Source organism: Micromonospora sp. NPDC049201, assembly GCF_055586805.1.
Map to the genome: position 1 here is coordinate 1 of NZ_JBVJHM010000017.1, position 57,671 is coordinate 57,671.

The 57,671-nt window shown below is 71.2% G+C and carries 39 protein-coding genes, 1 pseudogene and 1 riboswitch (1 of these 41 running past the window's edge); of the genes and pseudogenes, 11 read left to right on the forward strand and 29 right to left on the reverse strand.

From position 1 onward, the window contains the following. A partial coding sequence (locus tag ACZ6O5_RS28855; RefSeq protein ID WP_465981161.1) for an amino acid adenylation domain-containing protein occupies positions 1 to 4,454 on the reverse strand: 4,454 nt, incomplete at its 3' end. Positions 4,455 to 4,748: 294 nt separating this feature from the next. Between ACZ6O5_RS28855 and ACZ6O5_RS28860 the strand changes: the two genes are divergently transcribed. Beyond that, entirely contained in the window at positions 4,749 to 5,897 is a 1,149-nt protein-coding gene (locus ACZ6O5_RS28860; protein ID WP_465981163.1) for an acyl-CoA dehydrogenase family protein, read from the forward strand. A 13-nt stretch (positions 5,898 to 5,910) separates the two neighbouring features. Here ACZ6O5_RS28860 and ACZ6O5_RS28865 read toward each other — a convergent pair whose 3' ends face one another. Continuing rightward, positions 5,911 to 7,233 carry an NAD(P)/FAD-dependent oxidoreductase gene (locus ACZ6O5_RS28865; RefSeq protein ID WP_465981165.1) on the reverse strand — a complete coding sequence of 441 codons (1,323 nt, stop codon included), beginning with the start codon at positions 7,231 to 7,233 and terminating at the stop codon, positions 5,911 to 5,913. Positions 7,234 to 7,432: 199 nt separating this feature from the next. On the opposite strand from ACZ6O5_RS28865, the gene ACZ6O5_RS28870 reads away from it, so the two are divergent. Further along, positions 7,433 to 9,184: an AMP-binding protein gene (locus tag ACZ6O5_RS28870; RefSeq protein WP_465981167.1), complete on the forward strand. Its 1,752-nt coding sequence runs from the start codon at positions 7,433 to 7,435 to the stop codon at positions 9,182 to 9,184. 1 nt (position 9,185) lies between these two features. On the opposite strand, the gene ACZ6O5_RS28875 is transcribed toward ACZ6O5_RS28870, so the two are convergent. The 5 genes from ACZ6O5_RS28875 to ACZ6O5_RS28895 are packed head-to-tail and all read right to left on the reverse strand — an operon-like array spanning position 9,186 to position 24,702. Then, positions 9,186 to 10,439 (reverse strand): cytochrome P450, encoded by a 1,254-nt coding sequence (locus ACZ6O5_RS28875; protein ID WP_465981169.1) that lies wholly within the window; start codon positions 10,437 to 10,439, stop codon positions 9,186 to 9,188. Positions 10,440 to 10,448: 9 nt separating this feature from the next. Then, positions 10,449 to 12,209, reverse strand: coding sequence for an amino acid adenylation domain-containing protein (locus ACZ6O5_RS28880; protein ID WP_465981171.1), 1,761 nt, complete (start codon positions 12,207 to 12,209; stop codon positions 10,449 to 10,451). Continuing rightward, complete coding sequence (locus ACZ6O5_RS28885) at positions 12,196 to 12,954, reverse strand: thioesterase II family protein (RefSeq protein WP_281939072.1); 759 nt, start codon at positions 12,952 to 12,954, stop codon at positions 12,196 to 12,198. The genes ACZ6O5_RS28880 and ACZ6O5_RS28885 overlap by 14 nt, the downstream gene beginning before the upstream one ends. Positions 12,955 to 12,967: 13 nt before the next feature. Next, positions 12,968 to 13,186, reverse strand: coding sequence for an MbtH family protein (locus tag ACZ6O5_RS28890; protein WP_465981173.1), 219 nt, complete (start codon positions 13,184 to 13,186; stop codon positions 12,968 to 12,970). Beyond that, positions 13,183 to 24,702, reverse strand: coding sequence for an amino acid adenylation domain-containing protein (locus ACZ6O5_RS28895; RefSeq protein ID WP_465981175.1), 11,520 nt, complete (start codon positions 24,700 to 24,702; stop codon positions 13,183 to 13,185). Before ACZ6O5_RS28895 ends, ACZ6O5_RS28890 begins: the two co-directional genes overlap by 4 nt. Positions 24,703 to 24,979: 277 nt before the next feature. Here ACZ6O5_RS28895 and ACZ6O5_RS28900 point away from each other — a divergent pair, with 277 nt between their 5' ends. Genes ACZ6O5_RS28900 through ACZ6O5_RS28910 form a run of 3 tightly spaced genes read left to right on the forward strand, consistent with a single transcriptional unit; the run spans position 24,980 to position 27,829 of the window. Next, a complete protein-coding gene (locus ACZ6O5_RS28900) occupies positions 24,980 to 25,729 on the forward strand; it encodes an O-methyltransferase (protein ID WP_465981177.1) in 750 nt (249 codons plus the stop codon). Then, complete coding sequence (locus tag ACZ6O5_RS28905) at positions 25,719 to 27,596, forward strand: HAD-IIIC family phosphatase (protein ID WP_465981179.1); 1,878 nt, start codon at positions 25,719 to 25,721, stop codon at positions 27,594 to 27,596. Before ACZ6O5_RS28900 ends, ACZ6O5_RS28905 begins: the two co-directional genes overlap by 11 nt. After that, entirely contained in the window at positions 27,593 to 27,829 is a 237-nt protein-coding gene (locus ACZ6O5_RS28910) for an acyl carrier protein (protein ID WP_465981181.1), read from the forward strand. Before ACZ6O5_RS28905 ends, ACZ6O5_RS28910 begins: the two co-directional genes overlap by 4 nt. On the opposite strand, the gene ACZ6O5_RS28915 is transcribed toward ACZ6O5_RS28910, so the two are convergent. Further along, entirely contained in the window at positions 27,799 to 28,581 is a 783-nt protein-coding gene (locus tag ACZ6O5_RS28915; RefSeq protein ID WP_465981183.1) for a thioesterase II family protein, read from the reverse strand. The two genes, ACZ6O5_RS28910 and ACZ6O5_RS28915, sit on opposite strands and share 31 nt — an antisense overlap. A 129-nt stretch (positions 28,582 to 28,710) precedes the next feature. Here ACZ6O5_RS28915 and ACZ6O5_RS28920 point away from each other — a divergent pair, with 129 nt between their 5' ends. Next, complete coding sequence (locus ACZ6O5_RS28920; protein WP_465981185.1) at positions 28,711 to 29,751, forward strand: ketoacyl-ACP synthase III family protein; 1,041 nt, start codon at positions 28,711 to 28,713, stop codon at positions 29,749 to 29,751. Here ACZ6O5_RS28920 and ACZ6O5_RS28925 read toward each other — a convergent pair. Beyond that, on the reverse strand, positions 29,735 to 30,883 hold the full coding sequence (locus tag ACZ6O5_RS28925) for a glycosyltransferase (RefSeq protein WP_465981187.1): 1,149 nt from the start codon (positions 30,881 to 30,883) through the stop codon (positions 29,735 to 29,737). The two genes, ACZ6O5_RS28920 and ACZ6O5_RS28925, sit on opposite strands and share 17 nt — an antisense overlap. A gap of 115 nt (positions 30,884 to 30,998) precedes the next feature. On the opposite strand from ACZ6O5_RS28925, the gene ACZ6O5_RS28930 reads away from it, so the two are divergent. Continuing rightward, on the forward strand, positions 30,999 to 31,412 hold the full coding sequence (locus ACZ6O5_RS28930) for a hypothetical protein (protein ID WP_465981189.1): 414 nt from the start codon (positions 30,999 to 31,001) through the stop codon (positions 31,410 to 31,412). A gap of 101 nt (positions 31,413 to 31,513) precedes the next feature. On the opposite strand, the gene ACZ6O5_RS28935 is transcribed toward ACZ6O5_RS28930, so the two are convergent. Continuing rightward, on the reverse strand, positions 31,514 to 32,806 hold the full coding sequence (locus ACZ6O5_RS28935) for a cation:proton antiporter (protein WP_465981191.1): 1,293 nt from the start codon (positions 32,804 to 32,806) through the stop codon (positions 31,514 to 31,516). A gap of 302 nt (positions 32,807 to 33,108) precedes the next feature. After that, positions 33,109 to 33,311, forward strand: a riboswitch (cobalamin riboswitch). 35 nt (positions 33,312 to 33,346) lie between these two features. Here ACZ6O5_RS28935 and bluB point away from each other — a divergent pair. After that, positions 33,347 to 33,988, forward strand: a complete 642-nt coding sequence (bluB, locus tag ACZ6O5_RS28940; protein ID WP_465981193.1) for a 5,6-dimethylbenzimidazole synthase — start codon at positions 33,347 to 33,349, stop codon at positions 33,986 to 33,988. 313 nt (positions 33,989 to 34,301) lie between these two features. Here the strand turns inward: bluB and ACZ6O5_RS28945 are convergent, their stop codons facing one another. Continuing rightward, the gene (locus ACZ6O5_RS28945; RefSeq protein ID WP_465981195.1) at positions 34,302 to 34,430 is read right to left on the reverse strand and encodes a hypothetical protein; all 129 of its coding nucleotides are present in this window, start codon (positions 34,428 to 34,430) and stop codon (positions 34,302 to 34,304) included. Between the two features lie 5 nt (positions 34,431 to 34,435). Between ACZ6O5_RS28945 and ACZ6O5_RS28950 the strand changes: the two genes are divergently transcribed. Then, entirely contained in the window at positions 34,436 to 35,017 is a 582-nt protein-coding gene (locus tag ACZ6O5_RS28950) for a DinB family protein (protein WP_465981197.1), read from the forward strand. Next, positions 35,001 to 35,876, forward strand: a pseudogene (locus ACZ6O5_RS28955) (IS5 family transposase). Before ACZ6O5_RS28950 ends, ACZ6O5_RS28955 begins: the two are co-directional and overlap by 17 nt. Positions 35,877 to 36,265: 389 nt before the next feature. On the opposite strand, the gene ACZ6O5_RS28960 reads toward ACZ6O5_RS28955, so the two are convergent. The 11 genes from ACZ6O5_RS28960 to ACZ6O5_RS29010 form a co-directional block, all read right to left on the reverse strand. Continuing rightward, complete coding sequence (locus tag ACZ6O5_RS28960; protein WP_465981199.1) at positions 36,266 to 37,240, reverse strand: glycosyltransferase family 2 protein; 975 nt, start codon at positions 37,238 to 37,240, stop codon at positions 36,266 to 36,268. Further along, entirely contained in the window at positions 37,237 to 38,610 is a 1,374-nt protein-coding gene (locus tag ACZ6O5_RS28965) for a class I adenylate-forming enzyme family protein (protein WP_465981201.1), read from the reverse strand. The genes ACZ6O5_RS28960 and ACZ6O5_RS28965 overlap by 4 nt, the downstream gene beginning before the upstream one ends. Beyond that, positions 38,603 to 38,848, reverse strand: coding sequence for an acyl carrier protein (locus tag ACZ6O5_RS28970; RefSeq protein ID WP_465981203.1), 246 nt, complete (start codon positions 38,846 to 38,848; stop codon positions 38,603 to 38,605). Before ACZ6O5_RS28970 ends, ACZ6O5_RS28965 begins: the two co-directional genes overlap by 8 nt. 21 nt (positions 38,849 to 38,869) lie before the next feature. Further along, positions 38,870 to 39,823, reverse strand: coding sequence for a 3-oxoacyl-[acyl-carrier-protein] synthase III C-terminal domain-containing protein (locus tag ACZ6O5_RS28975; RefSeq protein WP_465981205.1), 954 nt, complete (start codon positions 39,821 to 39,823; stop codon positions 38,870 to 38,872). A gap of 23 nt (positions 39,824 to 39,846) precedes the next feature. Then, positions 39,847 to 41,127 carry an MFS transporter gene (locus ACZ6O5_RS28980; RefSeq protein WP_465981207.1) on the reverse strand — a complete coding sequence of 427 codons (1,281 nt, stop codon included), beginning with the start codon at positions 41,125 to 41,127 and terminating at the stop codon, positions 39,847 to 39,849. Beyond that, positions 41,124 to 42,431, reverse strand: coding sequence for a condensation domain-containing protein (locus ACZ6O5_RS28985; protein ID WP_465981209.1), 1,308 nt, complete (start codon positions 42,429 to 42,431; stop codon positions 41,124 to 41,126). The genes ACZ6O5_RS28980 and ACZ6O5_RS28985 overlap by 4 nt, the downstream gene beginning before the upstream one ends. A gap of 53 nt (positions 42,432 to 42,484) precedes the next feature. Further along, positions 42,485 to 42,766, reverse strand: a complete 282-nt coding sequence (locus ACZ6O5_RS28990) for a phosphopantetheine-binding protein (protein ID WP_465981211.1) — start codon at positions 42,764 to 42,766, stop codon at positions 42,485 to 42,487. Next, positions 42,763 to 44,820: an amino acid adenylation domain-containing protein gene (locus ACZ6O5_RS28995; protein WP_465981213.1), complete on the reverse strand. Its 2,058-nt coding sequence runs from the start codon at positions 44,818 to 44,820 to the stop codon at positions 42,763 to 42,765. The genes ACZ6O5_RS28990 and ACZ6O5_RS28995 overlap by 4 nt, the downstream gene beginning before the upstream one ends. Continuing rightward, on the reverse strand, positions 44,817 to 46,664 hold the full coding sequence (locus tag ACZ6O5_RS29000; protein ID WP_465981215.1) for an aminotransferase class I/II-fold pyridoxal phosphate-dependent enzyme: 1,848 nt from the start codon (positions 46,662 to 46,664) through the stop codon (positions 44,817 to 44,819). Before ACZ6O5_RS29000 ends, ACZ6O5_RS28995 begins: the two co-directional genes overlap by 4 nt. 97 nt (positions 46,665 to 46,761) lie before the next feature. Beyond that, entirely contained in the window at positions 46,762 to 48,078 is a 1,317-nt protein-coding gene (locus ACZ6O5_RS29005) for a Rossmann-fold NAD(P)-binding domain-containing protein (RefSeq protein WP_465981217.1), read from the reverse strand. A gap of 317 nt (positions 48,079 to 48,395) precedes the next feature. Continuing rightward, positions 48,396 to 49,640 carry an ATP-grasp domain-containing protein gene (locus ACZ6O5_RS29010; RefSeq protein ID WP_465981219.1) on the reverse strand — a complete coding sequence of 415 codons (1,245 nt, stop codon included), beginning with the start codon at positions 49,638 to 49,640 and terminating at the stop codon, positions 48,396 to 48,398. A 171-nt stretch (positions 49,641 to 49,811) separates the two neighbouring features. Between ACZ6O5_RS29010 and ACZ6O5_RS29015 the strand changes: the two genes are divergently transcribed. Beyond that, positions 49,812 to 50,534 carry an HAD hydrolase-like protein gene (locus ACZ6O5_RS29015; protein WP_465981221.1) on the forward strand — a complete coding sequence of 241 codons (723 nt, stop codon included), beginning with the start codon at positions 49,812 to 49,814 and terminating at the stop codon, positions 50,532 to 50,534. A gap of 624 nt (positions 50,535 to 51,158) precedes the next feature. On the opposite strand, the gene ACZ6O5_RS29020 is transcribed toward ACZ6O5_RS29015, so the two are convergent. The 7 genes from ACZ6O5_RS29020 to ACZ6O5_RS29050 all read right to left on the reverse strand — a co-directional run. Then, positions 51,159 to 51,554 (reverse strand): hypothetical protein, encoded by a 396-nt coding sequence (locus ACZ6O5_RS29020; protein ID WP_465981223.1) that lies wholly within the window; start codon positions 51,552 to 51,554, stop codon positions 51,159 to 51,161. Positions 51,555 to 51,769: 215 nt separating this feature from the next. Next, positions 51,770 to 52,921, reverse strand: coding sequence for a hypothetical protein (locus tag ACZ6O5_RS29025; protein WP_465981225.1), 1,152 nt, complete (start codon positions 52,919 to 52,921; stop codon positions 51,770 to 51,772). Beyond that, entirely contained in the window at positions 52,918 to 53,730 is an 813-nt protein-coding gene (locus ACZ6O5_RS29030; RefSeq protein WP_431936249.1) for a phosphotransferase family protein, read from the reverse strand. The genes ACZ6O5_RS29025 and ACZ6O5_RS29030 overlap by 4 nt, the downstream gene beginning before the upstream one ends. Further along, a complete protein-coding gene (locus ACZ6O5_RS29035; RefSeq protein ID WP_465981227.1) occupies positions 53,727 to 55,340 on the reverse strand; it encodes a glycosyltransferase family protein in 1,614 nt (537 codons plus the stop codon). The genes ACZ6O5_RS29030 and ACZ6O5_RS29035 overlap by 4 nt, the downstream gene beginning before the upstream one ends. Beyond that, on the reverse strand, positions 55,330 to 56,586 hold the full coding sequence (locus tag ACZ6O5_RS29040; protein ID WP_465981229.1) for an HD domain-containing protein: 1,257 nt from the start codon (positions 56,584 to 56,586) through the stop codon (positions 55,330 to 55,332). The genes ACZ6O5_RS29035 and ACZ6O5_RS29040 overlap by 11 nt, the downstream gene beginning before the upstream one ends. After that, positions 56,583 to 57,311, reverse strand: coding sequence for an SDR family NAD(P)-dependent oxidoreductase (locus tag ACZ6O5_RS29045; protein WP_465981231.1), 729 nt, complete (start codon positions 57,309 to 57,311; stop codon positions 56,583 to 56,585). Before ACZ6O5_RS29045 ends, ACZ6O5_RS29040 begins: the two co-directional genes overlap by 4 nt. Then, on the reverse strand, positions 57,308 to 57,671 hold the end of the coding sequence (locus tag ACZ6O5_RS29050) for a nucleotidyltransferase domain-containing protein (protein WP_465981233.1). Its footprint extends 476 nt past the window's final position; 364 of the gene's 840 nt are visible here — the last part of the coding sequence; its start codon lies beyond the right edge, outside the window — the gene reads right to left on this strand; its stop codon occupies positions 57,308 to 57,310. The genes ACZ6O5_RS29045 and ACZ6O5_RS29050 overlap by 4 nt, the downstream gene beginning before the upstream one ends.

Genomic DNA, 57,671 nt, shown 5'->3' on the forward strand with positions numbered 1-57,671 from the left:
CCGGTCAGGACCCGCAGCCACCGGTCGACCAGATCGGCAACCACCGTCCGGTCGAACAGATCCAACGAGAACTCCACCACCCCATCCATCCCGGACGGACGGCCGTCCGGGCCGCGGTGCTGACGGACGATGACGCTGAGGTCGAGGCGCGCGCTGTCGCGGCCGACCGGCAGGACATCCGCGTCGAGGCCGGGCAGGTCGAGGGCGGTCTCGAGGACGTCGTCCTCGATCGCGAGCAGGATCTGGACCAGCGGGTGCGCGGCCAGTGAACGGGCGGGGTTGAGCACCTCCACCAGGTGGTCGAAGGGGACGTCCTGGTGGGCGTAGGCGTCGAGGGTGGTGTGGCGCACCCGGTGCAGCAGCTCGGTGAACGTCGGGTCGCCCGAGGTGTCCACCCGCAGCACCAGCGTGTTGACGAAGAAACCGACCAGATCGTCCAGCCGCTCGTCCAACCGACCCGCCACCGGAGAACCGATCGGAATGTCCACCCCCGCACCCAACCGGCTCAACAACCCACCCAGACCGGCCAGCAACACCATGTACACCGTGGTGCCGGTCTCCCGGGCCAGCCGGACGAGGCCCGCGTGCACGTCGGCGTCGAACGTGAACCGGTAGGTGTCACCGCGGAAGGAGGCGGCCGCCGGCCGCGGCCGGGCCACGGGCACCGTGACGATCTCGGGCAGTCCCGCGAGCACCGACCGCCAGTAGCCGGTCTGGCGGGCGAGGCGGCTGTCGGGCTCGTCCGGCGAGCCGAGGTACTCCTCCTGCCAGAGCGTGTAGTCGGCGTACTGCACGGGCAGCGGTGGCCACGCCGGTGTCGTGCCGGCGAGCCGGGCCCGGTAGGCGGTGCCCAGGTCGCGCACGAGCGGGCCCATGGAGGCGCCGTCGGCGGCGATGTGGTGCAGAACGATCAGCAGGACCGTCGTCGAGTCGTCCACGGCGTACAGGTGACACCGCACGGGTAGGTCGCGGGTGAGGTCGAACGGCGCTGCCACGGCGCGTCGCAGTGCGGGCCCGAGATCGTCGGCGGGTACCGAACGTTCGTCCAGCGTGATGTCGAGGCCGGCGGCGTCGAGGACGGCCTGGTGCGGGTCGCCGTCGACCTCCGGGTACACGGTACGCAGCGACTCGTGGCGCGTGGCGAGGTCGGTGAGGGCGGCGCGCAACGCGTCCCGGTCGAGCGGTCCGCGCAGCCGTACCGCCAGCGGGACGTGGTAGGTGTCCCGGCTGCCGAGCCGGTCGAGGAACCACAGCCGTCGCTGGGCGGGGGAGAGCGGGACGAGATCCGGTCGACCGGCGGGGCGCAACGCCGGGCGGGCGGCGCGACCGGGTGCCACGTGGGCGAGCACGCCGGTGACGGTGGGCCGGGCGAAGAAGTCGGCCATCTCCAGGTCGGTGGCCAGCGTGGACCGGATGCGGCCGATCAGCCGGGTCGCGAGCAGTGAGTGGCCGCCGAGGTCGAAGAAGTTGTCCTCGGCGCCGACCGCGCGAACGCCGAGCGCGTCGGCGAACAGCTCCGCGAGGATCTGGGCGTACGGTTCGTGGTGCACGCCCACGCTGACGCCGGGCGACGCCGGTGCCGGTAGCGCGGCGCGGTCCAGCTTGCCGTTGGCGGTCAGCGGCAACGCGTCCATGGTCACCAGCGCCGCCGGCACCAGGTGATCAGGCAGCGTCCGGGCCAGGTCGTGGCGCAGGGCGGCCGGGTCGAGCGTGGTGTCCGGGGCGGGGACCACGTAGGCGACGAGACTGATCTCGCCGCCGTCGCTCTCCCGTGGCACCACCACGGCCTCGGCGACGCGGGTGTCCCGGGCCAGCACGGCGGCGATCTCGCCCGGCTCGACCCGGAAGCCGCGGACCTTGACCTGGTCGTCGGTGCGGCCGAGGTACTCCAGGGCATGTCCCGTCCACCGGACCCGGTCACCGGTGCGGTACATGCGCGCGCCGGGTGGCCCGAACGGATCGGCGACGAACCGGGTGGCCGTGAGGCCGAGTCGCCCGAGGTAGCCGCGGGCGACACCGGCACCGGCGACGTAGAGTTCCCCGGCGGCGCCGGCCGGCACCGGATGCAGGCTGCCGTCGAGTACGTAGGCGGCGAGATGTGGCAGCGGCGTGCCGATCGGGCTGACCGGACGACCGACATCGTCGGGGGTGACGTCGTAGCGGGTCACGTGGACCGTCGTCTCGGTGATGCCGTACATGTTGACCAGCCGCGGGCGGTCGGCGCCGTGCCGGTCGAGCCAGCCGCCGAGGCGGTCCGGGGCGAGGCGTTCGCCGCCGAAGACGATGTAGCGCAGGCCGAGGTCGTCAGGCGCCGTGAGGTCGGCGCGGTCGAGCGCGGCGAACGCGGCGAACGCGGAGGGTGTCTGACTCAGGACGGTGACGCGTTCGCGGGCGAGCAGCCGCCGGAAGGCGTCGGGTGCGCGAGCGACGTCGCGGGGCACGATGACGACCCTGCCGCCGGTGGTGAGCGCGCCCCAGATCTCCCAGACGGAGAAGTCGAACGCGTGGGAGTGGAACATGGTCCAGACGTCGGCCGGGCCCACGTCCAGGTCGACGAGCGTGTTCGCCAGCAGCCGTTCGACGTTGCGGTGGGTGACGACCACGCCTTTCGGCGCGCCTGTGGAGCCGGAGGTGTGGATGACGTACGCCGCGCTGCCCGGGGTGGGGCCGGCCATCGGTGCGGCGGTCTCGGGCACACCGGTGTCGTCGCCCCCGTCGACGGTCAGCACCGGGATGTCGAGCGGCGGCAGCAGGTTTCGCAGCGCGCTCGTGGTCACCACGGCGGCGGGTGCGGTGTCGGCCAGCAGGTAGGCGACGCGGTCGGCGGGGTGGTCCGGGTCGATCGGCGCGTAGGCGGCCCCCAGCCGGGTCACGGCCAGCATCGCGGTGACCAGTTCCGCGGAGCGGGGCAACACCAGCGCCACGCGCTGCTCGGGCCGGACGCCGTGCCGGTGCAGCAGCGTGGCCAGGCGCGTCGAGTTCGATTCGAGGTCGCCGTAGCTGAGGGTGCGGGACCCGTCGGTGATTGCCGGAGCGCCGGGCGTGGCGACGACCTGCCGGCGCACCAGGTCGACGAGGGTGGTGTCGGCGGTGGCGGATGCGGTTGCGGGGGCGACGCCGGCTCCGGTGCCCACGCCCACGCCCACGCCCACGCCCATGCTCAGGCCGCCGACCGGCCGGTCGATCCGGCGGGCGGCGGCGGCCAGCAACGCGAGCAGGCGGGTGGCGTGGCCGTCGAGGTCGGACGGGGTGTAGAGCGCGGGATGCCCGTTCAGGTCGACGCGGGGCCCGGCGCCGGCGCGGTCGTAGGCGACCACGGAGAGGTCTTCCAGCAGCGGCGCGGCCGGGTTGTGCATGATCGTGCGGTGCTCGCCGAACCGGAGCTCCTCGAACCGCATCACGTTGACCATCGGGCCGAAGAAGCGCCGCTCGGGCCCGCCCAGTCGCAGCTCGCGGTGCAGATCCTCGCCGCGGTAACGCTGGTGCGCGAGCGCGGCGCGCAGTTCGCCGTCGACCTGCCCGACGAGGTCGGCCACGGTGGTCGTGGGACGCACGGTCAGGCGTAGCGGCACGACGTTCGTCGTCATCGCCGGGGTGCGGCCCGCGTGGGGTGCGCTCCGGCCCGCGACGGGCAGACCCAGCACGATGTCGTCGACGCCGGCCATGCGGTGCAGGTACACGGCTGTGGTGGCGATGAGCAGCCGGGACCAGCGCACGCCGGTACGCCGTTCGGCCGCCAGCAGTTCGTCGACGGTGTCGGCGGGCAGGTCGTGACGACTGCGGACGAAGGTGGAGCTGATCGACGTGTCCACCGGGTTGAGGCTGATGCGCTCGGGCCGGTCGGCGAACCGCTCGTGCCAGAAGGCGCGGTCGGCGGCGCGGGTTCCCGAGCTGTGGTAGGCGGCTTCTTCGTCGACGAGTGCCGCCAGTGAGCCGAACGGGGTCGGCGGTGCGGTCCGGCCCGAGACGAGTGCGGTGTAGAGGGCCGCGACGCGGCGGGTGATCAGGCTCGCGCCGTAGGCGTCGACCGCGATGTGGTGGTAGCGCTGGTACCAGAAGACCCGATTCGGTCCGGCGGTGAACACGACATGGACGAATGGCGCGTCCGTGGTGAGATCGACCGGCCGGGCGAGGTCCGCGCGGGCGTACGCGTCGACGGCCCCGATCGCGTCCTGACCGGTGTCGAGATCGATGACGTGGGGCGCGACGGGCGCCGGTGGGTGCAGCACCTGCACCGGCCCGTCGGCCGAGCGGGCGAATCGCACGTGCAGTGCCTCCGCCTCGGCCACCGTCAGGGTGATGGCCCGCACCAGCGCCCCCACGTCGACCGCCCCGTGGATCTCGAGGTAGTTGCCCCAGAGATAGAGCGACGCGTCCGGGTCCATCTCCTGCCCGAGCCAGACGCCGGTCTGGGCCGCCAGCAACGGGTACCGCGTGGGTGACGCTACGGACACGGCACTCCCCTCGTCGAGTCTTACCCGCACACCGGTCGGCGGCGCGATCGGCTTTGGTGTGGTTGCCGCACAAAACAGACGCAGGTCCCTTGCCCCGCGGTGCACTTAATTCGAAGTGCATAAATGTTTGGTCAGGCTTTCATGATGCCCGGAACGCTGTCAACACTTCGGTTCGCTTCGATGTAAGGGTCTTAGTGATCGTTTTTATCCGTGCGGAGCGGGGTGGCCGTCGGCGCGGTAGGTGAACGATGTGAGTCGATGCGAGTGACTGTCGGCAGTGGTTAAGGTGAGGTGGTGGACGACACCTACCGATCGCCGTGGCAGGTCGACGACGTCGCCGAGCTGGCCAGCCTGAGCCGCCGCTTCTTCACCACCGAGGCCGCGCCGCGGCGCGCCGAGTGGGCGGCGCAGCGGCACGTCGACCGGGTCTTCTGGCGCCAGGCGGCAAAACTCGGCCTGCTGTGCGCCGGCGTGCCGGTCGAGTACGGCGGCGGTGGCGGCGACGCCCGCCACGATCTCGTCGTCATCGCCGAGCAGGCGCGGGCGGGGGAGTTCGGCTTCGGGAACGCGGTGCACAGCGGTGTGGTGGCCCGGTATCTGGTCACCTACGGCACCGACGGGCAGAAGCGCCGATGGCTGCCGCCGATGGCGAGCGGTGACGTGATCGCCGGGATCGCGCTGACCGAGCCGGAGGCGGGATCGGATCTGAAGGCGATCCGCACGCGCGCCGAGCGCGACGGCGACGGCTGGCGGGTGAGCGGCGCCAAGACGTTCGTCACCAACGGCGGCTCGGCCGATCTGCTCGTGGTGGCGGCGAAGACGAACGCGTCCGCCGGGGCGCGGGGCATATCGCTGTTCCTGGTTCCGGTGGGAGATCAGCCCGGGGTGGTACGTGGCCGGGTGCTCGACAAGATCGGCCAGGAGTCGGCCGACACGTCGGACATCACCCTCGACGACGTCCGGCTGCCCGCGGAGGCGTTGCTGGGCCGGGAGAACGCCGGCTACGCGATGCTGCTCGACCAGTTGTCGTGGGAGCGACTGCTGGTCGGGGTCATGGCCGCCGCCGTGACCGAGCGCGCGGTCGAGCTGACGGTGGCCTACGCCCACCAGCGCATGGTGTACGACGACGAGCTGTTCGCCCTCCAGCACGTGCGCATGGAACTGGCCGAGTGCGCGACGTTGGCGCAGGTCGGCCGGGTCTTCGTCGATCACTGCGTCGCCCGGCACCTGGACGGCACGCTCGACGCGCGCACCGCGTCGATGGCGAAGTTCTGGCTCTCCGACGTGCAGTGCCAGGTGCTCGACCGGTGCCTGCAACTGCACGGCGCCAACGGCTACACCCGCGACTACCCGATCGGCCAGCTCTACGTCGACGCCCGCGCGCAGCGCATCTACGGCGGAGCCAACGAGGTGATGAAGGAACTCATCGCCGGCACCCTGTGAACCGCGCGCGAGGCTACGCGTTGGCGGGCTCGCCGAGAGCGACGTGGTCGCGTTCGGCGGCTTCGAGTTCCGGATAGACCGGGCAGCCGTAGAGCGGCTCGTACGGCGCGAAGCTCCGGTACGCCTCGATCGTCCGCAGGTGTCGGGCCAGCGGGTTCTTCTGGCTCCAGAAGTCGCCGCCGAGCAGCCGCGCGATCCAGATCGGCGCCACCCGCGCGCCGGTGCTCTTGAGAAACCGGCCGAGCCGGAAGTCGTGCTCGTAGAACGCGTAGATCAGCCGGAAGTACGTGTCGTAACCGGTCTTGTAGAACCGCGAGTAGAGCTCGGTCGCCGCCGTCTCGTCCTGCGCGCCGTCGAGGATCGCCACCGTCGTCTCACCGGCCCGGACTCCCGAGGTGAGCGCCAGGTAGACCCCGGCGGAGAAGATCGGATCAACGAAACAGCCCGCGTCGCCGGCCATCAGGTAACCCGGACCGGCGACCTGGTCGGAGAAGTAGGTGAAGTCGCTCTCCACCCGCGTCTCGCTGTGCTCGGTGAGATCCGCGATCCGCTGATGCACCCGCGGTATCCGCCGCGTGAACTCGTCGAACACCCGATCGGCGCCCATCCGTTGCAGGATCTCGGGTCGGGTGACCGCGCCGACGCTGATCCGCTCGGGCCGGATCGGGATCGCCCACACCCAGCCGTCGGCGTGGCTGCCGATCTGGATGTCGCCCGACACGCCGGGATTGGTGGCCTCCCGCACCCCGTCGTAGTGGCGGAACGCGGCGACCATGCGCAGCCGGTCCGGGGTGCGGCGGCTGCGCAGCACGCCGGTGCTGATCACGCCGGCCCGGCCGCTGGCATCGATGATGCGGCGCGCGGACAGGTGACGCGTCACGCCGTCCTGGGTGTAGGTCACGCCGGTGAGGCGCTCACCCGCGCGCTCGAACCTGGTGACCCGTGCGCCGAAACGCACGTCGGCGCCGGCCTTGGCGGCGTGCCGCAGCAGCATGTCGTCGAAGGCGGACCGCTCGACCTGGTAGGTGGTCAGCTCACGCCCCGCGCCCTGGTCGGTGAAATCCACCCGGGTGTAGCCGCCGTCGACGTCGCAGAACTCGGCCCCCGTCTTGACCGGGAAGTCGGTCGCGTCGACCTCCTCCCGCACGCCCAGGCGGTCCAGCAGCGCCGCGGTGTAGGTCAGCATCGACTCTCCGATGTGAAACCGGGGGAACTGCGCGCGTTCCAGCAGAACTGTCGAGTGCCCGCTCGCCGCGACGAGCGTCGCGGCCGAGGAGCCGGCCGGGCCGCCTCCGATCACGATGGCGTCGACTTCTTCCCGGATTGTCTCGGACACGATGTCCACTCCCCACATAGATCGACACCCGTCGCTACCCACTATTGCATCGACCGGGGCCCACGAAAAGGGTTTGCGTGCTTGTGGTCCGCGACTGTGATCGTCCGGGGTTTGCCGCTGCGGTCATCCGCGTGAAACGATAACGATCGATAAGCTGACCGATTGTCGCGTGGCCGTGCACCGTCTCCGGAGGTTTACCGTGTCCGCATCCTCGTCGGCTACCGCCAGCGATCTCTTCCGGGCCGCGCGCGACCTGCTCCAGAGACACCGCGACGACTACGCCGCCGCCACCGCCGCCTTCAGTTGGCCGAGGCTGCCGTCGTTCAACTGGGCGCTCGACTGGTTCGACCACGTGGCGGAGCGACCGGATCGCCGGGACCGACCGGCGTTGCAGCTGTGGGAGGCCAGCACCGGCAGTCCGCGGTGCGAGACCACGCTGACGTACGCGCAGCTCTCCGCCCGCTCCAGTCAGCTGGCCAACTGGCTTCTCGGGCACGGGGTGGCCCGCGGTGATGCCGTGCTGGTGATGCTCGACAACCGGGTGGCGCTGTGGGAGACCATCCTGGCCGTGATGAAGCTCGGCGCCGTGATCGTGCCGGCCAGCCCGATGACCGGCGTCGACGGGATCGCCGACCGGATGCTCCGGGGCGGTGTCCGGCATGTGATCGCGACGGTGGCGAGCGCACCGGTGTTCGACGCGGCCGGGCGCGGCGACGTCACGTTCATCGCCAGCAGGGACGAGCCCGGTCAGCCGGTGCCCCCCGGATGGCTCGACCTCGAGGACGCCGCCACGGCGGCCACGACGTTCACCCCGTCCGGTCCGACCCGTGCCCAGGACCCGCTCATGCTGTACTTCACCTCCGGCACCACCTCGCACGCCAAGCTGGTCAGTCACACCCACTCGTCACTGCCGGTCGGACAACTGTCGACGATGTACTGGATCGGGCTGCGGCGCGACGACCGGCACCTGGCGGTGGCGTCACCGGGCTGGGCCAAACACGTGTGCAGCAACCTGTTCGCGCCGTGGTCGGCCGAGGCGTGCGTGGTGGCGCTGCGCGCCGGCAGGTTCGACCCGGACGTGACCCTCGAGACGCTACGCCGGGGCGAGGTCACCACGTTCTGCGCGCCGCCGACGGTGTGGCGCCAGCTCCTGCCGCGCGCGACCGCCCGGACCCGGCTGCGGCTGGACGCCGCGACGTCGGCCGGTGAACCCCTCGACGCGGCGCTGCTCGACGGCGTGCGTGCCGAATTCGGCGTCACGGTCCGCGACGGCTACGGCCAGACCGAGATTCCGGGCCTGATCGCGAACTCGCCCGGCGTCACCGTACGGCCCGGGTCGATGGGCAGGCCGCTGCCGGGGTTGCCGCTGGTGTTGCGGGACAGCCGCGGCGCGCTCGCCGACGAGGGCGAGATCTGCCTGGATCTCGCGTCGGACCCGATCGGCCTGATGGCGGGGTACCTCGGCGACCCGGCCGCCACCGCCCGGGTCATTCGGGACGGCTTCTACCACACCGGCGACATCGCGCGCCTCGACGGCGACGGGCACTTCGGGTACGTCGGCCGGGCGGACGACCTGTTCAAGTCGTCCGGTTACCGCATCTCACCCTTCGAACTGGAGCGGGCGCTGCGCGAGCACGACACCGTGACCGACGTCGTCGTGGTGCCGGCGGCCGACCCGGTCCGGTTCACGGTCCCGAAGGCGTTCGTCGAGCTGACCCCCGGTACCCCACCGGACACCGACGCGGCCGGTGAGCTGTTCCGGTTCATCGCCACCCGGCTGTCGCCGTACCAGCGGGTGCGGCGGCTGGAGTTCGTGCGGCTTCCGCGCACCAGCACGGGCAAGGTGCAGCGCGGTGAGGTGCAGGCGTGGCAGCGGCAGGGCGGCGAGCGCGTCGAGTTCCGCGAGGACGAGTTCAGCGGCCTGCCGCGCTGGGGTGCCGCGACCCGCTGAGTCAGCTCGCCGCCGGTCGCCCGGCGCGGCGGGTCCGGATCGGGAGGTGGCTGATGCCCGCCACGAAGTTGGACTTCAGGTGGCGCACCGGCCCGGCCGGCTCGATGTCGTCGACCAGCGCCACGAACTCGGTGAGCAGCATCCGCAGTGCGATGCGGGCCAGCGAGGCGCCGACGCAGAAGTGCGGGCCGTACCCGAAGGCGAGATGACGTTCGGTCCGGTGGCCGATGTCGAAGCGGTACGGGTCGGCGAAGACCGCCTCGTCGCGGTTGGCCGAACCGAGCCACACCGCGACCGCGGTGCCACGCCGGATCCGCTGATCCGCGATGGTCACGTCCGTGCGGGCGTACCGCATGAAGTGGTTGGCCGGCGACGACCACCGGAGGCCCTCCTCGACCGCGGGCGCGATCAGACCGGGGTCGGCCTTGAGCCGCCGGAACTCGTCGGGGTGCTCGAGAAACGCGCAGATCAGTGCCGTGAGCACGTGTGGCGTCGTGACGTTGGCGCCGAGCAGCAGGCTGTAGCAGTTGTAGACGATCGCGTCGTGCCGCAGCGGCCCGCCGTCCGGCCGCATCTGCGTCAGGAAGCCGATCAGGTCGTCGGACGGCTCGGCGAGGCGGCGGGTGACCTCGCTGGAGAAATAGTCGAAGAGCTCGTGGTGGACGCCGACGAGCGTGATGTGGCTGTCCCCCTCCTGGAACTCGGTGTCGTCGGGCGCGATCGCCATCGTCGTCGCGCGCGTCAACCGGGGCCAGTCGGCCTCCGGGATGCCCATCAACGCACCGGTGAACGACATCGGGAAACCGGCCGCCGCGACCGCCAGGTCCCACACGTCCCCGTCGCGGGCGGGCTCCAGAGCCTGGCGCACCGCGCGCGTCAGCAGGTGCCGGCGCTGGTTCAGCCGGTGCGGCGACAGCTCCCGGGCCAGCGGCTCGCGCATCGACGTGTGCCGCGGCGGATCGGTCGCGGCCATCATCTGGCCACCGGCCGGGTCACCGCGGCCCAGCGCGTTGAGCAACGTGCCCCGTTGCGACGTGAACTCGGTGTGGTCGGCCAGCACCCGGCAGGCGTCGGCGTGCCGGGTCACCGACCAGAACTCACGGCCGTCCGCCAGCCGCTGGTGGTGCGCGGGCGCATGCCGGCGCAGCGCGTGCCAGATCGGGTGCGGGTCACCCGTGGCATACAGCTCGGGGTCGAACAGGTCGACCCGGCTCAGGTCGACCTCGGCGTCCGCGGTGGGCACGGTTATCCGCATGCCAGTTCCTCAGCTCCCGGTGCCGAGATGCGCGTCGACGATCCGGGCCAGCTCCGCCACCGTCGAGTTCTCGTAGAACGTCCTGGCCGGCAGGGAGAGGCCGAAGTTCGCCTCGAGTTCGCCGGTGATCCGCATGCCCGCCAGTGAGTAGCCGCCGAGCTCGAAGAAGTCGTCGTGCACGCCGACGGTGAGCAGGCCCAGCACATCGGCCCAGACCGCGGCGACGGCCTGCTCCGTCGGGGTGCCCGGCGGTTGGAACTCGGCGTTGACCTCGGGCCGGTCCCGGCCGGCCCAGGTGGCCAGGGCCGCTCGGTCCACCTTGCTCTGGGGCGTCAGCGGCAGGTCCTCCACGACGGTGATCGCGGCCGGCACCGCGTATCGGGGCAGCGACGCGGCCAGGTGGCGGCGGATCGACAGCGTCGACAGCGGAGGCTCCGCGGGATCACCCGCCACGAAGGCGACCAGGCGCTGACCGCCGTCCGGGGCGCCCTGTGCCACCACGGCCGCGGACCGCACCGGCGGACAGCGGCGCAGCGCCGCCTCCACCTCGCCCGGTTCGACGCGGTAACCGCTGATCTTCACCTGGTCGTCCACGCGGCCGACGAAGTCCACCGCTCCGTCCGGGCGGCGGCGCACCAGGTCGCCGGTGCGGTACATGCGGGCGCCCGCCACGAACGGGTTGGCCACGAAACGCTCCGCGGTGCGGGCCGGCTGCGCGTGGTAGCCACGCGCCAGCCCGGCTCCGTCGACGTACAGCTCACCGGTCTCGCCGTCGGGCACCGGGCGCAGCCTGGCGTCGAGGATGTGCCCGCCGCTGCCCGGCACCGGCCGGCCGATGGGAACCGCCGGCCCGTCGACCGGCGTGCGCACCGGGTGGCACAGGCTGAACGTGGTGTTCTCCGTCGGCCCGTAACCGTTCACCACGCGCAACCCCGGCACGGCCGCCAGCACGCGGTTGACCGCCGCCGGGTCGATCACGTCACCGCCGACGAGGAGCGTGCGAACCCCGCCGAACGCGTCGAGCGGCCCGGCGGCCATGTGGTGGAACAGACCCGCGGTCAGCCACAGCACGGTGACCCGCTCGTGGGCGATGACGTCGAGCAGGTCACGCGGCTCGACGGCGTCATGTGGCCGCACGGCCACCCGCGCGCCGTGGCACAGCGGCGTCCACAGCTCGAACGTGGACGCGTCGAACGCGACCGGCGCCGCGTGCAGCACCGTGTCCGCCGCGGTCACCTCGACGTAGTCCGGTGCGGCGACGAGCCTGGTGACGGCGCGATGGGGTATCCGGACACCCTTGGGACGGCCGGTCGAACCGGAGGTGTACGCGAGGTAGGCGGTGCTGTCCGGATGCGGCCGTCGGGTCGTGGGGGCTTCGGGGCCGTCGCCGTCGACGGCGACGGCGGTACGGCCGTCCGCCGCGCTGTCGTCCCCGGCGGTGACCACGACCCGCACGCCGGCGTCGTCGAGCAGCGCACGCCGGTAGTCCGGTGGCTGCGACGGGTTGACGCCGAGGTAGGCGGCGCCGGCCCTGAGGACGCCGAGCAGCGCGACCGGGAGCCACACCGACGCCGGCACGTCGACCCCCACCGGGGTGTCCGGCCGGACGCCTGCCGCGATCAGGCGATGGCCGAGGCGGTTCGCGGCGGCGTCGAGGTCCCGATAGGTCAGCCGCTCGTCGCGCCAGCTCACCGCGACCGCGTCCGGGCGGATGGCGACCTGCTCGGCGATCATGTCGAGGACGGTGCCGGCGGACTCAGGTGTCGGCATCGCTGGCCGTCCTTTCGAGGTCGCGCATGATCTCGCCGCGCAGTGCCGGCGGTGCGGCCAGGAACGCGTGATGGTCGCCACGCAGCGTCACGAAACGCACATCCCCGGAGTAGGCGCGCCAGCCGACCATCTGCTCGGGCCGGATCTCCCGGTCGTCGGTCCAGCCGATCACGGTGATGGCCGTCGCCAGCCGGACCGGTTCCGGGAAGACGTACCGGCGGTTGGCCGCCAGGTCGGCTCGCAGCACGCCCAGCCCGACCTCGATGGCGTCGGGCTGCGGCCGGCCGCCCATCGCCCGGATCAACCCGGCCAGTTCGACGCCCAGGGCTTCGTCGTCCATGTCGAGGAACCGACCGTACGGGCCGTCGTGGGGGGCCACCTCCGACGACACGAAGAGCCGGTCCGGTACCGGAAGGCCGAGCCGCTGCAGATGCAGCGCGGTGGCGAACCCCGCCAGCGCCGAACTGCAGTGCCCGAAGAACGCGAACGGCCGGTCCAGCAGCGGCCGGATGTCGTCCACCAGGGCGGCGGCGTAGTCCTCGTACCGGCCGTAGTGCGGCTCACGGAACCGGTTCTCGCGCCCCGGCGGCTGCACCAGGCACACCTCGGCCGGGCCGAGCCGGGCCGGCCAGCGCGCGTACATGGACGCGCCGACTCCGGAGTACGGCAGCAGGAACAGGCGGTACGTGCTGTCGGCCGTGGGCTTGCGCAGCAGCCATGGTCGGCGGGTGGCCGTGACGTCCATGCGGCGGCTCCGGTCAGATGTCGGTTTCGGCCATCGCCTCGACCAGGCTGCGTGGCCGCATGTCGGTCCAGTGCTCCTCGACGTAGCTCAGGCAGCCCTCGCGGGTGTCCTCGCCGTGCACCACCCGCCACCCGGCGGGCACGTCAGCGAACGTCGGCCACAGCGAGTGCTGGTCCTCGTCGTTGACGAGCACGACGAAGCGGCCGTCGGGATCTTCGAAGGGGTTGGTCATTCTCGGCTCCTTGTGGTGTGCGGATCGGCGCTGAGCGCCCGGGCCAGCGCCGGCCCGAATGCGGCGACCGCGTCCGGTTCGAGCAGCCGTGGATGGGTGGAGGCGACCTCGACCGTGCGGACCGCCCCGTTGACGTAGGGCTGCCAGCTTGCCGGGTCGGGCCAGTCGTCCACCGGGTTGGCGGTCGTGACGACCAGCAACACGTCGCCGTCGAACCGTTGCGGTCGGTAGCCGAACTGGAGGCGGATGTTGTTCTCGAACGTGCCGAGCACGGCCTCGATACCGGCCTCGTCCACCCCGGACAACGCGCCACCGGAGGCATGGAGCCGGCGTACCGTGGCGGCCACCGTGATCTCCTCGAGGTCGCCGGGATCGGCGCCGACGAACATGAGGAAGCCGGCCAGGATCTCCTCGCGGGACGGCACGGCCGGTGGCGTCGAGAACGCGCTCTGCGGGTAGGTGTCGAGGATCGCCAGCAGCTCGACGGTGTCGCCGGCCGCCTGCAGGGTGGTCGCGAGCGCGTGCGCGGCGATGCCACCGAACGACCAGCCGAGCAGGTGGTAGGGGCCTTCGGGCTGCACCGCGCGGATCTCGGCCAGCCACCTGTCGACAAGCGCCGGCATGTCGGCCGGAGCCGGGTCGCCGTGCAGACCTGGTGACTGCAGCGCGTACAGCGGCCGGTCCGGTTCGAGGAACCGGGCGAGTCTGGCGTACGACCAGCCGACACCGGCGCCCGGCGGCAGGCAGTACAGCGGTGGGAGCGTGCCGCTGGGCCGCAGCGGCAGCAGTGTCCCGAACGGATCGAGGTGCCCGTCGCCGTCGTCGAGCCGCCGGGCCAGGTCGGCCACGGTCGGCGTCTCGAACAGGTGCAGCAGGCTGAGCCGCGTGCCGAGCGTCTCCTCGATCCGTCGCAGCAACGTCGGGGCCAGCAGCGAGTGCCCGCCCGCGGCGAAGAAGTCGTCGTTCGGGCCGATGTGCGGCCGGTCGAGCACCTCGGCGAACAGCGCGCACAGCAGCTCCTCGCGGGGGGTGCCGGCGGCGCCCCCGCCCCCGGTCTCGGGCGCCGGCGCGGGCTCGTCGGCGGGGACGACGGTGATGTCGGCGGGCACCAGGTGGGCGGGCAGCCGGGTCCGCAGTCGATCGCCCAGCGCCGCCACGTCCAGGGTCGCGCCCGGCTCGGCCACCAGATAGGCCGACAGCCCCTGCGTGGTTCTGCCGTCGCCGTGCAGGGCGAGATCCACGTCGCGGACCCCGGTCTCGCCGCGCAACGCGGCGCGTACCTGGCCCAGCTCCAGCGGTGTGACGGCCCCGGCCGCCACCACCGGGGCCCTGTCGCACCGCGACAGGGACCGCTCCGGATCCGCCAGGGCGGCGGTGAGCAGGTGGCGCCAGCGGCCGACCAGGGCCTCGACGGTGGCGCGGTCGAACATGTCGGTGCGGAACTCGGCGATGCCGTCCATCCCGAGCAGCGTGCCGTCGGCCGCCCTGCGCTCGATGAGCTGGAAGGACAGGTCGAACTTGGCGCTGGCCGTCGGGACCGGTTCCGCGCCCACCGTGACACCGGGCAGACCGAAGCCGGTGAACGGCACGTTCTGCAACGCGAGCAGAACCTGGAACAGCGGCTGGTGGGCCAGGGACCGGGTCGGGTTGAGGGCTTCCACCAGGTGTTCGAACGGCACGTCCTGGTGACCGTACGCGGCGAGCGCCGTCGACCGGGCCCGCTCGACGAGGCCGGCGAAGCTCGGATCGTCGCTGGTGTCCACGCGCAGGACGAGTGTGTTGACGAAGAACCCCACCAGGTCGTCGAGGGCTTCGTCGAGGCGGCCGGCGACCGGTGTGCCGATGGGGATGTCGTCACCGGCGCCGAGCCGGGAGAGCAGCCCGGCGAGGCTGGCCAGCAGCACCATGAACGTCGTGGCGTCGACGCTGCGGGCGGTGGCCACGAGCGCGCCGTGCAGGTCGGCGTCGAAGGTGAAGGTGACGACCCCACCGCGATAGGAAGCGACCGGTGGCCGTGCCCGGTCGGCCGGCAGCACGAGTTGTTCGGGCAGGCCACGCAGGGTTTCCCGCCAGAAGGCCACCTGGTCCGCGTAGAGGCTGTGCGGGTCGTCCTCGGCCCCGAGCAGTTCCTGCTGCCACAGCGTGTAGTCGATGTACTGGACCGGCAGTGGCGACCAGGCCGGTGGCCGCCCGTCGCTGCGGGCCGTGTATGCGGTGAGCAGGTCGCGGGTCAGCGGCGCCATGGACCAGCCGTCGCCCGCGATGTGGTGTATCAGCACCAGCAGCACCGACGTCTGGGCGTCGACGGTGAACAGCCATGCCCGTACCGGCAGCTCGGCGGCCAGGTCGAAGCGGTAGGCGGCGGCCACGGCCAGCGCCTCCGCCAGGCCGGCCTCGTCGGCGGTTGTCACGGTCATCGGCACGGCGAGGCCGTCGACCGGCTGGACCTGCTGCACCGGGTGGCCGGCGGTCTCCGGGAAGGTGGTGCGCAGCGACTCGTGCCGGCCGACCACGTCGGTCAGCGCGGCCCGTAGCGCCGGCACGTCGAGTTCGCCGCGCAGCCGCAGCCCGATGGGCACGTTGTAGGCGGCGTCGGCCACGCCGAGACGTTCCACGAACCACAGCCGCCGCTGCGCGTACGACAGCGGCACGACGGCGGGGCGGGGCATCGGCCGGACCGCGGGCCGGGTGGTGGCGACCGCGTCGGTGAGGTGTTCGGCGAGCATGGCCGCGGTCGGGGCCACGAAGATCTGTCCCACCGGTATCTCGACGCCGAGCACGGCCCGGATGCGCGCGGCCAACCGGGTGGCCAGCAACGAGTGCCCACCCAGGGTGAAGAAGTTCTCCTCCGCGCCGACGGCGGGGTGGCCCAGCACCTCGGCGAACAGGTCGCACAGGATCTGCTCCTGCGGCGTGCCGGGCGCGCGGGTGACACGTGACGGGGTGGCGGCGGGGGCCGGAAGAGCGGCCCGATCCACCGTCCCGTACGGCGTCCGTGGGAGATCGTCGAGTACGACGGTGGCCGACGGCAGCAGATGGGCGGGCACGTGCCGGCGTAGTGCGGCGGCGTCGACGTGATGTCCGGCGTGCCCGGCGACGTAGGCGACGAACCGCGGCGGCGTCTCCTCGCCGGAGCGGACGACGACGCCGCGCCGGACCGCCGGGTAGTCCGCGACGGCCGCCTCGACACGGCAGGGGAGCAGACCCGGTTCGAGGCCGTCGACCTGTTCGGCCGGGCCGTAGAGGTCGAGCTGCCCGTCCGGGCGCAACCGGCCACGGTCACCGGTCGCGACCAGGCCGGTGCCGTCGTGCACGTGGATGTCGCCGGCGACGCCCGGCGGCACGGGCCGCCGCCAGGCGTCGAGCAGGTGGAGGCGTTCACCGGCAGCGGGTCGCCCGATCGGCAGCGGATCGATCGCGGCGGTGCCCGCGGCGGGTTCGAGCGGGTCGCTGATCGTGAGCCAGGGGTGCGCGGCGGTGCCGTACACGTTGACGAACCGCCGGCCGACGGCCCAGTCGGTCACCATCGCGGGCGGGCAGTTCTCCCCGGTGACGGCGATGCCGTTGAGGCCGGCGGGCGCCGCGTCCGGGTCGAGGTCGCTGAGGCGGGTCGGGGTGGTGATGAGGTGACTGACGCGTCCGGTGTGCAGCCAGCCGTCGAGATCGGTCGAGTCGGTCGGCACGGGTAGCAGCGACGCACCGGTTTCGGCGGCCAGGAGCGCCAGCGCTCGCGCCACGGCGGGCCCGGCGGTCGCCTCGTGCGCGACGCGGGCGTCTGGGCCGATGCCCAGTGCGGTGGCCAGCGCCCGCGCCCTTGCCGCGAGCACGTCGTCCACCTCGACGGTTCGAGCGACGTCCGGGTCGGGCACCGTGGCGTGTTCGGCGGGCGTCAGCAGATCTATCGCGCCCAGCCGGATGCCGGGGTCGGCGACGGCGGCGGCGAGGAGGCGGCGGTAGCGGTCGGCGAGAGCCTCGACGGTGGCCCGGTCGAACAGGTCGGTGTTGAACTCCACCATGCCCGAGATGCCGGCCGGCGCGCCGGTCTCGTCGCGTTCCTCCGCGACGTTGACGAACAGGTCGAACCGGGAGGCGCCGACGCGGGGCCCGTGCGCGCCGGCCGCGAGATCGGCCGACCTGAACTGCCCGCCCGGTGCGTTCTGGAGGGCGAACATGACCTGGAACAGCGGCTGGTGCGCCAGGGACCGGGTCGGGTTGAGCACCTCGACGAGATGCTCGAACGGCACGTCCTGATGGCTGTACGCGGCCAGCGCTGTCGACCGGGCTCGGGTGAGGAGGTCGGCGAAGGTCGGGTCACTGCTGGTGTCCATGCGCAGGACCAGCGTGTTGACGAAGAACCCGACCAGTTCGTCGAGCGCCTCGTCCAGCCGGCCGGCCACCGGGGTGCCGATGGGCACGTCGCAGCCGCCGCCCAGCCGCGACAGCAGCCCGGCCAGTCCGGCCAGCAGCGCCATGAACATGGTGGCACCGTGACCACGGGCGGTGGCGGCGAGCGCGGCGTGCAGGTCGGCGTCGAGCGTGAAGGCGACCACGTCACCGTGGTACGCGGCGACCGGTGGCCGCGGTCGGTCGGCCGGCAGCACGAGCTGTTCCGGTAGGCCCCGGAGCGCGTCCTGCCAGTAGCTCACCTGCTGCGTGTAGACGCTGTCGGGATCGCCCTCGGCGCCCAGCAGCTCGTGCTGCCACATCGTGTAGTCGGCGTACTGCACGGGCAGCGGTGTCCAGGCCGGCGGTTGCCCGTGGCTGCGGGCGGCGTAGGCCGTGTGCAGGTCGCGGGTCAGGGGCGCCATGGACCAGCCGTCACCCGCGATGTGGTGCATCAGGATCAGCAGTACCGAGGAGTGCTCGTCGACGGTGAACAGCCACGTCCGCACGGGTGGCTCGGCCGCCAGGTCGAACCGGTGACCGGCGGCCTCGACGAGCGCGGCCGGCAGGCCGGCGGCGGGCACCCCGACGGTCTCGACGTGGGCCGCCACCTCGCCGATCGGGAGCACCCGCTGCGACGGTACGCCGTCGGTGTCCGTGATGACGGTACGAAGCGACTCGTGGCGTTCCAGCACGTCACGGTAGGCGGCCCGCAGGGCGGCCTCGTCCACGGCCCCGTCGAGGCGGATCGGCACCGGCACGTTGTAGGTGGGACTGGGACCTTCGAGGCGGTGCAGGAACCACAACCGGCGCTGCGCGAAGGACAGCGGCACCACGTCCGGCCGGGCGATCGGCGTCACGGCCGGGCGCAGCGAGCGGTGCGGGTCCAGCGCCGTCGCCAGTCCGGCCACCGTGGGCGCGTCGAAGAGCTTGCGCACCTCCAGTTCGACTCCCAGCGTGGAGCGCACGCGACTGACCAACCGGGTCGCCAGAAGCGAATGGCCGCCCAGATCGAAGAAGCTGTCGTGGACGCCCACCGCCGAGACGCCCAGCACCTCCGCGAACAGGCCGCACAGCACTTCCTCCTGCGGTGTGCGGGCCGCCGCCGCCGCGTTGGTGGCACCGGATTCGGGTACCGGCAACGCCGAGCGGTCGAGCTTGCCGTTCGGGGTTGTCGGCAAGGATTCCAGCAGCATCACGACCGGCACCATGAACTCCGGCAACCGGTCCCTGATCCAGTCACGCAGGCGGGATTCGACGAGCCCGGCGTGGGGCGCGGGCACGACGTAGGCGACGATCTGGGTGACGCCCGGCCGGTCGTGCGCGACGACGGCGACCTGGTTGACGTCGGGGTGCTCGGTGACGACGGCCTCGACCTCGGACAGCTCGACGCGATGACCGCGGATCTTCACCTGGTGGTCGACGCGGCCCAGGTACTCCAGCGTGCCGTCGCGCCGCCACCGCACCAGGTCCCCGGTGCGGTACATCCGGCCACCGGCCGCGCCGAACGGGTCGGCGACGAAGCGTTCGGCGGTCAGCCCGCGACGTCGCAGGTACCCGCGAGCGGCGCCACGACCGGCGATGTACAGCTCACCGGTGGTCCCCGGCGGCACCGGGTTCAGCCACGGGTCCAGCACGTACACCTGCTGGTTCGCGATGGGCCGGCCGATCGGGGCCGCCGGTGGCCAGTCGTCCACACCCGGCGGCAGTTCGTACGCGGTGACGACGTGCGCCTCGATCGGGCCGTAGTGGTTGTGCAGGCGGCGCTGCGGACCGCGGCGCATGAAGTCACGGATCTGCCTGCTGAGCAGCAGCGCCTCCCCGGACTGCGACACCTCGCGCAGCGCCGGCAGATCCGCGTCGTGCTCGTTCGCCGCCTCGCAGACCGCCTCGATGACCAGCGTCGGGCTGTAGAACTCCCGGATGCGCTGCCGCGCCAGCCACTCGGCCAGCGCGCCCGCGTCCCGGCGGACGGTCTCGGCCGGCAACACGAGCGTCTTGCCGGTGGTGAGCGCCGAGAAGACCTCCTGCGTGGCGACGTCGAACGTGACGGTGGTGAACTGAGCCACCCGGGCGTCGGGGTCGGCGCCGATGTGCGCGTCGTGCCAGCGCAGCATGTTGGCGATGACGGTCGTCGGCATGACGACGCCCTTGGGCCGGCCGGTGGTGCCGGAGGTGTAGAGCACGAAGACCGGGTTGAGTGGATGCGGCCGGCCGGTGCGCTCGGCGTCGGCCAGGTCTTCGGCGGGGACGGCGCGCAGCCGGTCGCGTACCTCGTCGGCGTCCACCACGATCACCGGCGCGACGTCGTGGTCCACGCCGCCCGCCAGCGCGGTGACGGTGAGCACGGCGGCGACCTGCCCGTCGTCGAACATGAAGTCGACGCGTTCGGCCGGGAAGCCGGGGTCCGCAGGCAGGTAGGCCGCGCCGGTCTTGTTCACCGCGAGCAGTGCCACGATCAGGTCGACCGACCGGGGCATCAACAGTCCGACGAGGCGTTCCGGGCCGGCGCCGTGTGCGACGAGCAGGCGGGCCAGCCGGTTGGCGCGTGCGTTGAGGTCGGCGTAGGTCACCCGCTCGCCGTCGGACTCGACCGCGATCCGCTCGGGCGCCCGCGTCACCTGCGCCTCCACCCGCTGGTACAGCAACTCGGCGGGCACCGGTCGTAACGTGTCGTTCCACGTGGCGAGATCCGCCCGCTCGGTCGGTTCGAGGAGGTCGAGCGCGCCGAGCCGGCGGTCGGGGTCGGCAACCGCCGCGGCCAGCAACCGGATCCAGCGCCGCGCGAGTACGCCCACCGTGGCCCGGTCGAACAGGTCGCTGCGGTACTCGATGATGCCGTCCATGCCGGTCGGCCGCCCGGTGGCGTCGTGGCGCTCGACCACGTTCCAGAACAGCTCGAAGCGGGACGTCGCGGTGCCGACGGGCTGGAACGTGACGTGCGCGCCGGGCAGCTCGAAGCCGGCCTCCGGCGCGTTCTGCAGGGCGAGCATGACCTGGAACAGCGGGTGGTGGGCCAGCGACCGGACCGGGTTGATCACCTCGACCAGACGCTCGAACGGCACGTCCTGATGGGCGTACGCGGCCAGCGCCGTGCCGCGGACGCGCTCGAGCAGCTCCGCGAACGACGGGTCCCCGCTGAGGTCGACCCGCATGACGAGCGTGTTGACGAAGAAGCCGACCAGGTCGTCGAGCGCCTCGTCGAGCCGCCCGGCGACGGGGGTGCCGATCGGCACGTCCCGGCCCGCACCCAGCCGCGAGAGCAGCCCGGCCAGGCCCGCCACCAGCACCATGAACACGGTCGCGCCGGACGACCGGGCCACCTCGACGATCCGCTCGTGCAGCCGCGCGTCGACACTGAAGTCGAGCAGGTCGCCCGCGTAGGACGAGAGCGCCGAGACGGGCCGGTCGGTGGGCAGCGCGATGCGGTCGGGCAGGCCGGCCAGCGCCCGCTGCCAGTAGTCGGTCTGCTGGGCGGCCAGGCTGTCCGGATCGTGCTCGGCGCCGAGCAGTTCCTGCTGCCAGAGCGTGTAGTCGGCGTACTGCACCGGAAGGGGCCGCCAGCCGGGCGCGCGCCCCTGCGTCCGGCTGGCGTACGCGGTGAACAGGTCGCGGGCCAGCGGCGCCATCGACCAGCCGTCGGCGGCGATGTGGTGCACGTTGAGGAGCAGCACGTGGTCGTCCGGTGCGAGCACCAGCAGGTCGCCCCGCACCGGTGGCTCCGATGCGAGGTGGAACGAGTAGCGGGCCGCCCTCTGCAACACCGCTTCCAGCGTGTCCGGCGTGACCGGCGTGACGGTGAGGTCCACACCGGTTCGGTCCGGCGGCCGGACCAACTGGGACGGCGTACCGTCGACCTCCGGGTAGAGCGTGCGCAGGCTCTCGTGGCGGGCGACCACGTCGGTCAACGCGGCCCGTAGCGCGGCGCGGTCGAACGTGCCGGTGATCCGCAACGGCAACAGGATGTTGTAGGTGGGGCTGGGCCCTTCGAGGCGGTGCAGGAACCACAGCCGGCGCTGCGCGAACGACAGCGGCACCACGCGTGGCCGTGCCCGTGGTGTCAGGGCCGGGCGCAACAGTCGGTTGGCGTCCAGCCGCGACGCCAACCCCGCTACCGTCGGCGCCTCGAACAGCGTCCGCACCTCCAGCTCCACCCCGAGGGTGGACCGCACCCGGCTCACCAGGCGGGTCGCCAGCAGCGAGTGCCCGCCCAGGTCGAAGAAGTTGTCCCGGGTGCCCACCGAGGACAGGCCGAGCACCTCCGCGAACAGGCCGCACAACACCTCCTCCTGCGGGGTGCGCGCCTCGGCGCCGCCGGTGACACCGAATTCGGGTGCCGGTAGCGCCGCCCGGTCGAGCTTGCCGTTCGGGGTCAGCGGCAACGACTCCACCACCATCACGACCGGCACCATGAAGTCCGGCAACCGGTGGCGGAGGTGCTGGCGCAGCGCGCCGACGAGCAGGCGGCCGGGATCACCCCCGAGCGGGCGGTTGGTGAACGCGGTCGCCGCGTGCCGGCCACCGGGCGCGGCCGGTGCGACGGCCACCGCCATGCCGGTGCCGGGCGGACCGTCTGCCGTCGTGCCGGCGGCGATGTCGAGGTCGAACCGGTCGACGTCCTCCGCCGACCATCGGGCGGCCGCCACCCGCCCGGCCCGGTGCACGGCGTCGAGCGCGTCCTCGGGGTCCACGCCGCCCGCGTCGTACGCGGCGGCGACCGCGTCGACCCAGACCCGTCCGGCGTCCACGACACGCGCCACGGCGGCGTCGGCGGCGACGCGCGCGTTGGGGATACCCGTGACGCGTACCGCTTCGCCGACGCCGGCCAGCCGCTCCACCACGGCCGCCACCGACGAGACGTCGATGTCCCACCGCCAGGTGGTCTCGGCCGGTGCCGCCGGATCCGGCCCACCGGCGCGGTAGAGCACGGCGTCATAGCGGTAGCGGTTCAGCTCGGTGTCGTGGCGTCCCCGCTTGAGCCGCACGTCGACCGCGCCCAACAGGGGGAACGCGGCTGCGGCGTCGGTGAACATCCGTGGGTCGACAAGCAGTTCCCGTTCGAGGTCGATATCGTGGTCGAGTCGCTGCCGGACCTGGTCGACGTCGGCGAACGCCGGGGTGTCGACCAGCCGGACACCGGCGTGGAAGCAGCGCACCAGCGCGAGGTTGCGCAGATCGCCCAGGAACACCGCACCGCCCGGCCGGACCGACCGGAGCGCGATGGTGACCACGTCGACCAGGTAGTCGGCGCTCGGGAAGTACTGGACGACGGAGTTCACCACCACGGCGTCGAAGTGGGCCTCCGGCAGGCCGGTCGGATCGTCGGCGGCCTGCTCGCGTACCCGCACCCGGCCCGCCAGCGTCGGATCGGCGGCCGTCCGGGTCCGCAACGCGGTGACGGCCGGACCCGAGAAGTCGGTCGCCACGTACTCCTCGGTGTGCGGCGCCAGCGGCCCCAGCAGCAGGCCGCTGCCGGCTCCGATCTCGAGCACGCGGCGGGGTCGCAGCGCACGGATCCGGGTGACGGTCTCGTCGCGCCACTCGCGCATCGCTTCCAGCGGGATCGGCGCGTCGTCGTAACTGCTGTTCCAGCCGCTGAAGTCGTCGTCGAGCGGCGCCGGCGCGGCGGACCGACCGGAGTAGAGATCGTCGTAGACGTCGCGCCACTCGTCGACCAGTTCCGCCGCGACCTCCTGGGTGCCGGCGGCGTCGGCGGCCGGCACCACGTACCCGACGAGGCGCTGGTCGCCGGGTTGGACCTCGTGGACGGTCACCGCGGCCTGTGCGACGCCGGGGTGCGTGGCCAGCACCGCCTCGACCTCGCCGAGCTCGATGCGGAAGCCGCGCACCTTCACCTGCCCGTCGGCGCGGCCGACGAAATCGAGCACGCCGTCGGGCCGCCACCGGACGATGTCGCCGGTGCGATACATCCGGCCGCCGCCCGGATGGTACGGATCGGCCACGAACCGCTCCGCCGTGAACGCCGGTCTGTTCAGGTAACCGAGCGCCACCCCGGCGCCGGCGATGTAGAGCTCGCCGTCGACTCCGGGTGGCACCGGCCGCAGCGCCGGGTCGAGCACGTAGACGCGGGCGCCGTTGACCGGCCGCCCGATCGGCGGCACGCCCATCTCCGGCTCGACGAAGCAGGTGGTCGCGTGCACCGTCGTCTCGGTCGGGCCGTAGATGTTGAGGATGCGGCAGTCCGGTCGGGTCTCGTGGAGGTCCCGGACGGTCTGGGCGGGCAGCGCCTCGCCCCCGAGAACGACGGTGTGCAGGGCCAGTGACGCCCACAGCTCGGCGGCCACGGTGCGGGTGGCCAACAGCTCGGCGAAGGCCGACGGCGTCTGGCTGAGCACGGTCACGCCCTCGGTGGCGAGCAGTCGTAGGAAGTCCAGCGGGGAGCGGGTGTCCGAGCGGCTGGCGATCACCAGCCGGCCGCCGTGCGACAGCGGTCCCCACATCTCCCACACGGAGAAGTCGAACGAGTACGACTGGAACAGCGTCCACACCTGGTCGTCACCGAGACCGGACCATGGTGTGTCGGTGGCGAACAGCCGGATGACGTTGCGGTGCGCGACGGCGACGCCCTTGGGGCGGCCGGTCGACCCGGAGGTGTAGATGACGTAGGCGGTGTGCTCGGGGGTGAGGCTGCCGCCGATCTCGTCGACGGTCAGCGTGTCGGCGGAAAGCTCGGCCAGACGGGCCACCGTCTCCGGGTGGTCCAGCTCGATGACCGTCGCGGTGGCGGGCAGGCCCACACCGCTCGCCCCGGTTGTCACCACACACGCCGGCCGCGCGTCGGAGACGAAGAACGTCAGGCGATCCGGTGGGTAGTCCGGGTCGAGCGGGAGGTACGCGGCGCCGGTCTTGAGCACCGCGATGACGGCGACGACCAGGTCCACCGAGCGCGGCAGCGCCAGGGCGACGATGCGGCCGGGCGCCGCGCCCTGCTCGACAAGCAGGCGGGCGAGCCGGTTGGCGCGCTCGTCGAGCCGGCCGTAGGTCAGGCGGTCGTGGCCAGCCGCCACGGCTTCCGCGCCGGGCGTACGGATCACCTGTGCCTCGAACATCTGCGGCAACGTCGCGCTGGTCCGCCCCGAGTGCTGGGCGCGCTCCGTCGCAGTGTCCGTCATAGCGCTCCTCAAGCTCGCCGATCACGTCGGCAGCGGTGCCGCTCGAATCCCCCTGCGGTGGTCGAAAATTGTCCCGGCGAGCAGCCTCCTGGAATGCCTCGAAGCTAGAGCGCCCATCGATGGCAGTCAAGGCTTGACCTCGTCCGACGCCTCTGGTAGCGATATAGAAGTCAATAAATGCTTTGATCATCATCGACTGTTCGCGAAACGATCAGTGCACCTCGGCGCTTGACATCGCCACGCACCGGGCCGGGGCGGTCATGCAGGGGGAGGCTTCGTGCTCCATCGCAAGGACATCGTCTTCACAAAGCCGCCCATCTTCCGGCCCGGAATCGAAGAGTATGCCACCGCGCACACCTCGCCGGTCGCCGGAGAACTGCACCAGATACAGCAGCGTACGCAACGTGAGTGTCCACAGTGGGCGGACATCGCGTCCACCTCCATCCAGGCCGTCTTCCTCGGCATGCTCGTATCCCTGGCACAGGCCCGGAACGTGTTGGAGGTCGGCACCTTCACCGGTCATGGCGCGGTCGCGATGGCGTCCGCGCTCCCCGCCGACGGCAGGGTGATCACCGTCGACAGCTTCGTCGCCGACGAGCAGGCCCGCGCGGTCGCCAAGTCGGCATTCGACGCCAGTCCGCACGGTCACAAGATCCGGCTGGTGGAAGGTGACGCGCTTGACGTTCTCGGCGAGGTGAACGGGCCCTTCGACATCATCTTCGTAGACGCCGACAAGCCGAACTACCAACGGTATTTCGACCGAATCATGCAACGGCGGTTGCTTTCCCCGCACGGATTACTCATTTTCGACAACACCTTGTGGGGCGGGGCGGTCACCGACCCACCACCGGCCTCCGGCGTCGAACTCGACCGCACCACGGACGCCGACGAGTGGTTGCGCGCCATGCGCGGCGACTGGGCGCGGCACCTGGCCGCGTTCAACGCCTCGATCACGGCCGATCCGCGGGTGGAGAACGTGTTGCTGACGGTGCGGGACGGCATGACGCTGATCCGACATGCCCGTTGACGGACAGCCGCCGCTGGAGGCGTTGCGGTCGCTGCACGCCGCCGGCGCGCTGGCCACCGAGTTCCGTCGCGTGCCGCCACTGCTGAACCAGTTGGCCCGCGCTCCCGACGCCGCCGCCAACCTGGTCCGGGCCGGCCAGCTACTGACCCGCGTGGACCCGGCCGACGTGCCCCGACCGGACCGGCGCGGTCTGCTCACCATCGCGATCACCAGTGCCACCACCGTACGGCCGTTGCTGGCGCCGCTGACCGCCGAGTGCGCGCGACACGGTCTGCTGATCCGGCCCCACGTGACCGAACAGGACCCGCACGCGCTCGCGCTGCGCCGGGGCGGCGCCGTCGAGGCGGCCCGGCCCGACCTCACGCTCTGGCTGCTGACCCCGCCGATGATCACCTCGCGGCTGCCACCCGGCTGGCGGGCACCGGATCTCGCCGCCGTGCTCGCCGCCCTCCGCGACGAGATCGGCGCCGTCGTCAGCGAGGTTCTCGCCACCACCACCGGGCTGCTGGTGCTCAACACGACGCCGCTGGTCCGCGCGCTCAGCCACCAGGCGCGCGACCTGCGGACCCGGGCCGAGGTCGGCGCGTTGTGGCGCGAGTTCAACGCGGCCCTGCTCCGGCTGAGCGCGCGCGATCCACGCGTCGTGGTCATCGACCTCGAACCGCTGGCGAACGCCACCGGACCCGTCAGCGACGAGCGCATGGCCGGGTACGCGGGGGTGCACCTCGGCGACGAGCTGTTCGCCGCGTACGCCCGCGAGGTCGGCCACCTCGCCGCCGCGGCGGCCGGACTCACCCGCAAGGTGCTCGTGGTCGATCTCGACGGCACCCTGTGGGACGGCATCCTGGGCGAGGACGGTCCGGCCGGGATCGCCGCCGCGGGAACGCTGCGCGGGGAGGCGTTCCGCGCCGTCCAACAGCTCCTCAAACACCTGTCCGGGCAGGGGGTGCTCCTTGCCGTGAGCAGTAAGAACGACATCGACGCGGTACGCGCCGTGCTGCGCGAGCACCCGGACATGGTGCTGCGCGAGGCGGACTTCGCGCGCCTCAATGCCAACTGGCACCCCAAGGACGTCAACCTGGACGATCTCGCCGCCGGGCTGAACGTCGGCGCGGACAGTCTCGTCTTCGCCGACGACTCGCGTTACGAAGCCGGCCTGATCGCCGCCGCCCGACCGGAGATCGCCGTGGTCGAGCTCGACGACGAGCCGGCGTCCCACGTGTCGCGACTGCTCGCCGACGGCTGGTTCGACGTGCTCGACCTGACCGATCAGGACCGCACCCGCACCGCCGCCTACCACGCCGACGCCGCCCGCACCGAGCTGCGCGATCAGGCCGGCTCGACCGCGGCGTACCTGCGCAGCCTCGGCACCGTGGTGCGCCTGGCCCGGCCGCGCCCGCACGAGATCGGCCGGATCTCGCAGTTGACGTTGCGCACCAACCAGTTCAACCTCACCGGCGAGCGGGTGCAGCCGGCCGGTGTCCAACGGCGGCTGGACGATCTCGTGGTCGCCGTGGAGGTCACCGACCGCTACGGCCGCTACGGCATCGTCGGCGCCGTCTTCGCCCGCCGCGACGGCGACACGCTCGACCTCACCAACATCGTGCTGAGCTGCCGGGTCTTCGGCCGGGACATCGCCGAGGCGGCGGTGATCAGCATGCTGCACCACGCCCGCGACACCGGATGCGACCAGGTGATCGGCCGTTACCGCCCGACCGGCCGCAACGCCGGTGCGGCGCGGTTCTACCCGGCGCTCGGCTTCGCGCCCGCCGCCGGCGGCTTCCGCCACGACCTGCGGGCCGTGCCGGAGCAGCCCGAGCACCTCGCCGTCGAGAACGACCTCGCCCCGACGGAGGCGGCGTCATGATCAGTGAGGCGGAGTTCCTCCGGCTCGTCCGCGACGAGCTGGGCCTGCCGGTGGCCGACACCGGTGACCTCGACGTGGACCTCGACGCGGTCCCCGGCTGGGACTCGATCCATGTGCTGCGGCTGGTGGTGGCCATGGAGAGGCGCACCGGCCACCGGGTGCCCGTCGGCGCCCTGCTGACCCAGCGGACCCTGCGTGGCATCTACCGCCGGGCGACCGCGGCGCCGGACTGACCCGGCACCGCCGCGAGCAACCGCCGGCCCACGTCCTCGACCACCGCACGTTCCTGTGGCGTCAGGAAGAAATGGTCACCGGACCAGGTCCGCAGCTCGAACCGGCCCCGGGTCACGTCCCGCCACGCGGCGACGTCGTCGACGGACACCTCCGGATCGGTGTCGGCGTTGTAGCCGACGATCGGCACGTCCACCCGATCGATGTGATCCGGATAATACGTCTCCACCAGCCGGTAGTCGGCCCGCACCATCGGCAGCAGCATCTTGCGCAACTCCGGATCGTCGAAGACATGTGCGGTATGACGGTCGAGCCGTCGGATGTCGTCGATCAGCGCGGCGTCCCCGCGGATGTGCAGATCGTTGCGCGACAGGCGGTGGGGCGCGGGTCGCGCGGACACGAAGAGCATGCGCAGCACCGGGCCCAGGTCGCGCTCCAGCCGCACCGCGACCTCGTGGGCCACCGATGCCCCCAGACTGTGGCCGAAGAACGCCAGTGGCGGTCCGACGAGTGTCGCCGTCGCCTTGCTGATCGCGTCGGCCATGGGCGCCATCGCCTCGATGAACGGCTCCCGGATGCGGTCCTCGCGGCCCGGGTAGCGCACCGCGAGCACCTCGACGCCGGGCGGCAACGCGCCCGGCCAGTTGCGGAAGAAGCTTGCCGCGCCGCCGGCGTGTGGGAAACACACCAGCCGCGCGGTGGGTGCCGGCACCCGCCGATGCCACCGGAACCAGAGCGGGTCGGCTTGCGTCATCTCGCCTCCTCACTCTGGCCGGACGTCACCATCGACCGGTGCCGCCATGCGACGCCCCCCTGAAGCCTTTCACGTTAGTCTATGCGTTGACCGGCTTACGGGCCGAACCCGCCGACCGAAGGGAACACCGTGCGCTGGGCCGACGTCTATCTCGCCGGGACCGGTGCGTATCTGCCCGAGCGTCGCGAGTCCGCGCGGCGGGCCGTCGCGACGGGGCGCTACGACGCCGCCGAGAGCACCGCCAACGGCATCCGCGCCGTCCGCGTCGCCGGCCCCGCCGAGCCGCCGCCCGTGATGGCCGTCGCCGCCGCGCGGCAGGCGCTCGACCGGGCGGGCCGCCCCACCGACGGTGGGCCGACCCTGGTGATCCACGCCAGCCTCGGTCACCAGGGCCTGGACTTCTGGACGCCGGCGCACTACATCCGTCGCGAGACGATCGGCGGTGACGGCCCGACCTTCGAGATCCGGCACAGCTCCAACGGTGGGATGGCCGCGATCGAGACCGCCGCCGCCTACCTGACCGCGATGCCCTCCGTCACGGCAGCCGTCGTCACCGCGGCCGACGCGTTCGCCCTGCCGTACGTCGACCGGTGGCGCAGCGAGAACCAGCAGGTGTACGGCGACGGCGCCGGCGCCCTGGTGCTCACCCGCGAGCCCGGCCTGGCCCGCCTGGTCGCGACCGCCACCGTCACCGACTCGGGCCTCGAACCGATCTATCGCGGCGCGGCCGAGTGGACGGCGACGCCGACGCCCGGCGGCGGCCCGGTGGACCTGCGCGCCCGCAAGCGGGAGTACCTGTTGCTCAGCCCGGAACGCTACGACGAGGCGATCGAGCAGACCCAGGCCGGCCTGCGCACCGCCCTGGACAACGCCCTGGCCGACGCGGGGATCACCGTCGACGGGGTGGACCTGTTCGTCCACCCGGTCATCGGCGAGACGGTCGTGGCGTACACCTATGGCGAGCGCCTGGGCATTCCGGCCACGGCGACCCTCTACGACTGGGGCCGGGACATCGGGCACCTCGGCGCCGCGGACCAGTTCGTCCAGCTCCATCACCTGCTCGTCAACGGCCTGGTCCGAGCCGGGCGGCACGTGGTGGCCATCGGCTCCGGTGCCGGCTTCGGCTGGACGGTAGCGGTGTGGGAGATCCTGTCTACCGCACCCCGGTGAGCGCGGGGAACTCGGCGACCAGATCGTCCACCGACGGCAGCGCCGCCATCTGCCGGCGTACCGTGTCCGCCCGCTCGCGGTAGGCCGGCTCGCTCAGCACCCGCCGGATCTCCCGCCGCAGCCGCGCGATCGTCGCCTCGGGGGCCGGCGCGCTCGCCGCGACGCCGGCATCGACGCAGCGGGCGGCGTTGTACAGTTGGTCTCCCATGATCGGCATCGTCACCATGGGAACCCCGGCCCCCAGCGCCTCGCGCACGCTGTTCTGCCCGGCGTGCGTGACGAACACGTCGCAGCGGGCCAGCAGCAACGGTTGCGAGATGGTGTCGACCAGCACCACGTGCGGCCGCCCCGGCGCCACGCCCGCCGGCAGCACGCCCGCCGTCGACACGATCGCGTCGACCTCGAGCCCGTCCAGCGCCGTGACCAGCATCCGGACCAGTGCGGGCCCGTAGCCGGTCACGTGCGGCACCAGGGTGCCGAGGCTCGCGAAGACCAGTGGGCGGCCGGAACGCCGCTGCTCCAGCCATTCCGGCAACGACTCACCGGCGGTCAGCGGATCGGCGTGCCGGTAGCAACGCGTGTTCGGCAGCGACTCCTCGGCCCGGTCGTGGCCTGGCGGCAGGAAGGAGGCGTGCCGATAGCGGTAACTCGCCAGCCCTTCCGGGTCCGGCGCGAGGCCGAGCGCCTCCCGGTGCGGCGCCAGCGAGGCCGCCAGCCGATCGGGCCCGTACGTCAGCGCCGTCGCGCCCCCGGTCGACACCGAGACGTGCGGCACGCCGAGCACCTCCGCCGCCAGCGCGCCGCCGAACTCGGTCGACGCCCGGACCACGAGATCCGGCGCCGTCCGCTCGGCCAGTGCCAGCAGAGCAGCGGCGGTTCGTCCGGCCGGGCCGCCCGCCATCCGCTGCGCCACGGTGCGCGCCCCGTCCTCAAGCTCCGCCAGCGGCACGACAGGCGACCGACCGTCCGCGCCGGTGAGCTGCGCCAGCCAGTCGTCCCCGACCGCGGCCGTGGCGAACCCCTGCCGTCGAGCAAGTGGCTCCGCCGCCGCCGGCACCGCGACCGTGACGTCGTGTCCCGCCCGTCGCGCCGCGTCGGCCACCGGCAGCAGCGGCCGGACATGGGACGTCATCGCGTGACTCGTGATCCAGATATGCATAGACGGCCTTCGCTGGATTGGATGAGCGTCACTGTACCGAAGCCGGTGGCGCACTGCCACAGCCCGGCGTCCCGGTTAGAGTCACCGTGTGCACCAGGCGGACGTGACCACCGAGTTGGCCCGGGCGGCCGCTCTGGTCGGCGGCGGTGACGTCTCCCGCGACCGCCTGATCAGCGAGTGGGCCGCGTCGTCGGATCCGCTGACCCGTTGCGTCCTGGCCCACCACATCGCCGACCTCAGCCCCGACGCCGCCGACGAACTGGCCTGGGACGAGCGCGCCCTGGCCGATGCGGACACCGCCCCGCACCCGTCGGTAGCCCCGTTCTATCCGTCGCTGCACCTCAACCTCGCTGCCTCGCACCTGCGCCTGGGCGACCTGCCCGCCGCCCGCCGTCACCTCGACCGCGCCGAAGCCACCCGGTCCGCGCTGGGCGACGACCCGTACGGCGTGATGATCCGCGCCGCCGTCGACCGACTGCGCGCCAGGACCCAGGCTCCGTAACCCGGAGGCGCGCCGCCCCGGATCGCCGGCGACCTCCGGGAGGCGACGGCGCGCCGACAGTGGTGTCCACGGTCGGGCTTCCACCGCGGGACGGGCGGAGATCAGCTCAGCGCCTCGGCACGACGGTGTTCCCGCGCCGACGCGGGCAGCCGGGCGGCCGCGTAGCGCAGGCAGGGCGGCGCCATCACCGAGGTGACGATGGCGACCAGCACAATGACCGTGAACATGGCGGTGTCGAGGACGCCGAGGCGCAGCCCGACCGTGGCGACGATGATCTCGATGACGCCTCGGGCGTTGAGGCCGGCGCCGAGGGCGAGGCCCTCCCAGTGGCCCAGGCGGGCGGCCCGGGCCCCGACGTACGCGCCGACGAACTTGCCGACGACCGCCACGGCCAGCACCAGCAGGGCGACCCCGAGCACGGCGGGCCGGGCCAGCGCGGTCAGATCGCTGCGCAGGCCGACGGTGGCGAAGAACAGCGGCGCCAGGACGCTCATCACGACCAGCCGCAACGGGGCAAGAGCCTGACGGTCGAGGCTGGCGCAGCCGTTGATCACCAGACCGCCGACGAAGGCGCCGAAGACCGGCTCCAGGTGCAGCGCGTGGGTGGCGGCGGCGAACAGCAGCAGGATCACCACCACCGACGCGACGGTGGGACCATGCTCTCCACCAGCTCGTACCCGCCGCAGCAGCGCGCCGACGAGCGGCCGGGCGAGCCACCGGGCGACCACGACGACGAGGGCCACGGTGCCGACCGCGAGGGCGACGTCGAGGCCGCCGAGACTGCCGGCTGCCATCGCGGCCACGACCGAGAGCAGCAGCCAGCCGACAACGTCGTCCACGATGGCCGCGCTCATGATCAGGTGACCGATGTCGCGGTGCAGCAGTCGCATCTCCCACAGGGTCTTGGCGATGACCGGGATGGCACTGACACCCATCGCCACCGCGAGGAACAGGGCGAAGACCGGGCGGTCGGTGCCGGCCGGGAGCACGCTGGACGGGAGGAGCAGGCCCAGGCCGACGCCGAGCGCCAGGGGGACGACGAGCCCTCCGATGCTGACCCGGGCGGCCACGCCACCGTCGCGGCGTAGCTGCCCGAGGTCCAGGTGCATGCCGGTGAGGCCGACCAGAAGGAGCACGCCGAGTTGACCGACCGCGTCGAGCAGGTGCAGTTGCTCGGACTGCGCGGGGAACAGCCACCGGGACAGGTCGGGCACGGCCGCCCCGAGGACCGACGGACCGAGCAACACGCCCGCGGTCAGTTCACCGACCAGCGAGGGCATGCCCGCGCGTACCGCGAGGCGCCCGAGCGCGACGGCGGCGGCCAGCAGGATGCCCACCTGGAGCAGGAAGATCAGCAGCGAATGGGTGCCGAGAGGTGCGACCGGTATGGCCACCAGGAGTCCTTTCGATGCGCCGCGCGGACGCGGCCGGGAAACGCGGTGGCGGAGCCGACCCGCCGCGGCATCGGTACGGGCCGTCGGGTCAGCCGGTCGACGTAGCACCATTCCCGGATTGACTGTCGCCAACGAATTGACCTTCCCAAATTCGTTGAGATCACTCAAGACATCGGACAACCGGATCGGGAAGGCTCGCGGGAAGGCGATCGGCGCGTTCTCGGGCCGTGAGCCGCTTGATGACCGCTCGTGGCGCGCCATCCCGCCGCGGGTGCGGCCCCCACTCCGGGTATTGTGCCGAGCGGCACGAACTGTTGCGAGGTGCCCCACCCGGCGGTGGGGAGAATCGGGAAGCCGGTGTGACTCCGGCACGGGCCCGCCGCGGTGACCAGGGAGCTGCCGCCCACGCGCACGTGTGCGCAGTCACTGGCCGAACCGGCTGGGAAGGCGGGCGGGCCGGTGTTGATCTGGGAGTCCGAAGACCGGCCTCGCGTCATCGGCCCCACCCGGGTGGGGCATGAGCGCAGCGGGAGCCTGCCCATGATCAGCGACATCTACGACGTGATCCACCGTCGCCGCGACGTCCGCGGCCAGTTCACCGGCGAGTCCCTCGCCGCCGGGGTCCTCGACCGGGTCCTGGCCGCGGCGCACGCCGCGCCCAGTGTCGGACTGTCCCAGCCGTGGGATTTCATCCTGGTCCGTGACCGGGACCTGCGCGAAGCGTTCCACCGGCACGTCCGGGCCGAGCGTGACACGTTCGCCGCCACCCTCGACGCCGAGGCGGCCCACCGGTTCTCCCGCATCAAGATCGACGGGATCATGGAGTCCTCGCTGTCGATCGTGGTGACCTACGACCCCGACCGCGGCGGCCCCGCGGTCCTGGGCCGGCACGCCATCGCCGACGCCGGCCTGTACTCCGTGTGCCTGGCCATCCAGAACCTCTGGCTGGCCGCCGCCGCCGAGAACCTCGGCGTCGGCTGGGTGTCGTTCTATCGCGAGCAGTTCCTCCAGCGGTTGCTCGCCGTTCCGGCCGGCATCCGACCCGTCGCCTGGCTCTGCCTCGGCCCCGTCACCCACCTCGAAGCGGTGCCCGATCTCGAACGACACGGCTGGCGCCACCGCCGCCCTCTGCGCACGGCGATCCACCACGACCGCTGGAACCCCGGATCGGTCACGGACTGACGTCTGTCCGCCGGGGCTGGGGCCGGTGGCTCGGCCGGCATTGCGCGGCAGAGCCACCGGCCGGGCGTCGTGACGGCGCCCCACCCGGAGAGGGCTGATCAACACGCACACCCACGAGGCGTTGGACGCGGCCGGCACGCAGCTTGCCGCTGGGCGACCGGACCGCCGGGTTCGCGGCGGCCTGTCGGGCCCGGGGGCGGGGTTGGTGCACGCCTTACCCGGCGAGGGCGTCCGGGTCACCGTCGGGGCCCCCGAAGGCAACGACCTGTTGCTGGAGGTGGCCCCGCTAAGACGTGTTTCGTAAGAGGTTGTCTCACGTGGCAAGTCTCGCGAGCTGCTTGTAGCAGGTCAGGGCGGTGGCCGTGGCCAGGTCTCGGCTCTGCCGGTCGTTGCGGACCACGTACGGGATCTTGAGACCACGAGTAGCCCATGGCAGGCTCATGCCGCATGATCGATGATTTCGCGAAAGCCAACCTGCACGGGAGACTGCGGCGAGACCGCAAGGCGCTGCTCTGGAAACTCGACGGCTTGTCCGAATACGACGCCCGCCGACCTTTGACAGCGACCGGGACCAATCTCCTCGGCCTGGTCAAACACGTGGCCACCGTCGAGGCCAGGTACTTCGGCGAGGTCTTCAACCGCCCTTCCCCGGAACCGCTGCCCCGGTGGCAGGACTCCAACGGCAGCGATCTGTGGGCGACCGAGGACGAGACCCGCGATCAGATCATCGCGTTCTACCGGCGCATGTGGGAACACTCGGACGCGACGATCAACGCGCTTCCCCTCGACGCCCCCGGCCACGTGCCGTGGTGGCCGGAGCCTTATGCCGACACGAACCTGTTCGCCATCGTGGTCCATGTCCTCGGCGAGTCCATCCGGCATGCCGGGCACGCCGATATCCTGCGCGAGGGCCTCGACGGCCGGACCGGGTTGCGCCCCGAACACGAGAACCAGATCGACGAGGAAGCCCGTGCAGCCTACTGCGCGAAGATCGAGCAGGCCGCCCGGTCGGCTGACGAGGCGGCATGACCTGACCGACGGGCAGTGGGCTGTTCTGGCTCCGCTGCTGCCTGCCGCGCCGAGACAGGTCGTCCGCCGAAGTGGGAGAAGCGACAGCTCATTGATGGGATCCGGTGGCGGATCCGGATCGGCGCCCCGTGGCGGGACGTCCCGGCTGAGTACGCGCCCTGGCCCACCGTCTACGGCCTGTTCCGCCGGTGGCAGCGGGACGGGACCTGGGACAAGATCCTATCGGCGTGCAGGCCGCAGGCGAGGCGCAGGGCCGGATCGGTTGGACGGTGAGCGTCGACTCGATGACCAGCCGCGCCCACCAACACGCCGCCGGCGCCCGCACCGACGGGCATCCGCAGAAGGAACCGCCCGGCGGCGTGCACGACGAGCTGGCCGATCATGCGCTGGGCCGCTCGCGGGGCGGGCTGACCACCAAGACTCACCTGGCTTGCGAGCAGGGGCAGAAGGTCCTCTCCCTGATCGTGACCGCCTGGCCCGTGGTGACAGCCCGCAGTTCATCCCCGTCCTGCGCCGCATCCGCGTGACCCGCCTCGGCGTGGGCCGGCCCCGCACCCGCCCCGACCTGGTCCTGGCCGACAAGGCCTACACCAGCCGCGGCAACCGCAGTCATCTACGCAAGCGAGGGATCAAGGCCTGCATCCCCAGCAAGAGCGACCAGGACGCCCACCGCAAGGCCGAAGGCTTCAAGGGCGGGCGCCCGCCCACCTTCGACAAGGGCCTCTACCGGTTACGCCACGCCGTCGAGAACGGCATCAACCGGCTCAAACGCCATCGCGGCGTCGCCACCCGCTACGACAAACTCGCCGTCCGCTTCCAAGCCGTCCTGACCATCACGATCATCACCGAGTGGCTCTGACCGGCTTGTGAAACACGCCTTACGGCGATGTCGCGCGCACCTGACCACCGGCCGGGCGGATGGGTGAGCGGGGAGTCAGAGGCGGGGCGCCCCGGCGTGAGCGGAGCTGCTGCGTGTGCCCGGCGGGCGCCGTCTTGCGGGCTTGTCCGATCCTGGCTCGTGGGGAGGTAGGAGCCTTGAGTGGCGCCAGGTGAGGGGAGCTGACTGCGCGTACACGGAAGGGGTGGTCAGGCGCGCTCGTCCGATCTTGGCTCGAGGGGTGGGCAGGCGCGCGCGAAGCTGTTGGACTCCTTGACTCGGGCAGGCCGTCATGCCGCTACTGGATCTTCAAAAGCTCACCGTCGGATTGTCCCGGACCTGGGCCGGTTTCCTCCGCGACTCACGGTCGGTCAGCTCAGAATCTCTTGGGGATCTGGCGGTACCCCGAGCCGGTACCGCAGATGAGGAAAGACCTGAGGGTGGGTTGGACGGAGGTGGTGTATCCGAAATTCGGGAAAGAGCTGACGGAAGGTCTGCATACGAGACGCGCGCTCCTTGCCGCGCAACGGAACGGTCGAAAAGAACATGGTGCTCACCAGTGCCCGCTGGACGGCCAGCGGCAGCGAGCAGGTCCGCACGAAGTGCGCAAACGCATTGCGGTGCCCCCACCACAGCATCTCGTGCCGGTCACGGTAACGAATCCGCGAGTTCACCTCGCCCGTCTGGAGGTCGGCGGAGTAGGCGAGCACCTCGCCGAGATGATGAACCTTGGGATAGCGGTCGGCGCACCGCCACAGGAGCATCCCCGAATACCCGACGCCGATGGCGTGCGTGTCGTCCGCCAGCCGAGCCGGAATACGCGGCTCGAAGAAGGCATGAGCGTCGGCAGTCCGCATCAGCACGCACGACGTGGTCACGGGCACGAGATCCGCAACCGTCGCCGAGTTGTGCAGGAACTCCAGAGACCCCATCGTGTGGTCGGCGGCGGCGACGTAACAGTGGCTGAGGCGGTCAGCGTGCCGCCACGTCATCCCGGAGTAGACAAAGCCGACTTGCGACCGGGCCTCCAGCACCGCGACCGCACGTTCGATGGCGTGCGGTGCCAACCAATCGTCGGAGAACAGCAGCTTGAGGTACGCACCCCGGGCGTGCTCAAGGCATCGTTGCCAGTTCTCCACTTTGCCGACAAGTGTGGGATTGCGCCATACCCGCACCCGCGAGTCGGCGGCGGCATACTGGCGGGCCACAGCGTGGCTGTCGTCGGTGCTGGCGTTGTCGACCACGACGATGTCCAGGTCGCTATAGGTCTGCTGGACAACGCTACGCAGCGCCCGGTCGAGTTCGGCGGCGCGGTTGTAGACGGGAATGCAGACGCTGACCGTCAACCGCCCTCTCCCCTCTGGCTCACCAGCGAGCCGGCGCTTCTCCGGTCCACCTTGCCGTTCGGTAACCGGGGAAGGTCCGGCAGGAACACGATCCGCCGGGGCACCTGGTGCGCCGGCAGGGAGCGCCGCAGGTATCCATGCAGTTCGGCCCGGTCGACCGGGACTCCGGGCACGGCCACGACCAGAGCCGCGAGGACGAACACCCCCGCGATCAACTCGTACGGCAGGCAGACGCAGTCGGCCACGCCGAGGAAGCGCCGGATGACGCCTTCGGTCTCCTCCGGAACGACCTTCTTGCCCAGGATGTTGACCACGTGCGAAACCCGACCACGTACCTTGACCACCCCGCCCTCAATGGCACCGTGGTCGCCGGTCGGCAACCAACTGTCTGGTGCCACCGGCCGCACCGCGCCGTCGTCGAGGTAGGCCCGGACCATCGCGGCGCCGCGGACGTGTAGGTCGCCCGCACCGGCGCTGCGCAGTTCCCCGGACCCCGGCATGGCCACCCGCACCTCCGTGTCCGGCATGGCGTGCCCCGCACTGTCCAGTCCGTGGTGGCCGTGCAGGTCCACCATCGCCACCCGGGACAGTTCTGTCATGCCGTAGTGCATACCGAGTCGGGTATGCGGTAGCAGGCGACGCAGCTGGGAGCGGACCTCGGCCTCCAGCGGCTCACTGCCGATCTCCAGCTGGGCGATGCCCGGCGCCCACCTCGCCAACGCCTCTCCGTGCCGCGCCACCAGCAGCTTCACCACGGAGCTGACGAAGGCGAAGGTTGCCCTCGGCCACCGCCGCAGCTCGTCGAACACCGCGTCGACGGAGGGCAACCGATCGGTCAGTCGGACCGCCCGGCCGGCCGATACCGCGCAGCGCAGCCGCCCCAGCCCGAAGGAGTGACTCATCGGCAGCGACAGCACCTCGATCGCGTCCAGAGCCGGACCGAGCACCTCGTTGATCTGAGCGGCTTTGCGAGCCATCTGGGCGCCGTCGAGCAGGACCGCCTTGGCTCGCGCGGTGCTTCCGGAGGTGAACAGCACCTCCGCCCCGCCAGGACACAGTCCGCGTATCGCCTGTGACTGCACCTCGACGAGTTTGAGCACCCACCCCACCTCGTGGTCGCCGGCGACCACCAACGGCACGCCGGCGGCGTGTGCCGCGAGATAGTCCAGGACGAACTCCAGGCGTTTGTCCTCGCGCACCACGCTGACCGGTCCCGCGTCCCGGGCACGTCGGGCCACCTCGTCCCGCAGCTCACGCCAGTTCAGGTCGACGTCCCGATACGACACGGCCAGATCGGTCGGCCGTTGATCGGCGTACCGACACAACTGGCCGGCCAGCGCGCCGGGGCCGGAGCGCGGCTGGTCAGGCACCGGCCTTCGCCTCGACTGCGTGGATCACGTCGCGGAGCGTCCGGCAGTCCCGCAGGTCTGCTTCGGTGAGCCTGAGGGAGAACCTCTCCTCCACCTGCACGATCAACTCGATCTGGTTGATCGAATCCCAGCCGGGCAGCTCGATGAGGGCGAGGTCGGGATCGATCGGCTCGCCGTCGGACAGAAACAGGATCTCGCGTACGATGCCGACGATGGCGTGCACGGTTGTGGTGTACATGGCGCTCCTCGCGTAGATCGATCAGCTTTCGTGCCGTAGCACGACGCCGCCCCAGCTCATGCCGGATGTTCCGACGATCAGCACGGTGCCCGGACCGGGCGGTCGGGTGCGGTGGTAATGGTGGAAGTTGACGAGACTGTCCACGCCGATGACGTGAGCGTTCTCGGCGAGGCTGGACAGCCAGACCCGTTCCTCCGGAACGCCGCAGAGCCGGCCGTACTTGATCATGGACTGGACGCCCAGGTTCTGCACGAAGACCATGTCGATTTGGTCGGAGGCCAGCGCCGCTTGCGCCAGCAGACGTTCGATGGTCGCCCGGATCTTGAGCGCCTTGAGGCTGAAGTAGCGGGTCTCGTCCACGGTTCCGTCCAAGGCACGGAACTCAGCCGGGTTGACGTACTCCACCCGATGGGCCAACACCCGATACCGGTCTCCGAGGTCGGAGTCCGAGGTCACCAGGAAGCTCGCCGCGCCGTCGCTCTGCACGTGGAAGGCGTGCGGAATTCGCGGACTGTGCTCGTTGGCGACGCCGGCCACCGTGGCGAGGCAGGTGTTTGCCGAACCGGCTCGGATGAGCGCGGAGCCGAGGTCGAGGGCGCCGAGGAACGTCGCGCAGTTGTAGAAGGAGAGGCCGATCAGCCGGGCCGGGTTCAAGCCCAGTGTCTGGATCAACCACCGAATGTCTCGTTGCTGCCACGCCTTCTCGTTGATCATCCAATTGTTGCTGCTGTTGATGTTCGGCTCGATCGCGTACAGGAAGGCATCGACGGCCGCGGCTGTGAACCCGGGGCTGCCACTCACCGTGTCCCGGCATAGCGAGAAGACATCCTGTGTGGTGACCCGACACTTCTCGTAACCGAAGCCCTGGTACCGAATGATCTGCTCCTCGTCGAGCCCGGGCAGCTCGGAGATCGGCACCTGGCCACCGAGTGCCACGCCCAGCGGCACGACGAACAGGTCCTGCGTTGTTGACACCGAAGTTCCTCCCCTGTGTCGGGTCAGGCCCCGACCACGTCTGTCTGTTTTGCCTCCCGTGGCGACCCGCCGATCCGGCCCAGCGGCCCGGACCAGGTGCAGAGCCACACGACGAGCTGGATCGTCCCGGCGGTCGCGAACAGCGCCACCGGCCCGGAACGCCCCACCAGCCACCCGCCCATGACGGCGCCCACCGGGTTGAGCGCGAATGACGTCGCGCGCTGCACGGAGACCACGCGTCCCATCAGTTCCGTGTCAACGACCTGCTGTCGGTAGGTTCGCCAGGGCACCACCAGCAGCGAGCTTGCCGCCCCGAGGACAAAACAGGCAGAGGCCAGGACGGGGGACGCGACGCTGGCTGCGGGGACAAGGAGTGCGACGGCGAGGCCGCCCATGGCCAGGATCAGCAACCTGCCTGTTCCGACCCGTCGCATGAGGGCCGGGGCGAGGACCGCAGCGACCAGCGCGCCGGCACCCTCGGCTGTGAAGACGAGCACGAGAGCCATCGACACCCGACCGTCCGGTCCCGCGGACACGTAGACCAGGTTGGCCGCGACGGCTGTCATCGCGAAGTTGGTCGCCGTCAACAGGACGGTGCCCCAGAACACGCCGTCGTCGGCACGTACGGCGCGCAGGCCAGCCCGAAAGTCCGGCCGGACGTGTCGCAGCGCCTGCCGAACCGCCCGCATGAAGCCGGGTTGCTCCTGGCCGGGCAGGAACACCGAGGCGGTCCTCGCCAGGACGATGGCGGACAGCGCGAACGACACGGCGTTCACCCCGCTGGCGACGGCCGGGCCGAGGACCGCCACAACGGCTGCCCCGGCCAGTGGACCGATCAGGGTCAGGCTGCTGTCGATGCCCTGGACCCACGCGTTGACCACGGCCCGCCGCTCGGGTACGACCCGGTCCGCCAGGAAGCCCTGAAACGCCGGAAAATGAAAGGGCCGCGCACAGGACAACAAGAACGCCGCAGCGATGAGCAGCGCGGGATGCGGCCGGTCCGCCAGGCAGAGCGCGGCGATTCCCGCGGTGATCAGGGCGGCGGTGATGTCGCAGGTGACCAGCAGACGGCGTCGATCGACCCGGTCCGCCACGACGCCGCTGAAGAGGCCCACCACCAGGTACGGCACGAACTCGACGGCGTATGTGAACGCCGCGGACACGGATGAGCCGGTTACCTGGAGGACCAGCAGCGGTAACGCGAACCGGTATACCCAGTCGCCCGTCGTCGAGATGGCGAAGGCGATCCGCAGCAGGCGTTCGTCACGCCGTCTCGGGCTGGCGGGCGAGCCGTCAGACGTCATGCCGCACCGCTGGCAGCCGTGGCTTGCCGGCTGGCGGGCGACGGCTGCAACACCGCGTCGGGGTCGGCGACCGCGGCCTCGACGACGTTCCGCAGTTGAGCGAGGAGATCAGTGACCCATTCGGCGGGAAGCCGGTCCGCCTGATGACGCACGGCAATGGTCAGGCCCTCGTCGTCCGGGCGCCCGACCACCAGGAGTTCGCTGCGGGGCCGGAATCCCTCCTCGAAGATGGGATAGGTCTGGCAGTCGGCGCCCGCGAACCGCAGGGTGTCGTCGAGCAACTCCGCGTACTGCATGTTGAACACGACTCCGACCGGTACGTCGACCCGTGCGTACTCGGCCGGGCTGAGCGCCTTGACGAGTTCGCCGTACGGCACCGCGTGGTCCTGGGCGTCCAGACTGGTCGAGCGCACCAGCCGCAGGGCTTGGCGGAACGTGGTGACGCCGGTCAGGTCGGTGCGGACGACCGCGAGCTCGGCCATCGGCGCCACCAGGGCCTCCGTACCAACTGTGTCGCGGTTGTACACGTTCACCGCGACGGCCTGGTCGGCATCGCCGGTCTGGCGCGCGAGCGCCAACTGCAGGGCACAGAGCACGAACATGAACAAGGTGCTGCGGCACTCGGCGGCAAGCCGGCGCGCCCCGCCCAGCACGTCTGCGGTGAGGCGCAGACCGGCGTGGCCGCACGCCGGTGCGCCGGGCTCCGCCGGACGGCGCGAACGCAACCGTGGGACGGCGCCGATCCCGTGCAACGTGCGCCGCCAGAAGGCCAGCAGGTGCTGGAACTCTGCGCTGGCCAGCATCGACTGGCTCTCCGCCACGTACCGGTGATATTGCAGCAGGGGCGGCGACGTCGCCGGCGTCTGACCGGCGGTCAGCTCAGAATAGGCCGACGAGAGTTCCCGTAGCACGATGCCACGGCTCCACGCGTCCACGGTGAGGTGATCGAGTACGACGACGACCACCCGGACGTCGCTGGCGAGCCGCAGGACGGTGGCCCGGATCCGCGGTGTCTGCCCCGGGTCGAAGGGCGTGTACGCCTCCTGTCGGACCCGAGCCTGGGCGTCCGCCTCCGGGTCGGTCCCACCACGCAGGTCATGGAGGGCCACCGGAGCGTCCGCCTCCGGCCACACGATCTGCTCGTCCACGCCGTTGGGGAAGCTGGTGCGCAGCGCTTCGTGTCGGCTCACCACGTGCGCCAGAGCATGCTGGAAAGCCGTCTCGTCGAACGGCCCCCGCACCCGGACGGTCTCCATGATGGTCCGCATCGACGGAATGTCGCGACGTCGGGCGTCGGCGTCCATGAGTAGGCGACCCTGCTGGTAGCTGAGGGTGGGCAGGACCTGTCCGGTGATCGTCACGCCTCACCGGCCGGGGTCGTGGCGGATTGGTCGTCGGCCGCCTGCTGCCGGCGGAGCAAGGACACCAGCTCGCAGAACTCAGTCAGCTCCGCGTTGTCCAGCACCTGTCGCAGCGTCACCCGGACGCCAAGCCGGTCCTCCACCCGGGCGATCATCTGGGTGGCGAGCAGCGAGTGGCCACCGGACAGGAAGAAGTCGTCGTCCTCCCCGACGGGGACGCCGAGCACCTCTGCCCAGATCGCGGCGATGGCATCGCGTTCCTCAGCCGTGGCGGTCATCGCGTGGCGGGTCCTTCCGTGAGTGCCTGCAGGCAGGCACGATCGATTTTTCCGTTGCTGTTCAAAGGCAGGTGGTCTTGCATGAGGAATCGGGCAGGAACCATGAAGGCGGGCAGCTGGTCCAGCAATTCGGCACGCACCTGACGGATCAGCTCCCGTGCTTCCGTGCCATCGCCGACCAGGTGGGCAACAAGGCGCTTGCCACCGAGCGGATCTCGCTCGACCATCACGCAGCTCTGCCGGACGCGGTCGTGTGCGGCCAGGGCCGCCTCTACCTCCGCCAACTCGATGCGAAAGCCGTTGATCTTGACCTGGGAGTCAAGCCGCCCGAGGAACGTCAGGGCACCCCGTTCATCGATTCGGCACAGGTCCCCGGTGCGGTACATCCGCTCGCCGGCCAGAGGGCCGTCGGTTGGCGTGACGAACCGCTCCGCCGTGAGGTCGGGCCGGCCCAGGTATCCGGCGGCCAGCCCGGCGCCGGCCGCCCACAGTTCCCCGGGGACGCCGGGTGGGACCGGCTGGCCGTAGGGATCGACCAAGTGCACCCGGGTACCGGAGACCGCGTACCCGATCGGCACGCCGCTGTCGGGCACGTCGTCCGGCGAGGTCAACCGGTACACCGTCGTGAACGTCGTGTTCTCCGTCGGACCGTACCCGTTGACGACTTCCAGATGCGGGTGCAGTTCCAGCAGTCGCCGGACGTGGTGGGGCGAGACGACGTCGCCACCGACGAACAGCCGACGCACCCCGGCGAAGCAGCCCGGGTGGTACTCGGCCACCTGGTGGAACACGCCAGCGGTCAACCACAACACGGTGATCCCACGGGTCCGGATCACGTCGGCGAGTTCCCAGAGCGACAGGGGACCAGGTGGCGCGACCTCCAGGCGTGCGCCTGCGGCCAGTGCCCCCCATATCTCCAGCAACGAGGCGTCGAAGGTTGTCGGTGCGTAGTGCAGCACCACGTCGCTCGAGGTGAAACCGATCGACTGTTCGTCGGTGATCAGGCGTACGACCCCGCGATGGGTGATCTCCACCCCTTTCGGGACGCCGGTTGAGCCGGAGGTGAACATCACCGTGGCCACGGCGTCGCCGCCGACATGCGCACCGGGACCGGGCGCGGGTGGCACGCAGGCGGCCGTCCAGAGCAGGGTCGGCGTCCCCGGGGGCACCCGGTCGCACAGGTCCCCGGTGGTGAGGACGCACCTCAGGCCGGGGTGGGCCAGCATGAGCGCGAGTCGCTGACGGGGATACGCGGGGTCGAGCGGCACGCATGTCGCCCCTGCGAGCGTCACGGCGACGGTCGCCACCACCGCGTCCACACCGCGTCCCATCATCACGGCGACGGAGGTCCCGGGCCCGACACCGTGTCCAGCCAGCGCGGCGGCGCCGCGCCCGGCGCGATCGAGCAGATCGGCGTACGTCATCACCGCCTGACCATCCGACAAGGCGACAGCGGCGGGCCGCGCGTGAGCCTGCCGCTCCACGAACCGGTGCAGCGGAACATCGGGCACGACGCCAGCCGAGGTGTCGTGCGGCCGGGCGGGCCGCAGGGGATCTTCCGACGTCGTGACCGCCGGAACCCGGGCGAGGGGTCGCTCCACATCGTCCGAGACGGCTTCGACGAACGTGGCCGCCACGGCGGAGAACGCCTCGGCGGCAGCGGCGTCCAACAGAGCCGGGGCGACCGACGCGACCACTCGCACCGCGCCGTCGTCCGTCGGTGCCGTTCCGACCTGTAGTTGCGGCGCCCCGACCGGGCTGACGGACAGCACCCGCAGCGCCTCCCCGAACGGGCACCGCAATAACGGCGGCTGCACGTGCACGAAGACCGGATGCGGTTCATCGGCCACCTCGACCGTGACATTCTGCCGACCGAACCGGGCCGCGAGCGCGCCCAGGACGAGTGCGACCACCACAGCAGACGTATGTTGGTTCTCCTTGGCGTGCCGCGCCACCTGCCGACCCACGTCCGGTGACAGGACGAAGCCAGGAAGTGGCAGCAGCCTCGGCGTCGGCGGTCCGGCAGCCGACGTGGTCTGCTCGTCGACCCTCATGACGCGGCCCGTTCGTCCGCACCCGACAGCACGGGTTCCGGCCGGGGGGCACGTTCGTCGAGCAGAACGGCCAGGGCGTCGACCAGCCGGTCGTTCTCGTCGCGGCGACGACAGCCGAGGCGTAGGTATCGATGGCCGTCGACCATCGACTTGCCCGCGCAGTGCTTGACCAGGATGCGATGACGGGCGAACAGGTACGTCACAACCTCGGGACCGGACCAGGGTGCGGGCAGGCGCACCATGATGAAGTTGGCCTTCGAGGGCAGCACCTCCAGTCCGGGGATGCGGGACAGTGCCTCGGCGAACGAGTCCCGGTCCGCGCGTACCCGGGCGCAGCTGGCGTCGAACTCTCTGCGGAAGCGGGGCAGGATCCGCAGGAACGCCTCGGCAATGCCGTTGACGTTCCAGATCGGCAGCTGCGCGCGCACCCGCGACACCAGGTCCAGATCAGCGCCGGCCAGGTATCCGAGACGAAGCCCGCCCACGCCGTACACCTTGCTCATGCTCTTGACGACCACGATGTTGGGATGATCGTCGAGGTCCGGCTCCACGCTCTGGTCGATGTCGCCGAACTCGATGAACGACTCGTCGACAACCAGGGTCACCCCGATCGTCGCGAGGAGCCCGGCGAGCCTCAGCAGATCGCCGCGATGTACCGCTCGGGCGGTGGGGTTGTTCGGCGAGGTGATCACGACCGCATGCACCCGGGCGCCGCGGACCTGGCCGAAGAAGTCATCGACGTCCAGCACGAAATCGGGGGCACGCAGCGTGATCCGATGCAGCTTGGCCTCGTCGACGACGGCCTCGTATTCATTGAAGCCCGGGACCGCCAACGCGACGCGACCCAGGACCCGGCCGAGAATCTTGATGAGTTCCGACGCCCCGTTCGCCACCACGAGGCGGTCGGCAGGTTGGCGCACCACCGGAGACAGGAGCTGTTGCAGGACCCCGTGGCCGACCGGATAGTGCACAAGCGTGTCGCGGAAGTCGGCGACGAGTTCCTCCAGCATCGGCGCCGGCGGGAAGTAGAGGTTGTAGAGCAGGCAGTGGTCGGCGAAGTCGTGCCGCCAGAAGCCGCCGTGCAGATCGTCGAGGAGTGCCAACTGATCCTCGGCCGTACCGAACACGAAGTTCGCCGCCGTCAGGTCGGACAGATCGTCGATTTCGTACCACCGCACGGCACCGCAGTCCACCGCAGCCAGGCCGGCGACTGGGTCGGCCACGTTGGCGGCGAGGACCGCCTCGTAGTAGGCATTCTCCCCACCGTTCGCTATGAGCCGATTCAGGGCTGGCACGAAGGTCTCCCGCAGGTAGCGGGTGCGCAGCACCGTGATGTTGATCGTCTTGTACGTACCGTGCAGCCGCGTGCCGGTGCACTGTTCCCCGCCGAGCAGCATCCGGGTGACGCGCCCGTCCGGCGTCATCTCGATCGCCGTGCCGTTCATGCCGCGGCGCCACGGAGCCACCGCGGCCACCGCCGGTCGGCGGTCGGCGGCCAACAGGTGCAGGATGTCCTCGTCGTAGACGACATCCCCCTCGACGAGGAACACGTCCTGGTTGAGATGCCCGCGGGCCAGCCACAGTGAGTAGGCGTTGTTGGTCTGCTCGTACCGCTCAGAGCGGACGTACGAGATCCGCATTCCGCTGAAGCGGTCACCGACCGACGCGACGACTTCGGCCGCCCGATGGCCAATCACGATGACGACTTCCTGAACCCCGGCACGGGCGAGGTTCGTAAGGCTGCGGTGCAGGATCGGGATACCGAGGACCGGAGTGAGTGGCTTGGGGCGGTCGCCGCCGAGCCGGGTGCCCAGCCCTGCGGCAAGGACGACGGCTTTGGTCACGGATGGCATACAGGAATCAGCCTCCTCGTTGCAGGCAGAACGGTCCTCTGTCGTTGCGGACCGGGAGGAAGGAAGAGGATTGCGAAGAGAAGTCGGCTCAGCGCAGCGAAAGACCGGCGAGCAACTGGTCGAGAACGATGTGCCCGATGTCGTTCTGGTAGAGCCAGACCCCGTCGGCGCGCCTGTGATAGCTCGACTCGCCGCCGACGGCGGCCGAGGGAGGCAGACCGGCGCCCAACCCGAAGGCGAGAAGCTGGGGGTGGACCGTGCCGTGCTGATCCAGCAGCTGGGTCTGCGAGGTGACGACCGTGCCAGTAGGCGAGCACGCGGCGACCAGCTCGGCGCCGTCCTCGCCGATGATTCGCGGCAGGTTCGCCTCGTAGCCGGTGGCCACGATGACCGCTCCGGCGGCATCGAGGGCGGCGGTCGCGGCGGCGCGGACAACCGGCTCGTTCACCGACACGTCGACCAGGGACACGGGTACCCGGGCGCCGGCCAGACCGAGGGCTGCCCGGGCCAGGTCGAACGCCGGTCCACGGAGCCCGCCGAACCGGTTGATCCGCCCGCTGGCCGGGCAGACGTCGGACTGCGGATCGAATGGGTAGTTGTCGGCGTCGGCGTGTCTGGCGGACAAGTAGAAGAGCCGGACCGGGCTGCGGTGCAGGATCGTCACCATGGGCGGCTCCCCGGCGGGACCGCGCAGCTCGGGATCGGCCATCAGCAACGCGGCTACCGCCCAGGCGCTGTGCGCGCCGCCGACGACCGCGGCGTGTCCGCTCTCACGGATCGCCCGCATCTGCTCCGGCGGCATCGGACGGCGCAGGTCCAAGAGACGCTCGGAGTGGCTGAGCTTGTCGGCGTACCGGTCGAGGGTCAGGTCACCGACGACCGACGTGCGCCGGAAGTCGGCCATCGGGCGGCCGCCGGTGGCGATCACTGCCTGCCCGACGGTTGTCGTCAGGGGACCGGAGCTGGCATCGACGCGGACACGCGCACCGTCGGGCAGCACGTGGATCTCTTTGACAAGCCCTCGCACCACACGGCAAGCCGGATGGGCGGCGAGCATTCCGGTGACGACCTCCCCGAGGCGATCCAGGAACGAGGCCACCACAGCCAGGGGTGGGTACTCATCGGCGTGTCGACGCAGCTCCGTGGTTTCGGGCAGGTCGTGAAGCCCTCCGAACGGCTCCGGTGGCAGGAGTTCCAGACACTCGAGGAAAGCCCTGCCGAGCGAATTCGCCCTGATCCGGTAGTGGGCCATGCTGCCCGCACCTGCTCGGGCGGGTTCGATGAGCAGCACACCCTTGTCGAGTAGTTTGTCCAGCCGCCCGGTCTGGGCGGCAGCGATGAGCGGGCCAATGCCCGCAGGACCACCGCCGCACAGCGCGACGGCATGATCGAACGTGGAAATCAAGACGTGCCCCCGTGTTTGCGCTTCCCGAGCACAAGGCTCGGCAACAACTCGTGGCTCTGCGGTCAGATGCACAGCGCCGTGATCCGCCGCGCCACGTGATGCCAGGCCACAGTAGCCAGAAGATGAACGGAGTCGAAACGCTTAAGTCTGGAACTTGACGCGGTGTCAGCCCTATCCGAGAACGAGGACACACGTCGCCGATGACCGCGTTCGTACAGGCGAATGCCTCGATGGAACTATCCGGGGGCGGAGCGTCGGCGCGCTCCGCACCGAGCTGTCGCTGTGATATTCATCACGTTCGCTCGGTAGCGGACCGGCTACTCGTAGACGGGCCGCCATAGAGACTCGATCTCGGCGATACCCGCTGCTGCGGACGCGTGGTCGGTCGCTTCGCCGCGCACCATCCCGAGCTTTCCCTCCGTGCCGCTTCTCCAGCCCACGGGCTGGCCTGGACGTGCCGTGACAGTGACGTCGCGGACCCCTGCCACCGCGAGAATCTCGGACGTTTCCGCCAACCGGAGAAGGCGGGTGGCGCCGGGCGGGGCGGTGAGAAGGTACTGGTAAACGACCCCGGTAAAGGTCAGCGGGGGTGGCTCAACCGATCTCCCCAGCGCCGCTTCCAGGACGGCGCGCCGCAGGTCGTAGCCGCTGCCGCGCTGGATGAGTTCGGAGACATACCCACCCATCCTGCCGTTGACCTCGATCAGCCGAGGGCCGTCGGCGGTCAGCTTGATCTCGGTGTGGGTGACGCCCACCCTGATCCCAAGCGCCCGGATCGCGGCGTCTGCCAGATCGCATACCGACTGCGTCCAGGCGGCCGGCAGGGCGGCCGGCACCACCATGCCCGTTTCCCTGAAGGGCCACGCCAGTGGCAGCTTGCCGGTGACGCAGACGTGACGGATGTGGCCGTGGGTCGTCACCGATTCGACCGAGACGTAGTCGCCCCACTCCGTCCCCGCTATCGAGGAATCACCGACGAGCATTTCCTCCACCACGAAATCGCGAGGATCGCCCGCGGCGTCGAAGAACGCGCCCACCGCCGCGGTCGCCTCCGCCAACGACCGCACCCGGTAGGTGTCCGTGCTGCCCGCCCCGTGCCGGGGCTTGACGATCGCCGGAAAGCCGATCTCGGCCAGCACCACAGGCAGATCGTCGATGTCGGTAATCACCCGACACTTCGTCGCATCGACCCCGGCCGCATTGACCACGGCGCGTTGCCGCAGCTTGTCGGTGAGCACGTCGGCCACCTCTGGAGTGTGAAACGGCAGGTCGAGCGCCGCCGCAAGGTCGGCAGTACGGCGCAGTTGGTACTCACTGAACGTGGTGACGCCGTCCGGCCGGAGCCCCGCGACCGCGGTGATCGCCTCCGCGTCCGTCAGGCCGGTAACGTCACACACCGCTGCGAGTTCACGCGCGGCAGAAAGCGCTTCGGCGCCATCGGGCCGGCTGCCATCACAGACGAAAACGACGTCACATAGCTTGCGGGCGGACAGGACAATCTCGGCAGGGCTGGCAGAGCCGCGATCCAGCACCACAGCGACAAGCGAGCGCATCGATGGCATAGCCGCGGATGCTACGAGATCCTCCCCAGCGCCGGGGCCCTGCTACCACGCCGCGCTACGGAAAAGGGCTAGGGTTTACGTCGATCCTCATGGACGTCGTGCCCAGGCTCATCTTCGGCCTGCGGTCGGAAGGGTGGCAGGGCAGTGACAGGGGTTGGGCCAACACCAGACATGCCAAACCGGCTCGTGCTGTGGGACATCGACGGGACGCTGCTGGAGCCGGCAGGCTTCGGCTGGCGGCTGGCAGGAGTGGCCTTTCGTCAGCTGTTCGGCATCGATCTCGCCGTCGATGTCCCGCGTGCCGGTCGGACCGACCGGGCGATCTACACGGACGTGCTACGGCTGCACGACATCTCCGTGTCGGACCGGCTGGATCCGTTCTGTGCCGCCATTGGAGCCCTCGCCGAGCCAGCCCGCGACCAGCTGTTGCGTACCGGAGGGCACATCCTGCCCGGGGCGATGGCGTCGGTTCGGGCGTTGGTTGCCGAGCCTGCCGTGGCACAGTCCGTCCTGACCGGCAACCTGAGGGCCGTCGGGGTCGCCAAACTGGCCGCGGTGGACCTCCTCGGCCTGATGGATCTCAGCGTGGCGGCGTTCGGCGACCACCACATCGACCGTGCCGACCTGGTAGAGGTGGCCAGCCGGGCCTTTGCCCAGAAGTATGACTTGGCCGATGACGCGTTCGAAACCGTCCTGATCGGAGACACGCCGCTCGACATCGCCGCTGCGCGGTCGACGGGTGCCAGCGTGGTGGCGGTCGCCACCGGCCACTACTCTCCAGCCGACTTGTCAGCTGCGGGGGCCACCGTGGTGCTGCCGGACCTCACCGAGCCGGAACGGGTCGTGGAGGCGGTCCTCGGTGCCCCCGCAACACACGGGGCCGGAGTCCGGTAGCCGAGACTGATGCGGGGCCGGTTGTGCAGCCGGGACGGCTGGACCGCCAGCCCGCCGGCTGACGCCCCGACCGATGCGGGCGCCGGGGTGGTGTTCGCGTCGCGGTCACCGCTGCCCGACGCGCGGTGTCGCCCGGCGTGGTATCTCCCACAGTCCCGGAAAGCAGGGACGGGAGGAGTTCCGGGAACACCGTCACCACGGATCGTGGCGCCGCCGGAGGGGTGCGCCGGAGAGTTGACCGCGGTGCTGGTCCGAGCCGCCGGGCTCCGAGAGCAAGTCCACCGTGCTGCTGACGCGCGAGTCCGGCCAGCAACGCTGACAGTTCTGACTCACCGGGTGCGCCGACCTGGCGAAGATGGCCGGGTGTGTCTCGCGGCACACCCCCGCCAGGCGGTCAGCGGCATGTGCCGATCGACCCCCGCCGACCGCTCCCGCGACCGGTGGTGCGCGCGTCGTCGGCGAGAACATCGAACCGCGCGGCCCGATCGGGACCGCCGCAGTTCGATGCCTCGGCCACGAACCTGGCCGCGAGCAGCCCACCGGTCAACCGCGGGCTCCGTGGCTGTTACCGTGCGGCGGGAAGCCCCGCCGAAATCACCACGGCGCCGACCCGACCGTACGCCGTCAACAACTGGTCGGGTTCGACGAGCGGGCGGTGAGTGTGCCGAAGGTAGCCTTGGCCCGGCAGTAACCCCGCTCCGCCGGGTCCATGAAGTAGGCGGTGGCCGCAGTCCCGTCGGCTGCCTGCTGCAGATAATAGAGAGACTCGAGATCCTCCTGGTAGGGCCCGGAGGGCGAGTCGGCGCGCTCGAGGACGATGTCGATGTAGCCGCTGCAGCCGCCGGTCAGCTTGGCGAACGCGGTTTGCATGCCGATGGACATGTAGAGGTTGCTGACGGTCAACTCGCACGGGCTGGTCTGCTCGGCCGGGCTCACCGACGATGCGGCGGCAGGTACCGCCGTCGCCACGATGAGACCGCCGGCGAACATGGACATGCTCAACATACTGCGGATGCGCATTGGCCTTCCTTTCACGAAACGCTGCCGGCGCCTTGCCCCACGGGTCCGTTGCCCGTGTGGTCAATACCCGGACCATGACTCGATCTGGTTCGTCCCTGACATCGACGGACCGGGCCGCTGGGGGAGCCCTGGCGGTTGACGGCGAACGGCGGCGACGCGGACCGGACGGCCAGCAGCCACCACCCCGGCTACCTCGGCCCGCAGCCCGGTGCGGGCTAGCCATGAAGTCCGTGGACCAGTTCGCGCAGCCCTCGGCGTACGTGATCCAGGTCGGTGCCCGTACCCCAGCCGACTTTCCACGCCGGAAACTGATCGGCCAGCCGCCGGCACGCCGCTTGCGCCGCCGCGGCCCGGACGGCCAAGGGCACGCGCCGCGACCAGAACCTCGGGTCCTGGATAGCCGGATCGTTCGGCGTGTAGCAGCACGCCGTCAACTGGCTGGTCACCTCTTCGGCTGACGCGGGAGCGTGCCAGAACGTACGGTCGTCCGGTGTCAGTCGAGGGAGCAGGACCAACGCCAGCCGGCCACCGGGCTGGATCCCCGTGCCGAGCGCCTCGGCCAGTCCGGCGGGTGTCACGTAGTGCTTCCGCGACGGCTCACACGGCGCGTTCCGCTCCGGCCCGCAGTCGAGGAATCCCGCCAGCTTCGGCTCGCTGTGCACCTGACCGTGCCCGAGCCGGTAGGCCATGGGTAGGCCCAGTGTCCGGCCACTGCCGGCGATGACGAGGGTGCGGTCGTTACTGCACAGGTCCATCCCGATGCAGCCGAGCATCGTGACGGTGGTGGTCTTGCCGGCGCCCTTGGGGCCGGCGATGAGCACGGACCGGCCGCGCTCCTCGATGCTTCCGGCCCGTCCGACCGTGGCGGCGGAGGCCGCATGGAGGGAGACGGCCCCCTGGTCCTCCCAACTGGCAATGAGCACCTCCGTGACCAGGTGCCGCAGCAGACGCTCGGGCTCCCGACTGCGCTCGCGGGCCACCACGGCGACGCCGCCCGGAGCGACCCGGAAGAGATGGTCGCCAGCCGGGTCACCCCCGGAGGCGGTGGCCGGGTAGGCGTAGACGAGGGCGTCGTGCTCCTCCCAGAGGTCGTAGGGCGCGCCGATGTGGGCCGTGTGCACACGGTCGGCCGGTCGGCACGGACGCGATCCCTCGAATTCGGCGTCCGAGACGACGAAGCGGACGGCGACGTCGACGGTGGTGGGACGCCGCGACCTCGTCACGGTGGGGAAGTACGACCGGAGGTACCGCTCCAGGCGGCCGAGTCGGCACTCGTCCGCCCAACAGCCGAAGCGGATGCCGCCGACCTCGAACTCCAGGCCACCTCGACCGGTGGTGCGGAACGCCGCGGCTCGGGGACTGGTCATCGCGGAGGCACCTCGCTCAGTTCGGCTTCGGCGAGCAGGCACTGTCGCCGGTGGGGGTCCTCGGGTGGACGACCCACGCCCAACGCGACGTTCGCCAGCAGGATGATCCGGCGATACGCCTCGAGGAGTCTCTCCTGTGGCGAGTCCGCCGGTGGGCCGAGGCGGTCGAGACCGGCCCGCAGGCGGAGCCGGGCCAGGTCGAACAGCGGGTCGCCGAACACGCTGTGCTCCCAGTCCACCAACGTCGGCCGGGCCGGCGGACCGACGAACTGAGCCTCGTGGAGGTCATTGTGCAGAAGACGGGGCTCGCCGCACGACGATCGGACCAGCCGGGGCAGGGCCGCGAAGCTCGAACTCGTCAGCCGGGCCGACAGTGACGGCTCACGCTCGACGTGGGCGAGGTAGAACGAGATCCTGGTGGCGAGATACGCGCCCCACGAGCTGAAACGCTCGCCGCCGGCGACCCGGCCGTACCAGCCACCGCGGATCTCGTGCACCGGAGCGAGGACCGCCGGCGCAACGCGTACGGCTTCGTCGGCGGTGAGCGGTTCGCCCGCGACTGCGGACATCCGGACCACCGCCGGGCCCGGGCCCAGCCGTACGTCCAACAGGCGAGGCGCGGGCACCCGACGTTCGGCCAGCAGCCGGAGTGTCGCCGCCTCGTTCTCAGCTCGACTGCGCTCGGCGTATCTCTTCAGGACGGTACGTCCGTCCGGAGCCAGCCACACCTCATTCCACCGTCCCGCCGCCAGAAGGATCCACCCAGGTCCGGGCGGTTCTTCCGCCGCCAGCGCCCGCTGGCCGGTCATCGTTCCGTCTTGGCGAGGACGACCGGTCGCCCGGCCCCGATGAGTGCCGCCATCCGCCAGCCTCCGATCATCTCGATCCACTGGAACAGGGGGCTGAGCAGCACCAGAACGGCCACCATCCGGTGCGACCATCGGAAGGTGGAGGTCCGCGCGCTGCCCGCCGGGCCGGCAGCGCGACTGAGTGCTCCGCGCATGGTCAGGATGACGACGGTTGGCGCCGGCCCCCAGAGCAGGCCGCCAAGAATCATCACCGCCAACCATCCGGGCACCAGCCACGCTGCGGACATCGCAGCGGCGAGGCAGACCGGCGCGGCCACCAGCCAGGCGGCGATGTCGACGCGGATCTTGTTGACCAGTACCGTTCGCTCGACACGGTTGAGTCGGCTTACCCCGGCCACGGCCCGCCGGTGCCGGGCCGGACGACGGTACGCGCAGTAGACGCGGCCGTGCAGGTTCACCACCGAGCGCAGATCCGTGTAGGTTTCGTCAGCCACGCATCGGCGCAGGGGAAGCATCGAGGCACCCTGCAGGGACAACCGGAAGCCGCCACCCACGTCCTCCATCGGCTCGGGAAAGCCGCCGATCGCCGTGAGTTCGGGCACCCGTACCGTCATCCCACAGCCGACCCCGTAGACCACCGGCTGGACGAGCGTGCGCAGCAGACCCCGGGGCCAGCGGGCGACGCGCTCGCTGAGCAGCAGCCGCGCCCATTCGATCGCCAGGCAGCGGCGAACCAACATGATCCACTCGGCGGCCAGGACGAAGCCGGTCGGGCCCCCCGGCAACGGCCCTGGGAGCCGGGTGGGCAGACGATGCTGCTGGATCATCCCTGGACGGCTGCCGGTGTCGTGCGCGTGCCGTCGAACCAGGTTCGCGATGGCCGACAGGGTGCCGCGGTCCGGTATCGCGTCGGCGTCGTAGACCAGGACGTACGTGTTGTCCCGGTCCCCCTGGCCAGCCGCACCCAGCAGGGTGTCGAGGTGGGCCAGGGCGAAGTTGAGCTGGCTCGCCTTGCCGCCCTCCTCCGGCGGCTGGTGCAGATGTACCACGGGGAGGCGGGCGTCCGGGTTGCCGCGGCTCGCCTGCGACGCGAGCAGTTCGTCGACCACCTCCGCGGTCGTGGGTTCCTCGTCGAAGCGGCGGAGCAACTCGTCGGTGCGTTTCTCGGCAGGAACCGTGGCCAGGTGCGCGAGGATCTCGGGCACGCGAACGGCCGGGAACAGCCCTCTCATCCGGGCGGGAGTGAGGTGGTCCGGATTCAGGGCGGCCACCTGCTCGCGCAGCGTTGCCTTCGCCCTCTCCTCACGCTCGGTCGTGATGACGCAAACGACCGCGCGGCCCTCCGGATAGGGCAGGGACGCCATGGTGTCGATGGCCTCCGCCACCACGGACTGCTCCCGCAGCATCGGCAGCAGGATCATCACGGTGGGCGCCTCCGCGCGGGACGTGCCGCTGACCGGGGCCCGCGAGGTCGGTGCCCCCGCCGCCAGCACGCCGCGGCGAACCACGGCAAGGGCGACCAGCACCCAGACGCCGCGCGCCAGCAGACCGATCGCCACCGCGGGCACGCCGACGTTCAACCACGCCCTCAATACGACGTCAACCACCACCTGGTACCTCCGTTCCCGGGATGATGTCGCGGATCGTGCTCACGTCCACCCCGTTCAACCAGGTGACGACCTCCCGGCGGCTGCTCAGCCGGCGTACGACGGCGCCGGCCGGGTTGGCGAGGCGATCACGGATCTCGGCCTGGGCCACGGAATGATGGCGGAGCGCGATAAGCCCGATGGATTCCTTGCCGAAGAACCGGCGCCACGAGTCGATGTTGACCCCCCACAGCAGGCGGCGGTGACGGATGTTGTCGACGGCTCTGCGGCACGCTCTGGTGACGCACAGCCATCGCGGCAGGTCAAGCCAGACGACCAGGTCGGTCCTTTCCCACAGCAGGTCGGCGACCCGGCCACCGTGCACTCCGTCGGAGACCCAGCTTTTCGCGGCGAGCGCCTCGCGGGCGGAATCGACGAAGTCCGGCTCGGGTACGGGCTGCCACCCGGGGCCCCAGTAGAGGTCGTCCAAGCACAGGTGGGGAATGCCGAGGCGCCGGGCGAGCAGTTCAGCGAGCACGGTCTTGCCCGCGCCGATCGGCCCGACGACGGCGACACGCAGGCCCGGCTCCGGCCCGCCCGGTCGCAGCTCGTCGAGTTCGGCGTCCAGCGCCTCCAGCACGTCCGCAAGGCGATGGTGGCGTGGTCGGGCGAGTCGACGACCGGTCTCGGTCCGCATGCCATCGGCCAGCAGGGACAGTTTTTCGTCCCAGTGTCGGCGCAGGTCGTCGAACCGGCCGTGGTCGAGCGAGGCGGCGCTGCCCGTGCTCGGAGCGCCGGCGTGCCTACCGAGCCACAGGAGCGCGCGGGAGAAACCGGTGAGGCCGATCGCGTCGAGGTTGTCCGCGTCGTCGAGGATCGCGCCGGTCGACGTACGCCGCGCCGCCCGCTTGCGGAACCGGCGTCCCTCGATGGCCTCGACGACGTCTCGCAGCTCGACCGGGGTGAGGGCGTCCCGGAGCGCGTCGGCCGCCGCGAGGGCGGACCGCGTCTCGTGGTCGTCCGTGTCGTGTCCGTGGGCCGCGGCGTGTCCGCAGTCGTGGAACAGGGCCGCGAGCACAGGCAGGGTCGGACCGGTTCCCTCGTCGACGGCGATACGCTCAGCCAGCCGCGCCACCCGAATCGCGTGGCTGATGTCATGGCACGGATCGTTGCGGGCGTAGAGATGCTGAAGCAGCACGCCGTACTGCTGCCAGAGCTGATCGACGGTGGTGCCGTGGCCGGGTTCCCGACGGATGGGAGCGTGGCTCACCACGGCACCCTCCTGCCGTGACGATCGACGAACTCCCCGCTCGGTCGCCGCTCCCCGTCGAGGAGGAGTTCCACCAGGTGCCGGGCCGTCTCTTCGGCCGAGGAGGGCGCCTCGGGGCCGCCCATGCGGGTCGCTACCCATCCCGGGTCGATGGCTGTGACGGTGACACCGGCGGGAGCGAGTTCCGCCGCCATCTTCCGGGTGGCCATGTTCAGGGCCGCCTTGGTGACGGCGTAGCCCATCGATCGCCCGTCCTCGACCAGACCCAGGGACGCGCGACCGGTACTGATGTTGGCGATCTGGCCCGCGGCGGACCGCTTCAGCAGGGGCAGAAACGCGCGACACGTCAGCGTTGGCCCGACGACGTTCACGACGAACATTCGGGTGAGGGCGGCCCCGTCGAGCTGTTCGAGCGGGCCCTTGCTGGCAGTGGGAGGACTGCTCGGATCGCGGTTGACCGCTCCGCAGTTGACCAGGAGGTCGATCCGTTCCAACTCGCCCTCGCACCGGCGTGCGGCCTCGTCGATCGAGTCCGGGTCGGCGTAGTCGAGCCGCAGGATCAACCCGCGGTTCCCGTGCCGCCGCAACAAGGATCGGCATCCGTCGTCATCCGTCGGCTGCCGCAGGCCGAGCGCCACGGTGGCGTCGCGGGACAGCAGGGCCTCCGCCAACGCCGCTCCCAGGCCTCGGTTGGCGCCGGTCACCAGCGCGTGGAGCGTGGTCATGCCGGCGCTCGTTCCGTCTCGGCGGCGTGGTCGACCTGGCCGGAGGTCGCCCGTACGACGGGATAGCGTGCCAGGAACGCGTCCTGCCGCACCTGGTCGAGCAGGCGCGCCGTCGCACGATGACAGCGGGCCACGGCGTCGTCGGCGCGGTGACGGTCGGGGAAGATGCCGGCCAGCACCAGATCCTCCGTGCCGTCGGAGAGAAGACCGTGCCGGCGGGCCAGCGTGAGGCGCCATTTGGGGTTCGCGCTCACGGCGCCGGCCGTGGCGAGCGCGGCGTCGAGGGCGGCCTCCACGCCCAGACGCGCGCAGTGCACCGCGCTCAGGGTGCTCTCCGTGGCACGCCGGTCGGCCTGCCGG

Coding starts and splice junctions, on each gene's coding strand:
- ACZ6O5_RS29015 (WP_465981221.1), top strand. CDS start 49,812: ATGCCAAACCGGCTCGTGCTGTGGGACATCGACGGGACGCTGCTGGAG.
- ACZ6O5_RS28915 (WP_465981183.1), bottom strand. CDS start 28,581: ATGACGCAAGCCGACCCGCTCTGGTTCCGGTGGCATCGGCGGGTGCCG.
- ACZ6O5_RS28980 (WP_465981207.1), bottom strand. CDS start 41,127: ATGACGTCTGACGGCTCGCCCGCCAGCCCGAGACGGCGTGACGAACGC.
- ACZ6O5_RS28880 (WP_465981171.1), bottom strand. CDS start 12,209: ATGCCGACACCTGAGTCCGCCGGCACCGTCCTCGACATGATCGCCGAG.
- ACZ6O5_RS29025 (WP_465981225.1), bottom strand. CDS start 52,921: ATGACCAGTCCCCGAGCCGCGGCGTTCCGCACCACCGGTCGAGGTGGC.
- ACZ6O5_RS28990 (WP_465981211.1), bottom strand. CDS start 42,766: ATGACCGCCACGGCTGAGGAACGCGATGCCATCGCCGCGATCTGGGCA.
- ACZ6O5_RS28885 (WP_281939072.1), bottom strand. CDS start 12,954: ATGGACGTCACGGCCACCCGCCGACCATGGCTGCTGCGCAAGCCCACG.
- ACZ6O5_RS28890 (WP_465981173.1), bottom strand. CDS start 13,186: ATGACCAACCCCTTCGAAGATCCCGACGGCCGCTTCGTCGTGCTCGTC.
- ACZ6O5_RS28970 (WP_465981203.1), bottom strand. CDS start 38,848: ATGTACACCACAACCGTGCACGCCATCGTCGGCATCGTACGCGAGATC.
- bluB (WP_465981193.1), top strand. CDS start 33,347: ATGATCAGCGACATCTACGACGTGATCCACCGTCGCCGCGACGTCCGC.
- ACZ6O5_RS28875 (WP_465981169.1), bottom strand. CDS start 10,439: ATGCGGATAACCGTGCCCACCGCGGACGCCGAGGTCGACCTGAGCCGG.
- ACZ6O5_RS28905 (WP_465981179.1), top strand. CDS start 25,719: ATGCCCGTTGACGGACAGCCGCCGCTGGAGGCGTTGCGGTCGCTGCAC.
- ACZ6O5_RS28995 (WP_465981213.1), bottom strand. CDS start 44,820: ATGAGGGTCGACGAGCAGACCACGTCGGCTGCCGGACCGCCGACGCCG.
- ACZ6O5_RS29045 (WP_465981231.1), bottom strand. CDS start 57,311: ATGACCACGCTCCACGCGCTGGTGACCGGCGCCAACCGAGGCCTGGGA.
- ACZ6O5_RS29030 (WP_431936249.1), bottom strand. CDS start 53,730: ATGACCGGCCAGCGGGCGCTGGCGGCGGAAGAACCGCCCGGACCTGGG.
- ACZ6O5_RS28950 (WP_465981197.1), top strand. CDS start 34,436: ATGATCGATGATTTCGCGAAAGCCAACCTGCACGGGAGACTGCGGCGA.
- ACZ6O5_RS28945 (WP_465981195.1), bottom strand. CDS start 34,430: ATGAGCCTGCCATGGGCTACTCGTGGTCTCAAGATCCCGTACGTGGTC.
- ACZ6O5_RS28910 (WP_465981181.1), top strand. CDS start 27,593: ATGATCAGTGAGGCGGAGTTCCTCCGGCTCGTCCGCGACGAGCTGGGC.
- ACZ6O5_RS29010 (WP_465981219.1), bottom strand. CDS start 49,640: ATGCCATCGATGCGCTCGCTTGTCGCTGTGGTGCTGGATCGCGGCTCT.
- ACZ6O5_RS28985 (WP_465981209.1), bottom strand. CDS start 42,431: ATGGACGCCGACGCCCGACGTCGCGACATTCCGTCGATGCGGACCATC.
- ACZ6O5_RS28895 (WP_465981175.1), bottom strand. CDS start 24,702: ATGACGGACACTGCGACGGAGCGCGCCCAGCACTCGGGGCGGACCAGC.
- ACZ6O5_RS28925 (WP_465981187.1), bottom strand. CDS start 30,883: ATGACGTCCCATGTCCGGCCGCTGCTGCCGGTGGCCGACGCGGCGCGA.
- ACZ6O5_RS29020 (WP_465981223.1), bottom strand. CDS start 51,554: ATGCGCATCCGCAGTATGTTGAGCATGTCCATGTTCGCCGGCGGTCTC.